The following is a 57425-nucleotide window of genomic DNA, read 5'->3' on the forward strand; positions in this document are numbered from 1 at the left end:
CCCCGCCCTCACCCGCCCCCCCCCCAACGCACTCCCGCCACGATCCCCAGCACCAAAGCCGGTACCACCCACCCCCACCCCATGGCTTGTCGCACCGACGGAAACAGCCACAGTCCCGCTGCCGCACCTGCAGCGCCGATGGTGAGGACGCACGACAGGACGATGCCTGCGTATGCGTCGTCGTCCCAGGACCCAGACGGACGGATGGTCAGGGCCGTCCAGCAGAAGTACGCGGCCAGGAGGGTGAGCAGGGTCAGCGGTACGGCGTGGACCAGGCGAAGCCAGCCGCGGTCGTCGTTCGGATCAGCGGATTGCGTCATCGGCGGGGTGTGTTCCTTGCGTAGTCAAGGTTTCGTACTCATACAGGTGACCACCCCGGACACGCAGGCTCCAGCCTGCAAGGTCAACAGCGTTGCCGGCCAGGTCGTCACCGGCGGCCGGGCGAGTCGCTCTCGGCGCCCACCTTGCGAAGCAACGTCGGCAGGGCGGTGCCGATGGGCTCCCGGATGACCTCGTCGGCGAGTTCGTCGAACGGCGTCGGCTCGGCGTTGATGATGATCAGACGTGGCCTCGACGCGGGCGAGGGCGTCCTCCATCGGTCCGCGCGCATGGCACTTGGTGCACACGAAACTGCGTGCGCTGCCGTGAAGTTCGAGGACCTTGCGGGTGGGCATCCCGGCGAGCTGCTGCAGGCCGTCGACGTTCTGCGTGATGACCCGCACCGGCACGCCGGCCTGATCCAACCCGGCCACGGCCCGATGCGCGGCTTTGGGCTCGGCCTTCAGCGTGCGGTTCTTGCGCCGCATCTGCCAGGACCGCCGCCGGATCTCCGGATCGCCCATGTAGTACTCGTACGTCACGAGGCTCGGCCTCGGGATCCCGCCGCCACAACCCGTTCGGCCCGCGGTAGTCCGGGATGCCGGAGTCGCAAGGCACCGGCGGATGTGACACCGGCTGACGTCGCTCGAGCACCGGAGCGGAACGAGAGGCACAGACAGGTACAGCCATCTCATCGTCAGCGGCGGCCCGAATCCGACCAGTAGCCATGGCCCGTACGGCGCAGCGCGGTCTCCCTCCCGAGTGACCCCGGTGGCGCGCGTCCCTGGGTCGCTGGTGTCTGTACGAAGGAGGACCAGGCAGAGAGCGGGAGACCATGGAGCGAAAGCAAGAGCGCCTCGCGACACCCTGGGCCGCCGGGGTGGCCGGGGTGGTGTTCGCGGTCCTGATGGCCGCGGCGATCGTCCTGATGCGCATCGCTCTGCCCGCCGGCGGGGACGACGCAACCGTCGATGCCGGACAGCGCAGCGCCGTTCGGACGGCGCTGGCGCTGCTCCCGTTCGCCGGGATCGCCTTCCTGTGGTTCATGGGCGCCCTGCGCGAGCAGGCCGGCGAGGGCGAGGACCAGTTCTTCTCCACAGTGTTCCTGGGCAGCGGCCTGGTCTTCGTCGCCACCCTGTTCGGCGCTGCCGCGGCGGCCGGAACCGTGCTCGACGAGAGTCAGCAGCACCCTCCTTTCGGCCGGGACTTCGCCTACGCCCTGCTGACCACGTACGCCATGCGGATGGCGGCGGTGTTCATCATCACGACCTCGACCATCGGCCGCCGACACGGAGCCCTCCCGCGCCCGCTCGTCGCCCTCGGCTACCTGGCGGGTCTTACGCTGCTCGTGGTGGGAGCGAACGTGCCCTGGTCCGAACTGGTCTTCCCGGCCTGGGCGTTGCTCCTCAGCCTGAACATCCTGCGGGGTCGGCGTTCTGCCCGTCCACGGCCGGCCACATCGACCTGAGCCGACCGCACCGCTCACTCGAACGGGCTCCTTCTCGTCGCCGTAACCCGTCCGGCCGCCGAGGGTGGTCGCAGGGGGCTGACCGGGCCATAGGAGAGGACCGATCCCGTGGTGAGGATTGCCGTCGACCTGAACCGCTGTCAGGGGTATGCGCAGTGCGCGTTCCTCGCGCCCGAGATCTTCGCCATGCACGGCGAGGAGGCGCTGCTGTACGACCCGGAGGCCGACGAGGCACAGCGCGCGAAGCTGGCCCAGGCCGCCGCGGCCTGCCCGGTCCAGGCCATCCTCGTCGATGCGGTGGACGTACCGGCCGAGGCGGTGTCCGGTGCTCGGTGACGGATCCCTGGAACGGCTCAAACGCGAGGGCCGCATCGTCGTCGTAGGCGCCTCGCTGGCCGGCCTGCGCGCTGCCGAAACCCTGCGGGCCGAGGGCTTCGCGGGCTCCCTGACCATGATCGGCGACGAGCCCCACGAGCCGTACGACCGGCCCCCGCTCTCCAAACAGGTGCTGCTGGGCAGGGCGGCCGCAAACCGCACCGCGCTGCCCAGGCTCCGAGCGGTCGACGCGACCTGGCGGCTGGGTGTCCCGGCCACCGGCCTGGACATGGCCGCAAGGCGGGTGCGGCTGGCCGACGGCGACGAGGTGCCGTACGACCGGCTGCTGATCGCCACCGGGGTCCGGGCGCGACCCTGGCCGCGCGAGGCAGAGGCGGAACTCGACGGAGTCTTCGTCCTGCGGACCCGCGACGACAGCGCCGCGCTCGCGCGGCGGCTCGAGGCGGGACCCAAGCGGGTCCTCGTCATCGGGGCCGGGTTCACCGGCTCGGAGATCGCCTCCGCCTGCCGCGAACGGGGCCTTGCCGTCACCGTCGCCGAGCGCGGCGCGGCGCCCCTGGTCGGCGCTCTCGGCGGGGTGGTCGGTGCGGTCGCCGCCGAGATGCAGCGCGAGCACGGTGTGGACCTGCGGTGCGGGGTCATGGTGACCGCTCTGGAGGGCGATGCCTCGGGACGGGTGCGCGCCGCGCATCTGTCCGACGGCTCCACCGTGGAGACCGACGTGGTGATCGTCTCGCTCGGCGCCAGCCGCAACACCGAATGGCTCGCCGGATCCGGACTCGGGGCCGGCCCCCGCGGCATCGCCTGCGACGCCGGCTGCCGTGCCTTCGACATCCGCGGAATCGTCACCGACGACATCTATGCGGCGGGCGACGTCGCACGCTGCCCGCACCCCCTGTTCGGCTACCAGTTCCTGTCCCTGGAGCACTGGGGCAACGCCGTCACCCAGGCCCGGATCGCGGCGCACAACATGCTCAGCGAGAGCTCCGACCGCCTCCCCCACATGGAGGTGCCGGCCTTCTGGTCCTCGCAGTTCGGAGTGAACATCAAGTCGGTCGGGGTGCCGTCACTGGGGACGGAGATCCTCATCTCCCAGGGATCGCTCAAGGATCACCGGTTCGTCGGCGTCTACGGGTACCAGGGCCGCATCATCGGCGCGGTGACCTTCGACCACGGCCGATGGCTGCCGTTCTACCAGGAGCTGATCGAGAAAACCGCGCCGTTCCCGCCGCCGTTCCCCACGGTCGACCGGCGCTCGGACGGACAGCGGCCGCTCGACGCCGACTTCCCCGACCCTTCGGTCCCCACCCACGGCCCCACCGTGACTCTCGGCGGATACTCGCCGGCCGACCGCCGGATGACGTTCACCCCCGCGCACTGACCCGTACGGCCACGAGGACTCGCCATGACGCAATCCTTGCTGCACCAGATCCTGGACTACGCCAACCGCGCCAACCCGTACCCGATCTACGAACAGCTGCGGAAGACGCCGGTACACCACGAAGACGGCGGGCCGTACGTCATCAGCACCTACCACGAGATCCGCAGCCTCCTGCACGATCCTCGGATCAGCTCCGACGCCCGCAATCCGGCCTCGACGGCCCACGACCCGCTGGCCGAGCCGGCCCGCGAGGAGAGCGCCCTGCCGCCCGGGTTCCTGCGGCTCGACCCGCCGGAACACGACCGGCTGCGACGCATGACGAACCGGCCCTTCGGCCCGCCGCACTCCCCGTACCGTGTCGACGGTATGCGCGGAGAGCTCCACGACATCGTCTCCGGCCTCGTCGACGGCATTGGCGACCCGGGCCGGATCGACCTGGTGGAGCAGTTCTCGTACCCCTTCCCGGTGACCGTGATCTGCCGGCTGCTCGGGGTGCCGCGCGAGGACGAGGCGCGCTTCCACACCTGGGCGGACACGCTCGCAGCGAGCCTGGACCCCGACCCGGACGCGGATCCCACCGAGCGAGGCAAGGGCGCGCACGACGCCCGTATGCAGTTGGGCATGTACCTGGCCGGCCTGATCGAGGAGCGCCGCAAGAAGCCCGGCGAGGACATGCTCTCCCAGCTGGCGACGGCCAAGGGCGAGGACGGCGCGATGACGACGATGGAGCTGCTCAGCACCGCGGCACTGCTCTTGATCGCGGGCCACGAGACCACCGTCAATCTCATCACCAACGGAATGCTGACCCTGCTGCGCCATCCCGACGTCTTGCAGCGGCTGCGCTCGGATCCGCAGCTGGCCGTGCCCATCGTCGAGGAGCTGCTGCGCTTCGAGCCGCCGGTGCAACTGGTGCCACAGCGCACCACCCTCGCCGACATCGAGGTCCACGACGTCACCATCCCCAAGGGCGCCTCCCTCTGGCTGGTTCTGGCGGCCGGCAACCGCGACCCTCAGCGCTTCGAGGACCCGGACCGCTTCGACCCGGACCGTCGGGACATCCAGCACCTCGGCCTGGGCAGCGGCATCCACAGCTGCTTCGGCGCACCACTCGCCCGGCTGGAGGCCCAGCTCGCCCTGTCGGAACTGGCCCGGAGGCTGGAAAACCCACGCCTGCTGGAGGACCCGCCCCCGTACCGGCAGAACGCCGTGCTGCGAGGTCCGAGGCATCTGCCCATCTCGTGCGAAGGGATCCGCCCTTAGGGGTGCGTCATGCCGAGTTGGCGCAGCAGCGTCGGCAGCGCGGTGCCGATGGGTTCGCGGATGACTTCGTCGGCCAGTTCGTCGTACGGTGTCGGCTCGGCGTTGACGATGACGAGCCGTGCGCCATGATCCGCGGCGACACCGGCGAGCCCGGCGGCGGGCTGGACCTGAAGACTGCTCCCCACGGCGACGAACACCTGACAGGCCTTGGTGATCGCGACGGCCTCACCGAGCACCACGGGATCGAGCCGCTCGCCGAACATCACGGTGGCCGACTTGAGGATCCCGCCGCACTCCAGGCAGGGCGGATCGTCCTCCCCGGCCTCGACCCGGGCGAGCGCGTCCTCCATCGGCCCTCGCGCATGACATCCGGTACACACGAAACTCCGTGCGCTGCCGTGCAGTTCGAGTACCTTGCGGGCCGGCAAGCCGGCGAGCTGGTGCAGCCCGTCCACGTTCTGCGTGATGACCCTGACCGGCACCCCGGACTGCTCCAACTCGGCCACGGCCCGGTGCGCGACGTTGGGCTCGGCCTTCAGCGTGCGGTTCTTGCGCCGCATCTGCCAGGACCGCCGCCGGATCTCCGGATCGCCCATGTAGTACTCGTACGTCACGAGCTTCTCGGCCTCGGGATCCCGCCGCCACAACCCGTTCGGCCCGCGGTAGTCCGGGATGCCGGAGTCGGTCGAGACGCCGGCCCCGCTGAGGATGGCGACGAGGGGCTTGGTCATGTCACCGAGGGTAAGCCGGACGATCCGGTGCGGCGAACGGATATCGGGCCCGTCGCCACCCACTACCCTTCCCCAGTGCACTCGTACGAAGAACTGACTTCGGTGGAACGTGAGTTGTGGGACGCGTTCCCCACCGGTCGGCCGGTGGATCTGCGGACCGATGGTGCGGACGACGATCCGGCGAACGGCGACGGCTGGGGCAGCGAGCGGACCATCCGGGCCGGCGTCGTGGCCGCTCTGCTGCTCGGCGGTAATCCGGGGCAGCCGGGGACCGTGCCGGCGCTTCGGCTCGCCGGTGCCCGGATCAGCGGCACGCTTGATCTCGGCGGGGCCGAGATCGGACACGGCATGTGGTTCGAGGAGTGCTGGTTCGAGCAGGCGGTCGGCTTCTACGGCGCCGCCACCAGGACGATAGCGATCAAGGGCAGCACGATCCCGGGCGTCGACCTGACCATGGCCCGGGTGGAGGGCCGGGTCGAATTCCGGAAATCGGTGCTGCGGGGCAGGCTGTCGCTGCTGAACGCCAGGGTGGCGGGCGAGTTGGTGCTCACCGACGCCGTCCTGTCGTCCCCCGGTGACTGGGCCGTCTTCGCCGGCGGGCTCGCGGTGGAGGGCGGGTTCTTCTGCCGCAGGACGACGGTGGACGGGGGCATGCGTCTCCTGGGCGCGCACCTGTCCGGCGGCCTGCACATGGAAGGAGCGCGGGTCCGCAGTCCCGACGGCGTCGCACTCCTCGCCGATCATGCCGTGGTGACCACGCTGGCCCTGGCCCAGGGCTTCACGGCCCACGGGACGATCAGTCTGCGGGGCGCGCAGATATCGGACCAGCTGACCTTCGACGGTGCCGTCGTCCACGCCCCAGGCACGGCTGTCGACTGCTCGCGCATGCAGGTCGGTGTCTTCGTCTTCACGCCCGCCGATCCGCCGTCCGGCCCGGTGGACCTGCAGGACGCCCAGGCCGTGGCGGTCCACGACCGGGAGGGCGTCTGGCCGGACACCGTACGACTGCAGGGATTCACCTACGGGTCCCTGCACGAGAAGGACGCGCCGCGGGCGAACTCCGTGGCGTATCGCATGGCCTGGGTGGAGCGGGATCCCGGCTATGCCGCGCAGCCGTACGAGCAACTGGCCGGGTGGTACCGGCAGATCGGCCACGACGACGACGTACGCCGCGTACTGCTGGCCAAACAACGCCGCCGCCGGAGAACCCTGGGCCTGCCCGCACGCCTGTGGGGGCACCTGCTCGACGTCACGGTCGGCTACGGCTACCGTCCCTGGCTCGCCGGCCTGTGGCTGGCGGCCCTCATCCTGCTCGGCACGACCGTGTTCAGCACCCACTCGCCACGGGCGACCGAACCCGGCCAGGTGCCTCCGTTCAACCCGTTCGTCTACACGCTCGACCTGTTGATCCCCATCGGCGGCCTGGGGCAACGCACTTCCTGGTACTGGTCGGGAGGGGCGACCGCATGGCTGGCCTACGCCCTCATCGCGGCGGGATGGATCCTGACCACCGCTGTGCTGGCCGGTGTGACCCGAGCACTGAACAGGAACTGACCGGGCACCGCGGGCAGCGCGCCCGCTCACGGCAGGTGTCAGCCCACCCGGTGCCCGTTCTCCAGCTCCGCCGTCCCCGTGCCCGCCCCGAGGACGTCCAGCGCGGTCAGGACGCGGTGGCCCAGGGCGCCGGGCAGGTACTCGGCGAGTTCCCCGCGCGGGACCATCCGCCAGGACAGCAGTTCCTCCTCCTGGAGGCGGATCGCCTTGAAGTCGTCCTCCCCGAGGACCCCGCCGTCGTACAGGTACGCCACCAGCGGCGGCCGGGCCGTCCCGTGCACCCAGTCCACCGCGAGCAGCCGGCCCGGCTCGCGGTCCAGGCCGATCTCCTCGAACGTCTCGCGGCGCGCGCCCTGGCGCGGCGTCTCACCCTCGTCGGACTCGATCGTGCCGCCCGGAAGCGCCCAGCCCTCACGGTAGTTGGGCTCGACGAGCAGCACCCGGCCCTCGGCGTCGCGGAAGAGGGCGGCGGCGCCGGCGAGGACACGGGGGAGACCCGCGATGTACGTGGCGAAGTCTTCAGTGGAGGTCATCAAGGAAGCGTAACCAGCTTCCGCAACCGTGCCTGAGCCTCGCTGCCCGGTTCGGGGAAGTGACGGACGAGGCTCAGCCAGGGCGCCTCCTCCAACGTCACCCGCACGTAGGACACCTCGAACGCGCCGACGAGCGGATGGTCGTAGCGCCGCACGGAGGACCGGTGCGAACTCCCTGCCTCCGCCCCGTCGGCTAGGACTCCGCCGCCTCCGCCAGTCGCAGCGTCCGCTCCGCCAGCTCGCTGATCCGCACCCCGTCGAAGCCGAACACCGCGCTGCGCACGGTGTCCTCCAGCGGGACCTTCCACTGGTCCGGGATGGCGTCCGCACCGGTCAGCACGCCGGCCACCGAGCCCGCGGTCGCGCCGTTGGAGTCGGTGTCCAGGCCGCCGCGGACGGTGAGCGTGATGGTGCGAGTGAAGTCGCCGTCGCCGTACAGGAGCCCGGCGGTGAGGACGGCGGCGTTCGGGACGGTGTGGATCCAGCCGAGCCCGGCGGTCTCCTCGGCCACGGTGGTGAGCGTGTCCTCCCAGGTCATCCGGGTGTCGTGGAGCGAGACGACCCGCCGTACGGTACGGGCGAGGCGGCTGCTTCCCGGGATGACTGCCAGCGCCTCGTCGACGGCGTGCCGCACCGTGCGCGCCGTGAACGCCGCCGAGACCAGCGCCGCCGCCCACATCGCGCCGTACACCCCGTTGCCGGTGTGGGACAGCGCCGCGTCCCGGCGGGCGAGAGCGGCGGCGCGGCGGGGGAGGCCGGGGCGGGTCCAGCCGTAGATGTCGGCGCGGATGAGGGCCCCGATCCACTCCTGGTACGGATTGTCGTACGTCGCCGTCAGCGGCGGCTTCAGCCCGTTGGCGAGGTTGCGATAGGCGGCCCGCTCCGCCGTGAACGTCTGCAGATAGGGCAGCCGCAGCAGCCACAGATCGCCCACCTGCTCGGTGCTGAAGGCGAAGCCGTGGGTCTCCAGGAGGTCGAGGCCGAGAATGGCGTAGTCGACGTCGTCGTCGCGGCAGCTGCCGTGGATGCGGCCGCGCACGCACTGGCGCCATTCCGGGCGCAGCTCGAGGCCGGCGCTCTCGCCGACGGGCTCGGGCAGGTAGTCGGTGAGCGGCAGCGCGGCGGCCTGCCGCAGATAGCGGTCGATCCGATCCCGCGTCCACAGGTCGCCCTGCTCGACCGGCTTGCCGAGCATGTTGCCCGCGATCCGGCCCAGCCAGCCCCCGAGGACGCGGTCGGCGAGCTCTTGCTCAGTGCCCACAGGGGTCATAGCTCCGGTTTACCCAATTCCGGCGACCGCCGCGCGGCGTTCGGCGGTCCGCACAGGCTTCCCTCAGGGTTGTCCCAGGGGCCGGTCGGGGCATGACGGCGGAGGCGTCCTCCGGTTAAGGTCGCAGCGGCGCGACTGGCCTTGACGTGCGTGGGGCCCGGAGAGCAAGGGGAAAACAAGGTGGCGGACGCTGCAGTGAACAAGGCCCGGGTCGGAGCGCGGGTGCTCGTCGCCGCGGACAAGTTCAAGGGCTCGCTGACGGCCGTGGAGGTCGCCGAGCGGGTGACGGCCGGGCTGCGCCGGGTCGTACCGGGCCTCGACGTGGAGTCGCTGCCCGTGGCCGACGGCGGCGACGGGACGGTGGACGCGGCGGTCGCGGCCGGATTCGAGCGGCGTGAGGTACGGGTCGCCGGCCCTCTCGGACAGGAGGTGACGGCCGCCTTCGCGCTGCGCGGCGACACGGCGGTCGTCGAGATGGCGGAGGCGAGCGGCCTGCAGCGGCTGCCCGCGGGCGTCTTCGCACCGCTCTCGGCGTCCACGTACGGCTCCGGGGAGCTCCTGCGGGCCGCGCTGGACGCGGGGGCGCGGACGATCGTGTTCGGGGTCGGCGGCAGCGCCACCACGGACGGGGGCGCCGGAATGCTGTCCGCGCTCGGAGCGCGGTTCACCGACGCGGAGGGGGAGCCCCTCGCCCCGGGCGGCGGCGGCCTGGCCGACCTGGCCTCGGCCGACCTGTCCGACCTGGACCCCCGGCTGGCGTCCGTCGAGTTCGTCCTCGCGAGTGACGTCGACAACCCGCTGACCGGCCCGAAGGGCGCACCGGCCGTCTACGGCCCGCAGAAGGGCGCCTCGCCGGACGACGTGGAGGCACTGGACGCGGCGCTCGCGCACTACGCGAAGGTGCTGGAGCGGGAGATCGGCGCGAAGGCCGCCGAGTACGCCGCCTCGCCCGGCGCGGGCGCGGCGGGCGGCATCGGATACGGCGCCCTGCTCCTGGGCGCCGGCTTCCGCCCGGGCATCGAGGTCATGCTCGACGTCCTGGGCTTCGCGCCCGCTCTGGAGAAGGCCACCCTGGTGATCACCGGTGAGGGTTCCCTGGACGAGCAGACCCTGCACGGCAAGGCCCCCGCCGGCGTCGCGGCCGCGGCCCGCGCGAAGGGCAAGGAGGTCATCGCGGTCTGCGGACGGCTCGCCCTGCCGCCGGAGGCACTGGGCCGGGCCGGGATCCGCCGCGCCTACCCACTGACGGAGGCCGAGCCGGACGTGGCCAAGTGCATCGCCGAGGCCGGCCCGATCCTGGAGCGGGTGGCCGAGGGGATCGCGCGGGACTTCCTGACCTGAGACCGGGCTTTGCCTGCCCCCGCCCGCCCCCGCCGCCCCTACCCGTCCCATCCCAGGGGCGCTGCCCCTTCGCCCCCGTCCGGGGCTCCGACTGCTGTCCCCCGATCGGCCTGAACGGCCTCGTCCTCAAACGCCGGACGGGCTGGTTGGTGGGAACAGGCCGAGGGTCGGGGGTGCTGTCCCTTCGCCCCCGTCCGGGGGCTTTGCCCGCTGGACCCCGTTCGGCCTGAACGGACTCGTCCTCGGTGGCCGGACGGGCCGGTCGGCGGGAACGCCGGGGCCGGGGGCGGAGCTCCCAGGGACGGCACCACGAGGCGCCGGGTTTCCGGACAAGCGAAGGGCCCCGAACCAACCCGGTTCGGGGCCCCACCCAGCGGAGCGCTACGGCAGCTGTGCCGCCCGCGCCTCACGCCGGTTGTCCCGGAAGTTGTTCACCCGGCGGGCCGTGGCGAACAGCGGGATCACCGCGCCCATGACCAGCTGGAGCGCACAGCCCGTCTGGAGGAGCAGCTGGCCACCGGGGGCGTCGAACGCCCAGGCCGCCAGGAGCCCCATCGACAGGACGATCCAGGAGAGCATCGCCACCGCGAGACGGCCTCGCGGCTTCGGGTACTCGACCCGGCTCACCATCAGCCAGGCCGTACCGAGGATCGCGAGGAGCGTCGCCACGAAGGGCAGCTCGAGGAGCACGATCGAGACGACCGTCAGCGCGCCGAACGGCGACGGCATGCCCTGGAAGGTGCCGTCCTTCACCGTCACGCACGAGAACCGCGCCAGCCGCAGCACCACGGCAAGGAGCACCACGATCGCCCCCACCGCCGCCACTCGCTGGTACGCGTCGTCCGCGACCATGCCGTAGACGAGGACGAAGTACGCCGGTGCCAGGCCGAAGCTGACCAGGTCGGAGAGGTTGTCCAGTTCCGCGCCCATCGGCGACGAGCGCAGCTTGCGCGCCACCAGGCCGTCGAACAGGTCGAAGACCGCCGCGCAGAGCATCAGGATGACCGCAGTGGCCGCGCTGTTGCGCGCCATGCCGGATTCCTGGCTGTCGGTGAGGTGCGGGATCAGGATGCCGGTGGTGGTGAAGTACACGGCCATGAAGCCGCATGTGGCGTTGCCGAGGGTGAGGGTGTCCGCTATCGAGAGGCGGAGCGAGAGCGGCATCTCCTCGTCTTCGTCCACGTCGTCGGCCTCGGGCACCCAGCCCGCCTGGGTTTCCGGATCAATCACGGTCAATGCGAGTCACCCCAGCCACGGTCTTCTGACCGACCTCGACCGCCACCTCCACGCCCTCGGGCAGGTAGATGTCTACACGCGAGCCGAAGCGGATCAGGCCGATCCGGTCACCCTGCTCGACCTTGGTGCCCTGAGGCACGTACGGGACGATGCGGCGGGCGACCGCGCCGGCGATCTGGATCATTTCGATGTCACCGAGTTCGGTGTCGAAATGCCAGACTACGCGCTCGTTGTTCTCGCTCTCCTTGTTGAACGCCGGAACGAACCCGCCGGGGATGTGCTCGACCGACGTCACCGTGCCGGAGAGGGGCGCGCGGTTGACGTGGACATTGAGGGGGCTCATGAAGATCGCGACGCGGGTGCGACCGTCCTTCCAGGGCATGATGCTCTGCACCACACCGTCGGCGGGCGAGATGACCCGGCCCTGGGTGATCTCGCGCTCGGGGTCGCGGAAGAACCACAGCATGCCCGCCGCGAGCGCGGTGGCGGGCACGGCGACGGCCTTGGCGGCGCCGGACTTGCGCGCCCGTACCAGGCTGAGGGCTGCGGTGGCGACGGTCGGGAGGAGCCACGGCGATGCTCCGCGCGCGAGGCGTACGCCTGCCAGGCTGTCGCGAGGTGCAGAGGTTTGGCTGTGGGGCATGGATGACCTTCGTAGCGGATGATGCCGCGCTGCGGGAGGGGGACGGCGGCTTTCCCGGGATCGTACCGGTCGCGGGCCACAACTGGGCAAGCCAGGAAGCCGAGTCGGCGGCTGAAGCGTGCTGACGGGGTGTGATCTTCTTCTCGAAGAAAACACCCCGAACGCGGACATCTAGCCTTGGAGCCGATACTCTTCGAGCAGCCTGCGACCGATGATCATTTTCTGGATCTCGGCGGTACCTTCACCGATCAGCAGCATCGGTGCCTCTCGGTAGAGGCGCTCGATCTCGTACTCCTTGGAGAAGCCGTAGCCGCCGTGGATCCGGAAAGCATCCTCCACGACCTCTTTGCAGTACTCGGAGGCGAGGTACTTCGCCATCCCTGCTTCAAGGTCGTTACGTTCCCCGGAGTCCTTTTTGCGTGCCGCGTTCACCATCATCGCATGGGCGGCCTCGACCTTGGTAGCCATCTCCGCGAGTTTGAACTGGATCGCCTGGTGCTGGGCGATCGGCTTGCCGAAAGTGTGCCGCTGCTGGGCGTACGAGACGCCCAGTTCGAAGGCGCGCTGAGCGACGCCGCAGCCACGTGCCGCCACGTTGACGCGGCCGACCTCCACGCCGTCCATCATTTGGTAAAAACCTCGGCCCGTGGTGCCGCCGAGCACGCGATCGGCGGGAAGCCGCAGGCCATCCATGATCAATTCGGTGGTGTCGACGCCCTTGTAGCCCATCTTGTCGATCTTCCCGGGGATGGTGAGGCCGGGGCGGACCTCTCCGAAACCGGGCTCCTTCTCGATCAGGAAGGTCGTCATCGACTTGTGGGGTTTGGCGGCTGCCTCTTCGGGGGAGTGTCCTTCGTCACTTCGGACGAGTACGGCGACCAGACTGGACGTTCCGCCGTTCGTCAGCCACATCTTCTGGCCGTTGAGGACGTACTCGTCGCCGTCCTTGACCGCCTTCGACGTGATCGCCGACACGTCCGAGCCGAGGGCCGGCTCCGACATCGAGAAGGCGCCGCGGATGTCGCCGGCCGCCATCCTCGGCAGGAAGTGGTCCTTCTGCTCCTGAGTGCCGTGCTGCTTGAGCATGTACGCCACGATGAAGTGGGTGTTGATGATGCCGGACACCGACATCCACCCGCGGGCGATCTCCTCGACGCAGAGGGCGTACGTCAGGAGCGACTCGCCCAGACCGCCGTACTCCTCGGGGATCATCAGGCCGAACAGGCCCAACTCCTTGAGCCCGTCCACGATCTGCTGCGGATACTCGTCGCGGTGCTCCAGCTCGGTCGCGACCGGGAGGATCTCCTTGTCCACGAAGTCGCGGACGGTGGACAGGATCTCCTGCTGGATGTCGGTCAGACCGGCGGTCTGGGCGAGTCGCGCCATGGCTACTTCTCCTGCTCCCTGAGCTCGGGGCGGCCGGGCTGCTCGCCGCCGCGCTCCTTGATGTACGTCTCGGTCGGCACCATCACCTTGCGGCGGAACACGCAGACCAGCGTGCCGTCCTGCTTGTAGCCCTTGGTCTCGACGTAGACGATGCCGCGGTCGTTCTTCGACTTGGACGGCCACTTGTCGAGCACGGTCGTCTCGCCGTAGATCGTGTCGCCGTGGAAGGTCGGCGCCACGTGCTTGAGCGACTCGATCTCCAGGTTGGCGATCGCCTTGCCGGAGATGTCGGGCACGGACATGCCGAGCAGCAGCGAGTAGATGTAGTTCCCGACGACGACGTTCTTGCCGAAGTCCGTCGTCTTCTCCGCATAGTTGGTGTCCATGTGGAGCGGGTGGTGGTTCATGGTGAGGAGACAGAAGAGGTGGTCGTCGTACTCCGTGACCGTCTTCCCGGGCCAGTGCTTGTAGACCGCCCCGACCTCGAACTCCTCGTAGGTGCGCCCGAACTGCATCGCGCTCACGGCTCCTCTAGTTGGCGGGGATCTCGAACTTGCTGGTGCGCTGCATGCCGGCGGCGCGTCCCTTGCCGGAGATGACCAGCGCCATCTTGCGGCTGGCCTCGTCGATCATCTCGTCGCCGAGCATCGCCGAGCCCTTCTTGCCGCCCGCCTCGGACGTGTAGTAGTCGTACGCGTCCAGGATCAGCTCGGCGTGGTCGTAGTCCTCCTGGGAGGGCGAGAAGATCTCGTTGGACGCCTCGACCTGGCCCGGGTGCAGCACCCACTTGCCGTCGAAGCCGAGGGCCGCGGCGCGCTGGGCGACCTCGCGGTAGCCGTCGATGTTGCGGATCTGCAGGTAGGGGCCGTCGATCGCCTGGAGGTTGTTGGCGCGGGCGGCCATCAGGATCTTCATGAGGATGTAGTGGTAGGCGTCCGCCGGGTAGCCGGGGGGCTGCTCGCCCACGACGAGCGACTTCATGTTGATCGACGCCATGAAGTCGGCGGGGCCGAAGATGATCGTCTCGACGCGCGGGGAGGCCTGCGCGATCTCGTTGACGTTGTTGAGGCCCTGTGCGTTCTCGATCTGCGCCTCGATACCGATGCGGCCGACCTCGAAGCCCATGGTCTTCTCGATCTGGGTCAGGAGCAGGTCCAGCGCGACGATCTGCTGGGCGTCCTGCACCTTCGGCAGCATGATGCAGTCAAGGTTGGGGCCGGCACCCTCGACGACCGTGACGACATCTCGATACGTCCACTCGGTCGTCCAGTCGTTGACGCGCACGACCCTCGTCTTGCCCGTCCAGTCACCCTCGTTGAGGAACTTGACGATGGTGTGCCGCGCCTCGGGCTTGGCGAGCGGCGCGCACGCGTCCTCCAGGTCGAGGAACACCTGGTCCGCCGGGAGGCCCTGCGCCTTCTCCAGGAAGCGGGGGTTGCTTCCCGGGACCGCGAGACACGAGCGGCGGGGACGCAGACGGTTGACGGTCATGCGGGGACCTCCAGGGGGTCGAGCTTGTTCGCTGTGCGGATCTCGTCGACGATACGGCCGATGATCCCGGTGATGTCGAAGTCCTTCGGGGTGAAGACCGCGGCCACTCCGGCGGCCCTGAGCTGCTCGGCGTCGGCGTTCGGGATGATCCCGCCGGCGATCACCGGGATGTCGGTCGCACCGGCCTCCCGCAGCCGCTCCAGCACGTCCGGCACGAGCTGGGCGTGCGAGCCGGAGAGGATCGAGAGGCCGACCGCGTGCACGTCCTCCGCGAGGGCCGCGTCCACGATCTGCTCCGGGGTGAGCCGGATGCCCTGGTAGACCACCTCGAACCCGGCGTCACGGGCCCGCACGGCGATCTGCTCGGCGCCGTTGGAGTGGCCGTCCAGGCCGGGCTTGCCGACCAGGAAGCGGAGCTTGCCGACGCCGAGGTCGGCAGCCGTCAGATCGACCTTGCGGCGGACCTCGCCGAGCGCCGAGCCCGCCTCGGCGGGGATCGCCACCGGTGCCGACGAGACGCCGGTCGGGGCGCGGAACTCGCCGAACACCTCGCGCAGGGCCCCTGCCCACTCGCCGGTCGTGACTCCGGCACGGGCGCACTCCAGGGTGGCCTCCATGAGGTTGGCGGTGCCCTTGGCGGCCTCCTTCAGCTTCTCCAGCGCCTTGCAGGGGCGCGGGTGGTTGAAGGGCGGCTGGTAGCGGGTGTCGCGCCAGTTCTGGAGCGAGGCGATGACCCGGGCCTCGACCGCGGGGTCGACCGTCTGGATGGCCGTGTCGAGGTCGGCCGTCAGCGGATTCGGCTCGGTCGTCTCGAAGATGTTGACGCCGATGATCTTCTCTTGACCGGACTCGATACGAGCCCGCCGCTCGGCGTGCGAGGCGACCAGCTGCGACTTGAGGTAGCCCGACTCGACGGCGGCCATCGCGCCGCCCATCTCCTCGATCCGCTCCATCTCGGCGAGGGACTCCTCGACCAGCTCGCCCACCTTGGCCTCGATCACCTTCGAGCCCTCGAAGATGTCGGCGTACTCCAGCAGGTCGCTCTCGTACGCGAGCACCTGCTGCATGCGCAGCGACCACTGCTGGTCCCAGGGGCGGGGCAGACCGAGCGCCTCGTTCCAGGCGGGCAGCTGCACGGCACGCGCGCGTGCGTCCTTCGAGAGGGTCACGGCCAGCATCTCGAGGACGATCCGCTGGACGTTGTTCTCCGGCTGGGCCTCGGTCAGCCCGAGGGAGTTGACCTGGACGCCGTAGCGGAAGCGCCGGTGCTTGGGGTCCTCGATGCCGTACCGCTCGCGGGTGATCTTGTCCCAGATACGGCCGAAGGCGCGCATCTTGCACATCTCCTCGACGAAGCGGACACCCGCGTTCACGAAGAAGGAGATACGGCCGACGACGTCACCCATGCGCTCCTGCGGCACCTGGCCGGAGTCCCGCACGGCGTCCAGCACCGCGATCGCCGTCGACATCGCGTACGCGATCTCCTGGACCGGCGTGGCGCCCGCCTCCTGCAGGTGGTAGCTGCAAATGTTGATCGGGTTCCACTTCGGGATGTGGGAGACCGTGTACGCGATCATGTCGGTCGTCAGCCGGAGCGACGGCACCGGCGGGAACACGTGCGTGCCCCGCGACAGGTACTCCTTGACGATGTCGTTCTGGGTCGTCCCCTGGAGCTTGGTGACGTCCGCACCCTGCTCCTCCGCGACGACCTGGTAGAGCGCCAGCAGCCACATGGCGGTGGCGTTGATGGTCATCGAGGTGTTCATCTGCTCCAGGGGGATGTCCTGGAACAGCCGGCGCATGTCACCGAGGTGCGCGATCGGCACGCCGACCCGGCCCACCTCGCCGCGGGCGAGGATGTGGTCGGAGTCGTAGCCGGTCTGCGTCGGCAGGTCGAACGCCACCGACAGACCCGTCTGGCCCTTGGCGAGGTTGCGCCGGTACAGCTCGTTTGACGCCTCGGCCGTGGAGTGACCGGCGTACGTGCGCATGAGCCACGGCCGGTCCTTCTGACGCTCAGTCATCTGTGACCTCAGATGTTCCGGAAGCGGTTGATGGCGTCGACGTGCTTCGCGCGCTTCTCCGCGTCGCGCACGCCGAGGCCCTCCTCGGGCGCCAGACACAGGACGCCGACCTTGCCCTGGTGGAGGTTGCGGTGCACGTCGTAGGCGGCCTGCCCGGTCTCCTCCAGGGAGTACACCTTGGACAGAGTCGGGTGGATCTTGCCCTTCGCGATGAGCCGGTTGGCCTCCCAGGCCTCGCGGTAGTTGGCGAAGTGCGAGCCGATGATCCGCTTCAGGGACATCCACAGGTAGCGGTTGTCGTACTCGTGGTTGTAGCCCGAGGTGGAGGCGCAGGTGACGATCGTGCCGCCCTTGCGCGTGACGTAGACGGAGGCGCCGAAGGTCTCGCGGCCCGGGTGCTCGAAGACGATGTCGACGTCCTCGCCGCCGGTGAGCTCACGGATGCGCTTGCCGAAGCGCTTCCACTCGCGCGGGTCCTGGTGGTGCTCGTCCTTCCAGAACTTGTAGTCCTCGGCGGTGCGGTCGATGATCGCCTCGGCGCCCATGGCCCGGCAGATGTCGGCCTTCTGCTCGCTGCTGACGACACAGATGGGGTTGGCGCCGCCGGCCAGTGCGAACTGCGTGGCGTACGATCCGAGACCGCCGCTCGCGCCCCAGATGAGCACGTTGTCGCCCTGCTTCATGCCGGCGCCGTTGCGGGAGACCAGCTGCCGGTAGGCGGTGGAGTTGACCAGACCGGGAGCGGCGGCCTCCTCCCAGCTGAGGTGGTCCGGCTTCGGCATCAGCTGGTTGGACTTGACCAGCGCGATCTCGGCGAGCCCGCCGAAGTTGGTCTCGAAGCCCCAGATGCGCTGCTCCGGGTCGAGCATCGTGTCGTTGTGGCCGTCCGACGACTCCAGCTCGACGGACAGACAGTGTGCGACGACCTCGTCGCCGGGCCGCCAGGCGTTGACGCCGGGGCCGGTGCGCAGGACGACGCCCGCGAGGTCGGAGCCGATGATGTGGTACGGCAGGTCGTGGCGCTTGGTGAGCTCCGAGACCTTGCCGTAGCGCTCCAGGAACCCGAAGGTCGACAGCGGCTCGAAGATCGAGGTCCACACGGAGTTGTAGTTGACCGAGGAGGCCATGACGGCCACCAGGGCCTCGCCCGGACCCAGTTCGGGCAGCGGCACGTCGTCCAGGTGCAGCGACTTGCGGGGGTCCTTCTCGCGGGTCTGCATGCCCGCGAACATCTCCGTCTCGTCCTTGTGCACGGTGATCGCACGGTACGACTCGGGGAGCGGCAGAGCGGCGAAGTCGTCCGGCGTCGAGTCCGGCGACTGGATCGCGTCCAGGATGTCCTTCACGGTCACGGTGTTGCCTCCGGCGAATGGCGTCTCGAGGGAAGACGCTGAGGGTTACGTCGGTGCTGCTGAGGGTTGGAGAAGTGCCGTCGGTTCGGCGGTGGTGCTGTTCGGCAGCGCGTTGTGGCGCGGGAGGTTGCCTGTGACGCAGGCGTCCGGGCGGGCAGACCGATGGTTTGCTGGGACAGCCGGCGTACGAAAGGTCTCTGCACGCCGGCCGCCCGGACACTTCCAACGTATGACACCGTGTGCCACCTCGCAAGGCACTGAGTGCCAGAGATTGCCCTCAGGTGAAATCTTTACGTAACAAATGAGCGATGATCGATCGAATGGGGTCGGAAAGCCGCCTGAAAAGCACCCCTGACATGCCAAAACGGCCACCCCGAGGGGTGGCCGTCGTCACAGCGGTGGGAAGGGCTCAGCGGTCCCTGAGCGCCTCTTCGATGGTCCGCATGACCTGGTCGAGCGGGGCGTCCGTGCGGGCGACCGTCACCAGTACCTCGCCGTGCGTGGAGACCGTCGCGGCGGCCGGCTTCGGGGTCGTCGTGCGCCCGGCCCCGATGCCCGACCCGAACGTCTTCCGTACGATCCCGAAGGCGTGGTCCAGCTGCGCCTCGACGTCCCCCTGCCCGCCGGCCCGCAGCCAGCGCCGCAGGACGTGGTTGTGGGCGGTGACCACGGCGGACGCGGCGACCTCGGCCAGCAGCGGGTCGTCGTTGGCGTCGTCGTCGTGTGCGTGCTCGTCGAAGTGGCCGAGCAGGTAGCGGGTGAAGAGCCGCTCGTAGCGGGCCACGGAGGCGATCTCCGCCTCGCGCAGGGTGGGCACCTCGCGCGTGAGCGTGTAGCGGGCGACCGAGATCTCCGGCCGGGCCGCGTACATCCGCATGACTTCCTTGATGCCGCGGCACACCGTGTCGAGCGGGTGCTCGTGCGCGGGGGCGGCGTTGAGGACCGCCTCCGCCCGGATCAACGTGTCGTCGTGGTCGGGGAAGATCGCCTCTTCCTTGGAACGGAAGTGACGGAAGAAGGTGCGGCGCGCGACCCCGGCCGCGGCCGCGATCTCGTCGACGGTGGTCGCCTCGTACCCCTTGGTCGCGAACAGCTCCATCGCTGCTGCCGCCAGTTCCCGGCGCATCTTGAGACGCTGCGCGGCGGCGCGACTGCCCGCGGCACTTTCCGGTGCGTCGGGCGTAGCTGGTGTACGTGAGGACTTGGCGGGCTGGGACATGCCCCGAACGTACTGCATGTGCGCAGCTCGGTGCGCATGTCCCCGGTTTCCCCCGACCGGTGCGGGCGGGGGAGCACCGGGCGGGGGCGAGCCGTGCGAGGCGGGCGGCGCGAACCCGCCCGGCTCGAGCAGCCCGCCCCAGTCCGCGTCCTCGGTGAACCAGTCGCCGGGACGCTCAGCGGCGGGCATATTCGCGGAAGCCGCGGCCCGTCTTGCGGCCGAGGCAGCCCGCGGCCACCAGGTGCTCCAGGAGCGGGGCCGGGGCCAGGCCCGGGTCGCGGAACTCGCGGTGCAGGACCTTCTCGATGGCCAGCGAGACATCGAGTCCGACGACGTCCAGCAGCTCGAACGGGCCCATCGGGTAACCGCCGCCCAGCTTCATCGCCGCGTCGATGTCGTCAAGAGACGCATAGTGTTCCTGCACCATCTTGATCGCGTTGTTGAGGTACGGGAAAAGCAGCGCGTTCACGATGAAGCCCGCACGGTCTCCACAGTCGACCGCGTGCTTCTTGATCTTGACGCAGACCTCGCGAACCGTGGAGTGGACGTCCTCGGACGTCAGCACCGTACGGACGACCTCGACCAGCTTCATCGCCGGTGCCGGGTTGAAGAAGTGCATGCCGATCACGTCCTGCGGGCGCGAGGTGGCGCGGGCACAGGCGACGACGGGCAGCGACGAGGTCGTGGTGGCCAGGACCGCGCCCGGCTTGCAGACCTTGTCCAGCGTCGCGAACAGCTGCTGCTTGATCTCCAGGTCCTCGGCGACGGCCTCCACCGCCAGGTCGACGTCGGCGAAGGCGTCGTACGAACCCGCCGGAGTGATCCGCTCCAGGGTCTGCGCCGCGGCCTCGGCGGTCATCCGCCCCTTGTCGACGGAGCGGGAAAGCGACTTGCCGATACGGGCCTTGGCGGTCTGCGCCTTCTCCTCGCTGCGGGCGGCGAGCACGACCTCGTACCCCGCCTTGGCGAAGACCTCGGCGATGCCGGACGCCATGGTGCCCGAGCCCGCGACGCCGACGGAGCGGACCGGACGGCCGGGGACTTCGAGGCCGCCGGAGAGGGGCGTCAGGGCGTCCGGCGCGACCGTCGCGCTGCCCGGCGCCTCGTACGTGTAGAAGCCGCGGCCCGACTTGCGGCCGGTCAGGCCCGCCTCGCTGAGCTGCTTGAGGATCGGTGCGGGGGCGTGCAGCCGGTCGCGGGACTCGGCGTACATGGCCTCCAGGACCGTACGCGCGGTGTCGACGCCGATCAGGTCGAGCAGGGCGAGGGGCCCCATGGGCAGCCCGCAGCCGAGCCGCATCGCCGCGTCGATGTCCTCGCGGGAGGCGTACTTCGCCTCGTACATCGCGGCCGCCTGGTTGAGGTAGCCGAACAGCAGCCCGTCGGCGACGAACCCGGGCCGGTCGCCGACCGCGACGGGCTCCTTGCCCAGCTCGATGGCGAGGTCGGTGACGGCGGCGACGGCCTGGGGCGCGGTCAGCACCGAGGAGACGACCTCGACCAGCCGCATGGCCGGCGCCGGGTTGAAGAAGTGCAGACCCAGCACCCGCTCCGGGCGGGCCGAGTCGGCGGCGAGCCGGGTGACGGAGAGGGCGTTGGTGCCGGTCGCCAGGATCGTCTCCGGCCGCACGATCCCGTCGAGTTCACGGAAGATCTGCTGCTTGATCTCGTACGACTCCGGAGCCACCTCGATGACCAGGTCGGCGTCGGCCGCGGTCCGCAGATCGGTGGACGTGCGGACCCGGGCGAGCAGGTCGGCGCGCTCCTGGTCGGTCAGCCGGCCGCGCTCCACGGCGCGGGCGGTCGCGGCCTCCAGGGAGGCGACCGACCGGGCGGCGGCGGCCTCGCTGATGTCGATGCCGACGACCTCGCGGCCGGCCTTGGCGAGCACCTCGGCGATGCCGGTGCCCATCGTGCCGAGGCCGACGACGGCAATGGTCTTGAACGGGGACAGAGGGGTGTCGGACAGGTCAGCGGCCATCGCGGACTCCAGGAATGAGGGTGACGACTGGAAGCGCGCCCGGGTGCGCCGAGGGAGGCCCGACCGGGCCGACCACGGGCGCACCGGGTGCGAGAAGGAGTGCGGGTGTTGCCGGGCTGCAAGCGCACACGCCCGGAGCCGTCATCCCGGGCGTGCACACGCCCGGAGACGGCGGAAACCGACCGGCCCTGTCCCGAGGCCGGGTCGAACTCAGGTACACGAGGTACCGAACCGACTGCTCTCGCGGCGGCTGCGTCACCAGGCCACCACGAACAGATCCACGAGTGGGTAACTCGCTCGTCTGAGCTTAACCCGTGAGTAACGAGCGCGCCAGTCCCCGAGTTTGTGATGTAGGTCCCGGCCCGTGCGTCGTCCGCCTAATCTCGGGTTCATGGACGAAGAGTTGCGATCGCTCACGGAACGCTTACGGCAGGAGTCGGGGGAGTCACCCGTGTACGACCGCCTCGTGACGACCGAGGACGTCGACGAACTGGCGGCCGTGCTCACCGAGCCCGGACAACCGCTGTGGGCCAGGGAACTGGCCGCGTTCCGCCTCGGACTCGCGGGCGACCGGCGTGCCTTCGAAGCCCTCGTCCTCCTGCTCAACCACCGCGACCCGCAGCGCTGCGCCTCCGCCGCCCACGCCCTGGCCCGCCTCGACGACCCGCGCACCGCCCGCGCGGCCGCCGCCCTCGCCACCAACGAACTCCGTGTCGCCTACGCCCTGCACCCCGTGCGGCTCCTGGTGCGGCTGCGCGCCCCCGAGGCCGTACCGGCACTGATCACCACGCTGGGACGGCGGCTGCGCCCGCACGACCCGTACCGGCGCGTGGCCCTCGCCTGTGTGGAAGGGCTCGGCACGCTCGGCGACACCCGGGCCAGGCCCGTGCTGAACGAGGCCCTCGCGCACCCGGTGCTCGCGGAGGCGGCGGTGCAGGCGCTGGCGCGGATCCCGAGGCAGCGCGGAGGCGGGTGAGGTGTCAGTGGGGCAGCTTCTTCGCGTACCGCACCTCGGGCACGGCGACGCCGTCCACCTCGAAGGGCTCCTCGGTGCCGTCGGCGAGGAAACCCGCCCGCTCGTAGAACCTCCGTGCGCGGGCGTTGCCCTTGAGGACCCGGAGAAGGATGCTGCCGCGTCCGGCGGCCTCGCACCGCCCCAGCGACTCCTGGAGCAGGGCCTGTCCGATGCCGCCGCCGTACCTGCCCGGAGCCACGTAGATCGCGTACAACTCGGCGTCCGCGGTGCGCACTTCGCCGTCACGGTACGGGCCGTACGCCGCCCAGCCGACGATCTCGCCGTCCTGCTCGGCGACCAGGTTCACCACATCGTCCCTCGCGCGCGCGGAGAAGAGGGAGCGCCGCCGCTCGGCGTCCTTCGTCACGCTGAGGGCGTCGAGGAACGACTGCGGCATGAGTCCCTGGTAGGCGCTCTGCCAGCCGCGCACGCGGATCTCTCAGACGCGGGCGCAGTCGGCGAGCCTCATGTCCCGCACGCGTACGTCCGTCACTCGCCGACCACCGCGAACGCCTCGACCTCCATCAGGAACTCGGGCCGCACCAGCGAGGCGACCTGCACCGCCGAGGAGGCGGGCAGACGGTCGTCGGGTATGTGGGCCACGCGGGCCGCTCGGATCGCGGGCATGTGGGCCACGTCCGTGACGAAGAAGGTGAGCTTGACGACGTCGTCGAAGGTCGCGCCCGCGGCCGCCAGACAGCGGCGCAGATTCTCGAAGACCTGTCGGGCCTGGGCCGCGGGATCGCCCTCGCCGACGAGCTTGCCGTCCTCGTCCAGGGCGAGCTGGCCGGAGACGGCCACGAAACGGCCGGTGCCCAGGACGACATGGCTGTACTGGGCGGAGGGGGCGACTCCGTCGGGGGCGGGAATCCTCGTCAGCTCACTCATGCGTCCATGGTGGACCATGGGTCTGACAACACCTCCGACGAAGTCGCCCCCGACGGGCCGTCAGGCCGTGCTCAGCCGCGGAAGCCGAGCATGCCGTGCAGTGCGGAGCCGCGCGACGACGTCGACGCCGCCTTCGAGGCCAGCGGTTCGGGATCGGGCAGTGCCTGGCACACCGCGTCGGCCTCGCCGCCACCGCGCGGCACCGTGCCGTCGGTCAGGTACGCGGCCAGGTACTTGTCCAGGCAGGCGTTCCCGCTCAGCGTGATGCCGTGGTTCCCGCCGCCCTGCTCGACCACCAGACTGGAGCGGGCGAGCAGCCGATGGACCGTCGCGCCGCCCTGGTACGGGGTGGCCGCGTCGTCCGTCGCCTGGAAGAGCAGCACCGGCGGCAGCTTGCCGTTGGCGACGTTCACCGGCTTCTTGGAGTGCGTCGGCCAGAACGCGCACGGCGCGTTGTACCAGGCGTTGTTCCAGGCCATGAACGGCGCCTGCTCGTACACCGCCCAGTTGTCCTTGCGCCACTGGTTCCAGTCGCGCGGCCAGGACGCGTCACGGCACTGCACCGAGGTGTAGATGCTGTAGCCGTTGTCGCCCGAGGCGTCGACGGCGGCGAAGTTGTCGTACGCCTCGACCAGTGGGTCGGCGTTCTTGTCGTTCACGTAGGCCGCGAACGCCTCGGCCAGGTAGGGCCAGTAGCCGTTGTAGTAGCCGCCCGGGATGAAGGTGTCCTCCAGTTCGGAGGCGCCCACCTTCCCGTCGGCCGGCTTCTTGGCGAGCGCCGCCCGCATCGCATACCACTTGGCCTCGATCTTCTCCGGATCGGTGCCGAGCTTGTACGTGGCGTCGTACTTGGCGACCCAGGCCATGAAGGCGCGGTGGCGGTCGTTGAAGGCGTAGTCCTGGGCGAGGTTGTCGTCGTACCACACGCCGGTGGGGTCGACGATCGAGTCCAGGACCAGGCGCCGCACACGGTCCGGGTAGAGCTTGCCGTAGACCGCGCCGAGGTAGGTGCCGTACGAGTAACCGAAGTAGTTGATCTTCTTGGCGCCCAGGGCCCTGCGGATCGAGTCCATGTCCCGCACGGCGCTGATGGTGTCGATGTACGGCAGCAGGCTCGCGTACTTCTTGCCGCAGGCGGCGGCGAAGGACTTGGCGCGGGAGAGGTTGGCCTTCTCGATCGCGGGTGTGCTCGGCACGGAGTCCGGCCGCACCGGGTTGAAGTAGCCCGGCTTGCAGTCGAGGGCCGGCTTGCTGGCGCCCACCCCGCGCGGGTCGAAGCCGATGACGTCGTACTGGGCCGCGACCGCCTTGGGCAGGGAGGAGGCGACGAATCCGGCGAGCGTCAGACCGCTGCCGCCGGGGCCGCCGGGGTTGACCAGCAGCGGGCCCTGGTACTTCTTCGCGGTGTGCGGGACGCGGGACAGCGCGAGCGTGATCTGTTTGCCTTGTGGGTTCGCGTGGTCGAGCGGCACCTTGAGGGACGCGCACTGGAGCGTCGGATAGTCGGTGGTGCCGCACTCCTTCCAGGTGGGTTTCGCGGCTCGAACGGTTTGCGCGGTCTGTGGAGTGCTTGCGCCGGCGGGGACGGCCGTGAAGGTCCCGGCCACGACGACGGCGGCACCGCACAGCGCGGCGGCGCGTTTTCTCATGGAGTCCTCCCAGGACGGAGGGTTTCGGACCGCGAAGGTCACGGTCCCCGCCGCATCGTCCCGGAAAGCACTCCCGGAAGAACGGGTTCTGGCAATACTTGACCCAATTGGGTCGCGGGATGCGCTCTGATGCCTTCAGATCAGCGTGAGTTGGGTCGGTTCGGCCAGATCGGTCCGATCGGGCTCCGGCTCGGGTATCCGCCTCGGCATCCCCGCGCGCGTGGGTCCGATGCCGTACTCCCGGGCCAGGTCGTGGACCTGACGGGTGATCCGGCGCTGGTACCACTTCGGGGCGTAGGCACCGTCCGCGTACAGCCGCTCGTAACGGCCGACCAGATGCGGGTGGTGGCGGCTCAGCCAGGCCATGAACCACTCCCGGGCGCCGGGGCGCAGGTGCAGCACCAGCGGCGTGACCGACGTGGCGCCGGACGTCGCGATCGCCCGTACGGTCTCCCGCAGTTGGGCCGGGTGGTCGCTCAGGAACGGGATGACCGGCGCCATCAGGACACCGCACCCGATGCCGCGCTCGCCCAGGGTCCGCACGACCTCCAGGCGCCGCTCGGGCGCCGGTGTGCCCGGTTCGACGGTGCGCCACAGCTCGGCGTCGGTGAAGCCGACCGAGACCGAGATGCCGACGTCCGTCACCTCGGCCGCCTGCGTCAGCAGGTCGAGGTCGCGCAGGATCAGCGTGCCCTTCGTCAGGATCGAGAAGGGGTTGGCGTGGTCGCGCAGGGCCTCGATGATGCCCGGCATCAGGCGGTAGCGGCCCTCGGCGCGCTGATAGCAGTCGACGTTGGTGCCCATCGCGATGTGCTCGCCCTGCCAGCGGCGCGAGCCCAGCTGGCGGCGCAACAGCTCCGGCGCGTTCACCTTGACCACGATCTGCGAGTCGAAGTCGAGGCCCGTGTCGAGATCCAGATAGCTGTGCGTCTTGCGGGCGAAGCAGTACACGCATGCGTGCGCGCAGCCCCGATAGGGGTTGACCGTCCATTCGAACGGCATGCGGGAGGCGCCCGGCACCCGGTTGACGATCGAGCGGGCCCGGACCTCGTGGAAGGTGATCCCGCGGAACTCGGGGGTGTCGAAGGTACGGGTGATCACCGCGTCCGCGCCGAACAGCGCGGCATCCGCCCGGCTGTGATCGCCGGACTCTGTGAGGTTCTCCCAGCGCATGAGGCCTCCTCGGTAGCACTGACCCCAAGAATAGAACATATGTTCCCTTGATCGTGCGACCCCCGATTTGGGCGCCCGGGACCCGGGGTGGTTGGCTTGCCCCAACCCCGAGAACTCAGGTGCTGGAGGAAGTCAATGGCGCAGGTCGAGGCCACTACGGAGCGGATCGTCGCGGCGGACGCGGAGAAGGTGTTCGACGCCCTCGCCGACTACACGGGCACGCGTGCGAAGGTGCTGCCCGAGCACTTCAGCGAGTACGAGGTGCGTGAGGGCGGCGACGGTGAGGGCACCCTCGTCCACTGGAAGCTCCAGGCCACCAGCAAGCGCGTCCGTGACTGCCTCCTGGAGGTCACCGAGCCCACCGACGGTGAACTCGTCGAGAAGGACCGCAACTCCTCGATGGTCACCACCTGGCGGGTCACCCCGGCCGGCGAGGGCAAGTCCCGGGTCGTCGTGACCACCACCTGGCAGGGCGCCGGCGGCATCGGCGGCTTCTTCGAGAAGACCTTCGCGCCCAAGGGGCTCGGCCGGATCTACGACGCGATGCTCGACAAGCTCGCCGCCGAGGTCGAGAAGTAGAACCAACGGACCACCGGTGACGGGTCGTTGGCCCCCTCACCGGTTCGAGTGGATCTCCCTGCTCCCCGGCGATACGCCGTAACTCGTCGCGCTTGCTCACAGTTGTCGCTTTACGCGGGAATTGTGCGGCAGCGCGACGAGGGGAGCGGGACGTGGGCGGGACCACTCTGGTGAAGGGCGAACCGGCCGCGGCACCTCACTCGCAGGGCCCGTCCGAGGGGCCGGCCGCCGAGACCGGACTGAGCCCACGCCAGGTGCGGTTGGTCTTCGTCGGGCTGATGCTCGCGCTGCTGCTGGCGGCGCTGGAGCAGATGATCGTCGCCACCGCGCTGCCGAAGATCGTCGGCGAACTGCACGGCCTGGACAGGATGTCCTGGGCGATCACCGCCTACCTCCTCACCTCCACCATCGGCCTGCCGATCTACGGCAAGCTCGGCGACCTCTTCGGCCGCAAGGGCGTCTTCCAGTTCGCGATCGTCGTCTTCGTCGTCGGATCCGCACTCGCCGGCCGGGCCGGGACCATGGACCAGCTGATCGCCTTCCGCGCGGTCCAGGGCGTCGGCGCGGGCGGCCTCATGATCGGCGTACAGGCGATCATCGCGGACATCGTGCCGGCCCGGGAGCGCGGCCGCTTCATGGGCCTCATCGGCGCCGCCTTCGGCCTCGCCTCCGTCGCCGGGCCCCTGCTGGGCGGCTACTTCACGGACCACCTCTCCTGGCGCTGGTGCTTCTACATCAACGTCCCCTTCGGCCTGGTCACCCTCGCCGTCGTCGCCGTCGTGCCGAAGCTGCCGAAGCCGACCGCCCGGCCCCGGCTCGACATCCTCGGCGCACTGCTGCTCGCCACCGCCTCCACCTGTCTGGTGCTGCTGACCAGCTGGGGCGGCACCGAGTACGCGTGGGACTCGCGGGTCGTCATCGGGCTCGGCGCCGGCGCGGTGGCCGCATCCGTCCTCTTCCTCGTCGCCGAGCACTTCGCGGCCGCACCCCTCATCCCGCTCCGGCTGTTCAGGGACTCCGTCTTCAACGTCACCGGCCTGGTCGGCCTCGTGATCGGCGTCGCCCTCTTCGGCGCCGCCAGCTATCTGCCGACGTTCCTGCAGATGGTCGACGGGGCCTCCGCCACCGAGTCGGGCCTCCTGATGCTGCCGATGATGGGCGGCATCGTCGGCGCCTCGATCATCTCCGGGCAGCTCATCAGCCACACCGGGCACTACAAGATCCACCCGATCATCGGCGGGCTGCTGTCCGTCATCGGCATGTGGCTTCTTTCCCGCCTCGAAGTCGACACGCCCCGGCTGCACTACAGCATCTGGATGGCCGTCCTCGGCGCCGGGATCGGCATGGTGATGCCGGTGCTGATCCTCGCCGTGCAGAACTCCGTACGCCCCGCCGACCTCGGCGCCGCCACCAGTGCCAACAACTACTTCCGGCAGATCGGCGGCAGCGTCGGCGCCGCGATCTTCGGCACCCTCTTCGCCGACCGGCTCGCCGACGCGCTGCAGGAACGCCTCCCCGCGCGCGCGGGTGCCGGCCCGCCGCGGCAACGGCTGATGTCACTTCCCGACCCCGAGGCCATCACGCCGCAGCTCGTCCACGCGCTGCCCCCGGCGCTGCGCGACGGCTACATCCGGGCGTACGCCGACGCCATGCCGCGGATCTTCCTCTACCTGGTGCCGGTGCTCGTCCTCGGCCTGCTCATCGCCTTTTTCCTCAAGGAGAAACCCCTGTTGACCAGCACAGCGTCCCACAACGCCCCCGCCGCGGAGCCGCAGACCGCGCCCGTGAACGCCCAGGTCCCGCAGGCCCGTTCGCCGTACGCGGCCGGAATCCCCGTGTGCGGCACGGTGCAGCACTCCGACGGGACGGTCGTGCCCCGCGCGGCCCTCACCCTGATCGACGTCACCGGACGGCAGATCGGGCGGGGCGCGAGCGGCGAGGACGGGCGGTACGCGCTGTCGACGCCGGGCTCGGGGGCGTACGTCCTGATCGCCGCGGCGGGCGGCCACCAGCCGCAGGCGGTCTCCGTGACCGTCGGGGAGCGGCCCGTCGAGCTGGACGTCGTCCTCGGCGGCGCCGGACGCCTCGCCGGGAGCGTGGTCACCGCGGACGGCAGCCCCGTCCGGGACGCCATCGTCACGCTCACCAACGTGCACGGCGAGGTCGTCGCCACCACTCGCAGCGGACGCGAGGGCGGCTACGTCATCACCGAGCTGGTGGCCGGCGAGTACACCCTCGCCGCCGGCGCGCCCGCCTTCCGCCCCGCCGCGCTCCCCGTCACCGTCCAGGCCTCCCGGGAGACCCGCCAGGACGTCGAACTCGCCGGTGGAGCAGTGCTGCGCGGCACCGTGCGGGCCGGCGGCGGACGGCCCGTCGAGGACGCGCGCGTGACGCTGCTGGACGTGGCCGGCAACGTCGTGGACACCCTCACCACCGGTCCGGACGGAACGTTCAGGTTCGTCGACCTGCCCTCCGGCGAGTACACCGTCATCGCCGCGGGATACCCCCCGGTCGCCACGGTGCTCCAAGTGGCCGGCGGGGGACGCACGGAACGGGATCTCCAGCTGGGCCACGAGGACTGAAAACCTGTCAGTAACCTGCCGTCCTTGGGGCGTTCGCCCTGCTCAGCGTGGGGGCGCGGGGGCGTGCGCCGGTGTGATCCCGCGACACCAATTCGCCAATTGCCGCACATCGTGACCGATCGGCGCCGTACGGTGGTGAAGGCGGCACAGATCTCGCGGAGCCGTGGGGAGAGAGGGCCTGGGCCATGGACCGTGGCACCGAGAGGGACACACCTCCCAGCCCCGGAGCTGGGAACGGCACGGCGGAGCACGCCGTGGCCGGCCGCATCCCGCTGGCCGTGGTCGTGGTGGACCGCGACGGCTTCGTCTCCCACTGGAGCACGGGTGCGCGCCGCCTGTTCGGCGCCGCCAAGGAAGACGCGATCGGCCGCTTGGCGGTCGACCTTCTCCCCGTCTCCGGAGCGTTGCCCGAGGAGGACGAGGTCGCGCCCTACGGGGCGTACGCGGCCTACGACGGTCTCGGACCCGACCTCGAGACGTCCCTCGACGGCAGGCTGTCCTACCCGGCCGCGGGCCGTGCCCGCCTCACCGTGGCGGAACACGACCGGGCCGACGTCCTGTGGTGGGCCTACCCGCTGATCGGCCCCGGGCCAGAGCGCCTGTTGGTCCTCGCCGCCGACGCGGGCGGACTGCGGCAGGACGACCCGGACGAGGACGTGGCGTTCGAGCGGATCGCCCCCGGCTTCGCCCTGCACACCGACTTCCCCGGCGCCGACGAACTGGCCCGGCGGCTCCCCGAGATCCTGCCCAGCATGAGCGTCGACGAGGGCGCCCGCATCGTCGCGCAGATCCTCGAACTGGGCTATCCGGTCCTGGAGTTCAGCCAGAACGACCGGGTGCCCGTCACCCCCGACTGGGGAGTGCCCCGGCGCGCCGAGCGCAGGGCCCGCCGTGAGCGTGCGGCCCGGGCCCTGGCCGAGGGGCGGCCGGTCCCGCAGGACGCCGCCGACGAGAGCGAGGACCTCGAGTACGCCGCCGTACGCGAGCGTCTGGAGTTCCTGAACGAGGTCAGCGGCCGTATCGGCACCTCCCTCGACCTGGCCAGGACCATCGTCGAGGTCAGCAAGGCCGTGGTGCCCCGCTTCACCGACGTCGCCGGCACCTATCTGCGCGAACAGGTCGTCGCCGGCGAGGAGTTCTCCGAGGGCGTGCCGGACACGACGACCATGTGGCACCGGGTCGCCCTGGAACACACCGACGAACCCGGCCGCTGGGACGACGTCGTGCCGGTCGGCGAGGCCATGCCGTTCCCGGCGCACACGCCGTTCTTCCAGTGCATGACCAGCGGCGAACCCGTCCTCGTGCCGCGCATCAGCGAACCGATGGGCCACGCCATCGCCTCGCAGTTCGAGAAGCGTGACATCCGGCCCCTCATCACGGGCCGCTCCATGTTGATCGTGCCCCTCAAGGCACGCAATGTGGTCCTCGGTTTCATGATCCTGCTGCGGCACCCCGAGCGCGTCGAGTTCAACGACATGGACCGCGTCACCGGCGCCGAACTCGCCGCCCGCGCGGGCCTCGTGCTCGACAACGCGCGCATGTACACCTACCAGGAGAGCGTCGCCGAGACCCTCCAGGACAGCATGCTGCCGCACATCCCGCCGCGCATGGCGGGCTGCGACATCGCCACCCGCTATCTGCCCGGCACCCTCCTCGGCCGCGTCGGCGGCGACTGGTTCGACTCCGTGAAACTGCCCGGCGCCCGCACCGCCCTGGTCGTCGGCGACGTCATGGGCCACGGCCTCAACTCGGCCGCGATGATGGGCCAGTTGCGTACGGCCGTACAGACCATGGCCGCCCTCGACCTCCCGCCCGCCCAACTGCTGCGCAACCTCGACGACCTCGCCCAGCGCCTCGGCGACACATACCTCGCGACCTGTCTGTACGCCGTCTACGACCCGATCGCGAGCGAACTGCACATCGCCAACGCCGGTCACATCCCGCCCGTCGTGGTCCGCGCCCGGGACGGCGGCAGCGAACTGCTCGACCTCCCGACGGGTGCGCCGATCGGCGTCGGAGGGGTGCCGTTCGAGGCGGTACGCGTGCGCGTGGAGCCCGGGGACCGACTCGTGATGTGCACCGACGGCCTGGTGGAGGTGCGCGGCGAGGACATCGGCGTAGGCCTCGCCACCCTGTGCGAGTCCGCCGCGCATCCGGCCGCCTCCATGGACGACGCCTGCGACACCATCATCCGCGCCCTCAACACCCGCGGCGGCCGCAAGGACGACGTGGCCCTGCTGATGGCCCGCCTGAACGGCATCGAGCCCGACGACGTCGCCGAATGGCGGCTCCCCCTCGACCCGATCGAGGTGGGCCGGGCCCGCGCGGTGGTCCGCGAACAGCTCCATGAGTGGGGGCTCGCGGGGCTTGTCGGGCCCGCCGAGCTCATGGTCGGCGAACTCGTCACCAACGCCGTACGGCACTCCCACAGCCGTCCCGTCGACCTGCGCCTGGTGCGCGGCGACACCCTGCTGTGCGAAGTGGACGACGACGACCACGAGCTGCCGACCCTGCTGAGCGCGGGCCCGGGCGACGAGTTCGGGCGCGGCCTGCGTGTGGTGAGCACCCTCGCGCGTGAGTGGGGGACCAGCCGGACGAAGGCCGGCAAGACCGTGTGGTTCGAGCTGACGCTGCCGCGGCGCTGACCCACCCCTGGGACCCAGGGGGCGCACGACGGCGCGTTCATCTCGAACGGCCCGTGAAGGAATGCGCCACGCGCTTGTGGGCGTGACCCGGGCGCGATACACCGTACTGGCCCGTCGCTCGGGGCGGGCTGCGTCGCACCCTGGGGAGTTGGTCATGAGCGTGACGAGTCGGTACCGGGAGGCATGGGAGGGCTTCTGGCGTGAGGCTCCCGGCGAACAGGGGGCCGTGTTCTGGGATGCGGAGCCGATCCTGACGGCCGGCGCCCACCTCGCCCTCTTCGAGCCCCACATGGTCGACCACGGACTGCCGTTGGTGGACCTCGGCTGCGGCAACGGCACCCAGACCCGGTTCCTCGCCGACCGCTTCCCGCACGTCCTGGGCGCCGACCTGTCCGCCGCCGCCCTCGACCACGCCCGGCACGCCGACCGGCCGGGACAGGCGACGTACCGGCTGCTGGACGCCGCCGGGAAGGGCGAGGCGGAGACACTGCACGCGGAACTCGGCGACGCCAACGTCTATATGCGGGGCGTCCTCCACCAGGCCGACCCCGACGACCGTCAGCCGCTCGTGGACGGGCTCGCCGCGCTCCTCGGGGAACGCGGCCGGGCCTTCCTCGTCGAGCTCTCCGAGGCGGCCAAACCCGTCCTCATAGGCATGGCACAGAGCCCCGACGGGCCGCCGCCCAAGCTGGCGCCCGTCTTCCGGCACGGCCTCGCGCCCGGCGAGGTCGCCGACGACGCGATCCCCGTCTATCTGAACGTGGCCGGACTGACCGTTCTGGCGAGCGGTGAACTGCCGCTCATCACCACGGAGTACCGGCCCGACGGCACCCGGATCGAACTTCCGTCGAAGTGGCTGGTGGCGGGGCGCGTGGCGTGACGCCGGTGGCGGGTGGGGTCACGGGGAACTCCGGCAAACGCAAAATCGTTGTCAAGTCGCGGCATTGTCAACGTAGTTGTCGCCGCAGTTGTTGCCGTAGTTGTCAACGAAACCCACGCCATGGAGGCCCCGCCATGACCCCGCCCCACCCCCACCCGACCCGGAGAGCCGTGCTCGGCGGCGCCGCCCTCGCCGCCCTCGCCGTGACGGCCGGCGCCGGCACCGCGAGCGCGACCCCGCGCGCCACCTGGCCGACGGAGTTCCCCCTTCCGAACGGCTGGCTCCCCGAGGGCATCGCCATCGGTGCCAAGCCGTACGCCTACATGGGCTCCCGTGCCAACGGCGCGATCTACCGCACCGACCTGCGCACCGGAGAGGGCAAGGTCCTCTTCGCGGGCGGCACCGGTCTGATCTCCGTCGGCCTGAAGGCCGACCGCGACGGCCTGCTGTACGTGGCCGGGAACACGGGCGTCGCCCGGGTCCACGACTCCCGCACCGGCGAGCTCCTCGCCACCCACCAACTCACCGAGGCCACCGGGCACTTCATCAACGACGTCACCCTGCTCGGCGACCGCGCCTGGTTCACCGACTCGCGCGACGCGGTCCTCTACGGCGTCCCGCGCGGCGGCAGGGACGGCGACATCCGCGCCCTGCCGCTCACCGGGGACTGGACGCAATTGCCGGGCGTCAACAACGCCAACGGCATTGTCGGCACACCCGACGGCCGCGGTCTGATCGTGGTCAAGAGCTCGCCGGGCGAGCTGTACAACGTGAACGTCAAGACCGGGGCCGCCACGAAGATCACGCTGGTCGGCCAGGCCGACGTCGTCAACGGCGACGGCCTGTGGCGCACAGGCCGCACGCTGTACGTCGTACAGAACCGCCTGAACCTGATCAGCGTCTGGGACCTCGACGCCGAGGCCACCACCGCCACCCTGCGGAAGACGATCACCGACCCGCGCTTCGACGTGCCCACCACGGCCGCCCGCTTCGGCGACCGCCTCTACCTGGTCAACGCGCGCTTCACGACGACGCCTACGCCCGAGACGACGTACAACGCCGTCGCGGTCTCCATCTGAGCCTGCGCGGCCGGCGATTCACCCTCCGGCGCTCCGGCACCGGAGGGCGAATCATCCCTGTCAGCCGAGTGCGCGACCCCGGCGGTACGCCACCCGGCCCGCGGCGAGCAGCGTGGCCGCGAGCGCGGCGACCCAGAGCACGGTGACGCCGGTGGAGGCGAGGCTGCCGCCCGTGGTCGAGGCGCCCGCCGTGCCGGTGCCGCCGGTCGTGGAGCCGGAGGTGCCGCCGCCGGTGGTGCCGGTGCCGCCGCCCGTCGTGCCCGAGGAGCCGCCCGTGCCGCCCGTGTCACCGGTGCCCGGGCCGGTGGCCACCGGGTCCTGGCCGACGAAGGCGACCGGCACCTTCACGTCCTGGGAACGGTCGCCGGAGAGGGTGTGGTCGGCGCGGGTGGCGAGCACGCAGGTGACCTTGAAGCAGTCGGTGAACTCGTCCTTGGCGTCCACGCTCAGCTCGACTTCGAAGGAGCCGCCCTCGCCGTAGGGGATCGCCAACTCCTCACCGTAGTCCGGCGGGTTGGTGGAGATCCACGCCGAGGAGTGGGACGCGCCGGACATGTCGACGCCGCCGATGCACGGCGTGGGCAGTTCGCCCTCGCCGTTGTCGACGCACAGGGCGACGTAGATGCCCTTCTCCTCGTCGTAGCCGGAGCCGGTGATCTTCAGGGTCTGGTTCTCGGTGGCGAGGTTGTTGACCGGGGTGACGGTGAGCTGCTGGCCCGCCGGGCCGGTGACCGTCCTGGTGCCGGACGGCGCGGTGTCCTCACCGCCGTCCTCGCCGCCACCGGTGTTGCCGCCGCCGGCCTCGGTGACCGTGAGCGTGAGGGGCGAAGTGCGGGTCGTGCCAGCGGAGTTGGTGAACTCGGCGCGGTACCGGTAACCGTCCTGCGCCGTTTTCGCGGTGAAGGAGTACGCGTTCTTCGTGGCGCCCTCGACCGCGGCCCAGGTCTGGCCGCCGTCGGGGCTGACCTGCCAGCGCACGGTCGGCTCCGGGGTGCCCTCGGCGGCGGCGACGAACGTCACCTCGTCCCCCGGGGCGACGGACTGGCCGGTGGGGGACTGGGTGACCTCGGGGGAGACGCGGCGGTCGAGCTTGACCACCTCGCTCTCCTGCTGGTTGGTGAGGTAGACGGAGGCGGCGTCCGGGGCGACGGCGACGCCCGCGTAGGCGCCGGCGCGGCTGCCCGGCAGCGCTACCGGCTCGGCCGCCTGCTCGAAGCCGGAGCTGTCGAAGACCTGCAGGGAGCCGACGTTGTCCGCGCCGTTGTCGGCGTTGCCGTAGTCCTCGCGGAGCACGAAGGCCTCGCCGGTGGTCTTGTCGAAGCCGGCCGCCGTGGGCCTGTCGTTGCCGTTGCCCTTCAGGGTGGTCAGCAGCTTGGCGTCCTTGCCGAAGACGAGTACGTCGTCCCCGCTGCCGACCCAGACGTTGCCCGTCGACGGGTCCGGCTCGACGAAGAACACGGACGCGGCCGGGAGTTCGGCCGTGGCCGTGACCGTGAAGGAGCCGGTGTCGACGCGGCGCAGCTGTCCTCCCGTGCCCCCGGCGGACCAGGCGGCGCCGTGGGCGGTGTCGACTCCGAGCAGGGAGGCGCCGTCGAGGGTCAGGGTGCGCCTGACGGCGCCGGTGGCCGTCTCGATCTCGGAGAGGACGGGGCCCTGGGCCACCAGGACGGCGGAGGCGTCGGTGCCCGCACCGATCCCGGTGATCTCGGTACCCGCGAGCCAGACGCCCTTCGCGGTCGTGTCGCCGTCCTTGGCGGTGCCCACGCCGCGCAGCGGGTAGTGGAACACGACCCCGTCGCCGGTGAGGGGCGCGGCGATCCGGCGGACCACCCGGGCGGCCGGGGCGCCGGTGGAGCCGGGGGCCTGGGCGATGTGGCTGAGGACCTTGCCGTCCCTCGGGTCGAGGACGTACAGGCCCTGCTCGGCCACGTCCGCGGTGTCGACGATGTTGTCCGAACCGACGTACAGTTTCCCGGAGTCGGGGTGCAGCAGGAGGTCCAGGGGGCGGCCCGCGGTGGTGAACTCGGCCGACTTCACATAGCTGACCGTGCCCGCCGGTACGTCCACTCCGTCCCCGTCGCCGTCACCGGGGTCCTGGCCCTGGAAGGTGAGGGGGATGCGGACGTCCTGGGAGCGGTCGCCGGTGCCGTTGTGGTCGACGCGGGTGATGACCGAGCAGGCGACCTGGAGGCAGTCGAGGCCGCCGTCCTCGGCCTTGACCTCCAGCCGGACGTCGAAGGTGCCGCCCTCGCCCCACGGGATGGCGACCGTGCCGGCGCCTTCGTCCGGGGCGCCCACGGGGATGATCCATTTCGAGGCGCCGCTGTCGCCCTCCTGGTCGGCGCCGCCGAGGCAGGGGCTGGGGATGCGGTTGTCGCCGTTGTCCTTGCAGACGGCGACGTAGACGCCCTTGGTGTCGTCGTAGCCCTCGCCGGTGACACGGAGGGTCTCGCCTGCCGGGTTCAGGTCGGCCGAGGCGGACACCGTGAGCTTCTGGCCGTCCTTGCCGAGCGCCGTCTTCGGGGTGTCGGCGGCCTGCGCGGCAGAGCCGACGGTGACGGCCGTCGCCGCGGCCGTCACCAGGGCGGCGGCGCCGAGGAGCGCCGCCGGGCGCCGGAACCGGGGGAGCGCCGCCCGGACCGGCCTGCTCCGGGCCGTCGTGTCGTCTGTCATGAAGGGTTCCTCACTTGTCGGGTGCGCCCGGCACTCCGGTCGCGCGAGAGCCGGGCCCCGCGTGCGAGGGGCCCGGTCCGACGGGCGCCTACTGGAAGCTGATCGGGACGTGGACGTCGTACTTGCGGTCGTCGGTGTCGAAGTGGTCGGCACGCGTGACGACGGCGCAGGTGACGTCGTCGCCGCAGACCTGGCCGTTGTCGAGCGTGGCCTTCACGTAGATCTGCACGCTGAAGGTGCCGCCGGAGCCGAACTTGGAGCTGTTGGCGAACAGGCCGCCGAAGGTGTTGTTCACCCAGTGCGAGGCACCGATCGAGCCGTCCTCGTCCTGGCCGCCCAGACACGGGGTGGGCTTGTTCGCGCCCTGCGCGCCGTCGACCGCGCACAGGCCGACGTAGATGCCCTGGCCGGTGTTGAAGCCGGAGCCGGTGACCGTGATGACCTGGCCCGTGGAGGCGGCCGTGTCCGGGGCGGTCACCGACAGGCTGTAGGTGGTGCTTCCGTCGACGATCGTGCGCGTCGAGGTGGCCGCGGAGGCGGAGGTCGCCAGGCCCAGGGTGAGGGCGGCGGAGGCGGCGACGGCGAGGGCGGTACGGGCGGAAGGAACGGCTCTCATGGTGAGCACTTCACCTTTCTCGGTGCGTCAGAACCCCATGGGGGTTAGGTAAGGCAAACCTAAATACGACTTTCCGAGGCTTGTCAACAGATGGCAAAGAGTTCTCAACTTCCGCCTGTATCAGGGGAATTGGGCACGCCGAGGAACGGACCGTGCGGCCCGCTCCTCGATACGGATTCACTCCTGCCGACACGCCGGATCAGTCCGAAGCCAGGACCTCGAACCGTGCGACAGCCCTGCGCTCCCCGGAGACGCTGTAGAGCTCGACGGCGTGCGCGCCCTCGGTGGCCGTCGCGTACACCGGGAAGGCCTGGGAGATGCGGCCCTCCTCGTCGGCGACCGCCTGGTAGCGGGTGTCCTCGTCGATCGCGACGAGCACCACCTCGCCGGGCTCGAAGCCCGCGCCGGTCACTTCCTGTTCGCCTCCCGCGGTCACGCCGGCGTGGGTCGGTGCCGCCGAGGGCTCGCCCTGCTGCCGTTGTTTCTCCGGCGCGGTGGCGCTCACGGACGGCCGGGGTTGGGGCTGGGGTTGGGGTTGGGGTGTCCCGTCCGGCTGGGCCGGCACCTCGGGGACCTCGCCGGCCCCGGTTCCCACGGTCACGTCGAGGAGGCCGAGGCCGTCCCCCGCCGCGAACCGCTGCCCGCTCCACTCGGACAGCAGGCGCGCGCCCTCCTCGGTGAGGGAGGCCCGCAACCCGGTCCATGTCACCCCGCCGGTGCGTACGGCAGGAGCGGCATCGCCCACCGCCATGTCGGCCAGGGCCAGTTCACGGGCGGCGCCGCCCTCGACGGCCGTACGCGCGTACAGAGTGCCCGCGGCGCCCTCCAGCTCCAGTCGCAGTCCGCCGAGTGCGAGGGGCTGCGCCGCCTCGGTCGGCCGCGCGAGTCGGGCCGTACCCGCCAACTCGACCGCCGCGTCCCCGGTCTCGGGGTTGGCGCCCCCGCCGGTGGCCGGGAACCACGCGCGCTCCGCGGACCCCCGTACGGCGGGTTCGACGACGTCGAACGACACGCCCCGGTCGGCGAGTTCCGCGTCGGCCGTGGCCCAGCTCGCGAAGCCGCCGGACACCTCCCGGGGGAACGCCTGACCGTCCTGGGCGGCCGCCAGGCCCGGGCACAGCAGCGCGAGCAGGGCGCCGCCCGCCAGAGTGGCGGCGCCGGGTCTCTTCACCATCTTCAATTCTCCCTCTGGGATATGGGGTTGAGTCGCCGTCGGCGGGCGTCTCGGTGCCCGCCGTCAGCCGGTGCCCGCGCCGCCCGCCCGCCCGGTGCGGCGACGGCGCGCCCAGAACCGGGTGCCGGTGCCGGCCGCGACCAGCCCGGCCGCCGTGAGTCCGACCGTCAGGGCGGCGGAGCCGGTAGTGGCGAGCGGCCCGCTCGACGTCGCGCTGCCGGTGTCGCCGCCGGTCGTGCTCGCGCCGGCCGTGACGCTGGGCGTCGCCGAGGCGTCGTCGTCGCTCGACGCGCTCCCGCCGCCGCCGGTGAACGTCACCGGGATGCGGGCCGTCTGGGTCTGGTCGCCGCCGCGCGTGTGGTCGTTGCGGGTGATCACCGCGCAGGTCACGCCGGATGCGGTGCAGTCGGTGTTCGCGTCCTTCGCGCGCACCTTGAGCTGCACGCTGAACGTGCCCTTGTGTCCGCTGCCTCCGTACGGCTCGGCCAGACCCTCGCCGTACGACGGCGGGTTGGAGGAGATCCATGCGGACGCCCCCGACTCGCCGGACATGTCGACGCCGCCGACGCACGGCGTGGGCGTCCTGCCCGCGCCGTTGTCCACGCAGAAGGCGACGTAGACGCCCTTCTCGGTGTTGTAGCCGGTGCCGGAGACCGTCACCGTCTCGCCCGCCGGGTCGAGCCCGGAGGCCTTGGAGACGGTGAGTTTCTGTCCCTCGGGTCCCGTCGCCGACGTGCCCGCGGCCCACGCGGGCGAACCCGTCGGAAGCGTCAGAGCGATCGCCGTGAGTGCGGCTGCTCCCGCAACTCGCCTGCTGTGCAGGCCACTTGACCCATTCACGTGCCACCCCCAGCAAGAGTTATTAAGGTAAGCCTAACCTAAGCTGTCGATCAACTGCATGGGACCCAGGAGACTCGAAAGGCCGAGCGATGCGTATGTCCGGTAGATCCCCACAACCCCTGCGGCGACGGGCCTTCGCCCCCGTCGTCCTGGCTCTCGCGCTGCTGACGGCCGCCTGCGGCGGCGGTGCGTCCGGTACATCCGGCACGGCCTCATCGGGGGCGGAATCGGGGGCGGACGCGTCCCCGGCGTCCGCGAGCGAGCGTGCCGCGGCGGCCGGGAAGCAGCTCGCGAAGAACACTCTCGTGCCCCTCGAAGGCAAGGCGCCCGCCCCGGAGTTGCCGGTGACCGTCGACTCCTCCGACGGGCGCAGGGTGACCGTGAAGGACGCCTCGCGCATCCTGCCGCTCAACGGCGGTGTGGCCGAGATCGTGTTCACGCTGGGGCTCGGCGACCGGGTCGTCGGCCGTGACATCACCGCCACCTTCGCGGAGGCGAAGAAGCTTCCGCAGGTCACCAAGGCGCACGACGTGAGCGCGGAGAGCGTGCTGTCCCTGAGGCCCACGGTGGTGCTCGCCGACACCGACACCGGGCCGCAGGAGGCCATCGACCAGATCCGCGACGCCGGGGTCCCCGTCGTCGTCCTCGACCCGGCCACCGAACTGGCCGACGTCTCCACCCGCACCACCCGGGTCGCCGAGGCCCTCGGTGTGCCGGCCGCGGGCACGGCCCTCAACGCCCGCATCGACAAGGACCTCGCGGCGGCGAAGGTGGCCGTGCCCGAGGGCAGCCGGCCCGAGGTTGCCTTCCTGTACATGCGCGGCAGCGCGGCCGTCTACCTCATGGGTGGCAAGGGGTCCGGCGCGGACTCGCTGATCGAGGCGGCCGGCGCCGTGGACGCGGGCGTCCAGGCGGGCCTGGACAAGCCGTTCACGCCCCTCACCAGCGAGGCCCTGGTCTCCGCCCAGCCCGATGTGATCCTGATGATGGACAAGGGGCTCGAGTCGGTCGGGGGCGTCGACGGCCTGGTCGACATCCCGGGCATCCGCGAGACACCGGCCGGCGCGGACCGGCGGATCGTCACCCTGGAGGACGGGGTCCTGCTGAGCTTCGGGCCACGGACGCCGCTGGTGATCGACATCCTCGTGGACCGGATCCACGGGAAGTGACGCAGCCGAGGCGTACGAACGCGCAAGCAATGTTTCACCGGGGGAAGCTGTGAGTCGCAGCCGGGCCCATTGTTGCCCCGCAGGCACGGGCACAGCATGAGGCGACCCATCCGCAGGAGGGTCGGGCACGGCGTCGTGTGCGCCCGCAGTCCGGCCCAACTCTCCGATCGGGAGACCCAGTTGTGAGCTTGCGAGACGTCCACCCCCCACATCCGGCCGCCCCGGGACTCGGCCGCCGGGACTTCCTCGGCCGCACCGCCGGTGTCACGGCCGGCGCGGCACTGCTCGGCGCGGTGGAGACCGGCCGGGCGGCGGCAGCCGTGCCGGCGAGAGCCACCGGGGTGCCGGTACGCACCCGGTCCGGCCTGGTGACCGGTGTCCCCGCGGCCCTGGACGGCGTGACCGTCTACAAGGGCATCCCCTACGCCGCCTCGACCGCCGGGGAGAACCGCTGGCGTGCGCCGCAGCCGCCCCCGTCCTGGACGGGCGTCCGCAAGGCGGACACCTGGGGCGCCGCCTGTCCCCAGCCCGTCACCGGCATCGACGCCGACAAGGTGCCGCCGCTGAGCGAGGACTGCCTGAACCTCAACATCTGGACGGGGGCAGCCGGTTCGCAGGAACGCCGTCCCGTCTTCCTCTGGATCTACGGCGGCCGCAACTCCGCCATGTGGGCCTCGCAGCCGGTCTACGACGGCGCGAACCTCGCCGCCAAGGGCGCGGTCGTCGTCACCTACAACCACCGCGTCGGCGCGTTCGGCAACCTCGCCCACCCCGAGTTGAGCGCGGAGTCCGGACACGGCGGCTCAGGCAACTGGGGTGTGCTGGACACCGTGGCGGCGCTGCACTGGATCCGGCGCAACATCGCCGCGTTCGGCGGCGACCCGGACCGGGTCACCATCGGCGGCTGGTCGCACGGCTCGTCGTTCGTCAACATCCTGATGATCTCCCGGCTCGCCCGGGGCCTGTACCACCGGGCACTGCTCGCGGCCGGCGTGCAGTACACCAAGGACCCCGCCCTCGGCCATGTGGCGGGCGGCTACGACCCGTTGGCCGCCGCCGAGGCCAACGGCACCGCGTTCGCCGACTACCTGGGCGCCTCCTCCCTGGCCGGCCTGCGCGCGCTGACCGCGGACGAGATCGTGTCCAAGGTGTACGCGCCCGACGCCCCCGCCACCGGCACCGACTTCGGCAACGTCCTGGACGGATACGTCCTGCCGACGACGTACACGGACGCGATGGTCTCCCGTACGGAGGCCGACGTGCCGGTTCTCACCGGCAACAACAAGGACGAGAACGGGGCCTCGCCGACCCTGCGGATGACGGTGGCGGACTACCGGGCCTACGCGGCCTCGGAGTTCGGTGACAAGGCGGACGAGTTCCTCGCCCTCTATCCCGCGGCCACCGACGGCGAGGCGGCCGAGCAGTACAACAACTACGCGCGCGACGAGGAACGCGTCTCCACCTTCCTGTGGGGCACGCAGTTCAGGAACACCGCCGGCAATCGCAGCCCCGTCTACAACTACTGGTGGACGCACGCTCCTCCCGGTGGGGACCCCACCAACCCGATCGAGCCCGCGACCGGTGCCGGTGCCTACCACGGGGCCGAGAAGTACTACCTCTTCGGCAACCTGTACGGCACCGACCGGCCCTGGACCGACGAGGACCACGCGATCGCCGACACCACGTCCTCGTACGTGGCGAACTTCGTCGCGACCGGCAACCCCAACGGCCGTGCCCTCCCCGTCTGGCCGGCCCTGCGCACGGCGAAGCCGCTGTCGATGGAGCTCGGCGACCGCTTCGCGCCCCTCACGGCGGCGGACAGCGACGCCAAGTACGCCTTCCTGAAGGACTACCTGGAGTCCCGGACGACGGCGTACTGATCCCCGTCCGGAGGGGGAACCGGCAGGGTGGCTTCCTGGCCGGTTCCCCCTCCGGCGCGTAACGTGACGGAGCATGAAGATCCTGATCAGCGCCGACATGGAGGGTGCCACCGGGGTGACCTGGCCGGCCGACGTGCTGCCGGGGACGCCGCAGTGGGAGCGGTGCCGCTCGATGTTCACCTCGGACGTCAACGCCGCCGTGCGGGGCTTCTTCGACGGCGGCGCGGACGAGGTGCTCGTCAACGAGGCCCACTGGACGATGCGCAACCTCCTCCTCGAACAGCTCGACGAGCGGGCCGAGATGCTCACCGGGCGGCACAAGTCGCTGTCCATGGTGGAGGGCGTCCAGCACGGCGACGTGGACGGCATCGCCTTCGTCGGCTACCACGCGGGCGCCGGCATGGAGGGCGTCCTCGCGCACACCTACCTCGCCAACTCCGTCACCGGCGTGTGGCTGAACGACGTACGGGCGAGTGAGGGGCTGCTCAACGCGCAGGTCGTCGCCGAGTACGGGGTGCCCGTCATCCTCGTCACCGGCGACGACGTGGCCTGCGAGGACGCCCTCGGCTACGCCCCCGAGGCGCTGAAGGTCGCCGTCAAGGACCATGTGTCGCGGTACGCGGCCGTGTGCCGTACGCCGGCCAGGACCGCCGCCGACATCCGTGCCGCGGCGAAGGAGGCGGCCGGGCTGGCGGTACGACGGGATCCGGTCGACGGTGGACCGTATACCGTCGCCCTCGAATTCGACGCGGAGCATCTGGCGATGGCCGCCACCGTCGTGCCGGGTGTGGCACGTGTCGGGGAGCGCAAGGTGGCGTACACCAGCGGCACCATGTACGACGGGATCCGCACCTTCAAGGCGGTCACCACGATCGCCTCGGCCGCGGTGGAGGAGCAGTATGGCTGACCAGCCTGAGCAGCAGGCCCTGGACGAGGTCGTCGAGTTCACCTCCGACCTCATCCGCATCGACACGACCAACCGGGGCGGCGGCGACTGCCAGGAGCGGCCGGCCGCCGAGTACGCCGCCGCGCGGCTGGCCGAGGCGGGCCTGGAGCCCACCCTGCTGGAGCGCACCAAGGGACGCACGAACGTGGTCGCACGGATCGAGGGCACCGACCCGTCGGCCGACGCGCTGCTCGTCCACGGTCACCTGGACGTCGTACCGGCCGAGGCGCGGGACTGGAGCGTGCACCCGTTCTCCGGGGAGATCCGCGACGGGGTCGTCTGGGGGCGTGGCGCGGTCGACATGAAGAACATGGACGCCATGATTCTCGCCGTGGTGCGGGACTGGGCGCGGCAGGGCGTACGCCCCCGGCGGGACGTCGTCATCGCGTTCACCGCCGACGAGGAGGCCAGCGCGGAGGACGGCTCCGGGTTTCTCGCCGACGAGCACCCCGGGCTGTTCGAGGGCTGCACGGAGGGCGTCAGCGAGTCGGGGGCGTTCACCTTTCACGACGGGAGCGGGCGGCAGCTCTACCCGATCGCCGCCGGTGAGCGCGGCACGGCCTGGCTGAAGCTCACCGCGCGCGGGCGGGCCGGGCACGGTTCCAAGGTGAACCGGGACAACGCCGTCACGCGTCTCGCCGCCGCGATCACCCGGATCGGCGAGCACGAGTGGCCGCTGCGACTGACCCCGACCGTGCGCGCCGCGCTCACCGAACTCGCCGCGTTGTACGGCATCGAGACGGACCTGGCGGACGTGGACACGCTGCTGGACAAGCTCGGCCCGGCGGCACGGCTCGTCGAGGCCACCGTCCGCAACAGCGCCAACCCGACCATGCTGGACGCCGGTTACAAGATCAACGTGATTCCCGGGGAGGCAGTGGCGTACGTCGACGGACGCTGTCTCCCCGGCGCCGAGGACGAGTTCCGTACGACCCTTGACCGGCTCACCGGACCTGACGTGGAGTGGGAGTTCCAGCATCGCGAGGTGGCCCTGCAGGCGCCGGTGGACTCGGCGACGTACGCGAGAATGCGGGCCGCCGTCGAGGAGTTCGCGCCGGAGGGTCACGTGGTGCCGTACTGCATGTCCGGCGGCACGGACGCCAAGCAGTTCTCGCGCCTGGGCATCACCGGCTACGGCTTCGCGCCGCTGAAGCTCCCGGAGGGCTTCGACTACCAGGCCCTCTTCCACGGGGTCGACGAACGGGTGCCCGTCGAGGCACTCCACTTCGGGGTCCGGGTGCTCGACCGCTTCCTGCGCACGGCCTAGGTACACATGGGGGACGAAGTGCGGACGTTGGCGTACGGCTCCTGGCCCTCGCCCATCGACGCGGCGCTCGCCGCCGCGCACGACGGGCATCCCGAGTACGTCGGCTTCGTCGGTGACGAGGCGTGGTGGACCGAGCCGCGGCCCCTCGAGGGCGGTCGGCGAACTCTGGTGCGGCGCTGCGATGACGGCTCTCAGGAGTCCGTGCTGCCCGCGCCGTGGAACGTGCGCAGCCGGGTCATCGAGTACGGCGGACAGCCCTGGGCGGGGGTGATGGCCGACGGCGAACCGCTCGTCGTCTTCGTGAACTTCGCCGACCAGCGGCTGTACCGGTTCCGGCCGGGTGGCGTGCCGCACCCGCTGACGCCGGTGTCCCCGGTCGGCGGCGGGCTGAGATGGGCCGATCCGCAGGTGCTGGTCGACCGCGGTGAAGTGTGGTGCGTGCTGGAGGAGTTCACCGGCGACGGATCCGTCGACGTGCGGCGGGTGCTCGCCGCCGTGCCGCTGGACGGTTCGGCGGCACAGGACCGGGACGGCGTACGCGAACTCACCGGCGAGCGGCACCGGTTCGTCACCGGGCCCCGGATCTCGCCCGACGGCCGGCGCGCGGCCTGGCTCGCCTGGGACCACCCGCGCATGCCGTGGGACGGGACGGAACTCGTCGTCGCGGGGATCGGCGGGGACGGCACCTTCCGGGAGGCGCGGACGGTGGCCGGTGGGCCGGAGGAGTCGATCGCGCAGGTCGAGTGGTCGACAGACGGCCGTCTACTGTATACAGCCGACCGTACGGGCTGGTGGAACCTGTATGCGGAAGACGGTGTACCGAAGGAGGAAGGCGGTGTACCGACCGCGGAGGGCGGTGTACTGAACGCAGAGGACGGTGTACCGAACGCGGAAGACCGTGCACCGAACGCAGGATCCGGTGTATCGAATGCAGTTGGCGACGGTGTACCGCTGTGCCCCCGCGAGGAGGAGTTCGGCGGCCCCCTCTGGAAGCTGGGCCACCGCTGGTTCGCCCCACTGGAGGGCGGTCTGATCGCCGTCGTGCACGGCCGTGGTGCCACCACGCTCGGGATCCTCGACCCGGAGACCGGCGAGGTCGTCGACGCGGCGGGCCCCTGGACCGAGTTCGCGCCCACCCTCGCGGTGCACGGCGAGCGGGTCGTCGCCGTCGGAGCGAGCCCCCGCAGCGCGTACGAAGTGGTGGAACTGGACGCCCGGACCGGTCGCGCCCGGGTGATCGGCGCCGCCCACGACGACGCCGTGGACCCCGCGTACTATCCCGAGCCGCAGATCCGCACCTTCACCGGACCGGCCGGACGTGACATCCACGCCCACATCTACCCGCCCCACAACCCCGGCTGCGTGGCGCCCGGCGACGAGCTCCCGCCCTACGTCGTCTGGGCGCACGGCGGCCCCACCGGCCGGGCCCCGCTCGTACTCGACCTGGAGATCGCCTACTTCACCTCGCGGGGCATCGGCGTCGCCGAGGTCAACTACGGCGGCTCGGCCGGGTACGGCCGCGAGTACCGGGGCCGGCTGCGCGAGCAGTGGGGCGTGGTCGACGTCGAGGACTGCGCCGCCGTCGCGCTCTCCCTCGCCGACGAGGGCACCGCCGACCGCGACCGGCTCGCCGTGCGCGGCGGCAGCGCCGGCGGCTGGACCGCGGCGTCCTCGCTCGCCACCACCGACGTCTACGCCTGCGGCACGATCATCTACCCCATCCTCGATCTGGCCGGCTGGGCGACGGGGGAGACCCACGACTTCGAGTCGCGGTACCTGGAGAGCCTGGTCGGACCGTATGCCGAGGTGCCCGCCCGGTACGCGGAGCGCTCGCCCGCCGAGCACGCCGACCGGGTCACCGTGCCCTTCCTGCTGCTCCAGGGACTGGACGACGTGATCTGTCCGCCCGCGCAGTGCGAACGGTTCCTGGCCCGCATGGAGGGGCGACGAGTACCGCACGCCTACCTCGCGTTCGAGGGGGAGGGGCACGGGTTCCGGAGGGCGGAGACCATGGTCCGGGTCCTGGAGTCCGAACTCTCGCTGTACGCCCAGGTCTTCGGTCTGAACCCGCCCGGCATCCCGACATTGGAGCTCACCAAGTGAAGGAACTTCTGCGGCCGTCCAGACTCGCCCCCGGTGCGCGCGTGGCCGTCGTGGCGCCCAGCGGGCCGGTGCCCGAGGAGCGGTTGCAGGCCGGGCTCGACGTGCTGCGCGGCTGGGACCTCGATCCGGTGGTGGGGCCCCATGTGCCGGACCGGCACGGGGAGTTCGACTATCTGGCGGGCGCCGACGCCGACCGGGCCGCCGACCTGCAGAGCGCCTGGTGCGACCCGTCCGTGGACGCGGTGCTGTGCGCGCGGGGCGGATACGGAGTGCAGCGGATGGTCGACCTGCTCGACTGGGAGGCGATGCGGGCGGCCGGGCCGAAGCTGCTGGTCGGGTTCAGCGACGTCACCGCGCTGCACGAGGAGTTCGCCGCGCGGCTCGGCCTGGTGACCTTGTACGGGCCGATGGCGGCCGGCGTCGACTTCATCAAGAACGCGCGGGCCCAGGAGCATCTGAAGGCCACCCTGTTCGCGCCGGAGACGGTCCGCACGATCACCTCCGGCGGCACGGCCCTGGTCCCCGGCCGGGCACGCGGCACGACCCTCGGCGGCTGCCTGTGTCTGCTCGCCGCCGAACTGGGCACCCCGCACGCCCGGCCCGGCGCGCACGGCGGACTGCTCTGCCTGGAGGACGTGGGGGAGGAGACCTACCGCCTCGACCGCTATCTGACCCAACTTCTGCGCGCGGGCTGGCTGGAGGGAGTGCGGGGTGTGCTGCTCGGGTCGTGGGAGCGGTGCGAGCCGTACGAGCGGGTGCGTGCACTGCTCGTCGACCGGCTCGGCGGCCTCGGTGTGCCCGTGGTCGAGGAGTTCGGATTCGGGCACGGTGAAGGGGCGTTGACCATCCCCTTCGGGGTGGCCGCCGAACTCGACGCCGACGCGGGCACGTTGACGCTCGACGAGCCGGCTCTGCGCTGATCCCGGGTCTGGTTCGTGGTGGCGGCGAACGACGACGCGTACGTCGGGAACCGGGGGATCAAGCCGGTGACCGTGGTGAGCGCGCCGGACGACACGGGGGTGCGGGAGCTGCCGGTGGCCGGGGACCGAGCGGACGGGGCACTCGTACGGCCCACGGGGCACTCGTACGGCCCACGGGGCACTCGTACGGCCCACGGCCGCCCGGCGGCACCGGGCTCGGCGCGCGGGGCGTATTTCACGAAACGGCGTGGCCGGCGGACCGTAGGGTGGCCGGATGCCGCACAACTCTTCCCCCTATCTCGCAGAAGGCCCCCGCGTGGGCATACGCCACTTCACCTACGAGGACGGCGCCGAGTTCACCGCCCGGGCGCGGGAGAGCAAGGAACTGCACCAACCGTGGCTCTTCCCGCCCGACAGCGCCGGTGCCTACACCGCGTACGCCGGGCGGCTGATCGAGGATCCGACCAAGGCCGGGTTCCTGGTCTGCGAGAAGCAGCAGGGGGGTGCCGTCGCGGGGTTCATCAACATCAACAACATCGTCGAGGGCGGTTTCCAGTGCGGGGCGCTCGGATACGGGGCCTTCGCGCACGCCGCCGGGCGCGGGCTGATGCGGGAGGGGCTCGGCCTCGTGGTGGGGCATGCGTTCGGGCCGATGCGGCTGCACCGGCTGGAGATCAACGTGCAGCCCGGCAATGCCGCGTCGATCGCGCTGGCGCGCAGCTGCGGGTTCCGGCTGGAGGGCTTCTCGCCGAACATGATCTTCATCGACGGGGCCTGGCGGGACCACGAGCGGTGGGCGATCACCACGGACATGCGGGCGTCCGGTCGGTCTTCACGCCGACGAGGATGACCCGCTTGCGGAACGTCGTCGTGCTCGACGCCCGCTCCAACCGCGGCCTGCGCCCGCCTGTCCGTCCCACCCGGAAACCGTTGCCCGGTGACAGGCAGGGCCGGCGCCGTCTTCACACCGCCGCCCTCGCCTCGTACACCCGCAGGCGCAGGGTTATACGCCGCCGCGGTCCGCGTACTCGTACACCGAGCCGTCCGGATGCAGGGCGATCAGATTGCGGCCCGCAGGTGTGGGAAGCGGGCCCGCGATGACGCGGGCGCCCAGCTCCGTCAGCACCCGGTGGGCCTCGTCGACGTCCGTGACGGCGATCGTCGCGGTGACCTTGCGCAGCACCTCCAGCTCGGCCTCCGGCCCGCTCATCAGCAGGAAACAGCCGACCGCGGCGACCTGGACGCCGCCGCGTTCGAAACGGAGGGCTCTGCCGCCCGCCAGGCGCTCGTAGAAGGGGACCGCGGTCTCCAGGTCGTCGACGCATACGCGCAGCGTGGCTCCCAGAATGTCCATGCGGACGAGCCTAGTTGGGGCGGCCGGGAGAGCGAGATCGTTTCACATGATCCCCTCGTCCCGACCGCCCCGGTCTCGGCGTTACGCGCCGGTGACCGCGGGTACCCGGCGGGGCATGGACCGCTTGGAGCATCTGGAACATCTGGACAAGCACCTTGTCGACGAGCTGGCGCAGGTGGCGCGTGAGACCGTGCGCGACGAACTGCGCGAGCAGACCCGCAAGCAGCGCCGCAAGGCCATGCTCTACGGCGCGTCGGGCGCCGTCGCCCTGTACGCGGGCGCGGCCCTCGCGCTCGCCGTGGGGCTGGCCCTCGCCGTCGGTCTGCCGGACTGGGCCGCCGCACTGATCACCGCGGCGATCCTGGGCGTCGTGGCGTACGTACTGCGCGGTGCCGCCCGGCCCCACGCGGCCCGGCCCGCGCCCCGGCACGATGCCGATCTGCCCGCGGGCGGGCAGCCGCATGTCGTCGGCGGCAGCGCACCGGGCGTCCCGCCGAGCGGGCTGGGCATGCCCTACCCGCCGATGCCGCCCGCCGCACCCGACGCGGGGACGGCGGCACCCGGGACCGGGGCGGCGGCGCCGCGCCCCGACGACATCGTCCCCGAGCAGCCGCACCACCGGGCGTGATGCGCGGTGCGCGACTTCCGCAAGGGGCCGCCCTCGAAGCACGGCAAGGTCGTCGTGGTGACCGGCGCCAGCGGCGGCGTGGGCCGGGCCACCGCCCAGGCCTTCGCCGCCCGGGGTGCCAGGGTCGCCCTGCTGGCCCGGGGCCGCGAGGGCCTCGCCGCGGCGGCCGACGAGGTACAGCTCGCCGGCGGTGAGGCGCTCGTCGTCACCGTGGACATGGCCGACGCCAAGGCGGTCGACGACGCCGCCCAGCAGGTCGTCGACGCCTTCGGGCACATCGACGTCTGGGTCAACAACGCCTTCGCCGGGGTGTTCGCCCCGTTCACCGAGATCACCCCGGACGAGTTCCGCCGGGTGACCGAAGTGGCGTATCTGGGCTATGTGTTCGGCACCCGCGCCGCGCTGCACCACATGCTGCCGCGCGACCGGGGCACGATCGTGCAGGTCGGCTCCGCGCTCGCCTACCGGGGGATTCCGCTGCAGTCGGCGTACTGCGGTGCCAAGCACGCCATTCAGGGTTTCAACGAGTCGCTGCGGTGCGAGCTGCTGCACTCCGGCACCGGTGTCCGTACGACGATGGTGCAGCTGCCCGCGGTCAACACCCCGCAGTTCGAATGGGTGTTGAACCGGATGCCGGGGCGGGCGCGGCCGGTGGCGCCGGTGTTCCAGCCGGAGGTCGCGGCGCGGGCGGTCGTGCACGCGGCCTCGCACGGGCGGCGGCGCGAGTACTGGGTCGGCGGGTCGACGGTGGCCACGCTGATCGCCAACGCGGTCGCACCCGGCGTACTGGACCGCTTTCTGGCGCGGACCGGGTTCGACGCGCAGCAGGACGAGCGGGACGAAGGGGAGTACGGCGGCGGCCCCGGCAACCTGTGGACGCCGGCGGACGGGCCGCACGGGCGGGACTTCGGGGCGCACGGGCGCTTCGACGACGAGGCGGTGTCCGACAGCCCGCAGGACTGGGTGTCCCGGAACCGGGGCCGGATGGGAGCGGGGCTGGCGGTGGCCGGCGGGCTGGGGGCCGTGGCCGCCGGGCTGCGGCGTGGGGGCCGGACGCCGTTGCGGCGGAGGTGAACTCGAGCCGTACGCAGACCGTTGCCTTGCAGGGAAATTGCACATCGTCCGGCCAGACCCTCAGGAAGCCGGCCAGACCCTCAGGAAGCCTGCTGGAGCTGCGGCAGCACCTTGGTGCGGTAGAAGTCGAAGAACCCGCGCTGGTCGGGGCCGATCTGGTTGACGTAGACCATGTCGAAGCCCGCGTCGGCGAACCGCTTCAGCTCCGCCACGTGCTCGTCCACGTTGTCGCCGCACACCCGGTTCCGGCGCACCATGTCCTCGGTGACCAGCTGCTGCGCCTGCTCGAAGTGCTTGGGCGAGGGCAGCACCTGGCCCAGTTCGCCGGGCAGTTGCTCGTTCGCCCAGAGCCGGTGGACGGTCCGTACGGCCTCGTCCTTGTCGGTGTCGTAGCAGACCTTCGTGCCGCCGCTGACGAGCTTGCCGCCGCCTCCGCCCTTGCGGTACTGCTCCACCATCGACGCGTCCGGCATCATCGTGATGTAGCCGTCGCCCACCCGGGACGCCAGCGCGGTCGCCGCGGGACCGAAGCCGGAGACGTCGATCGGGACGGGCTCGTCCGGGACGGTGTACAGGCGGGCGTTCTCCACCGTGTAGTGCGGGCCGTGGTGGTTGACCTCCTCCCCGGTGAACAGCCGGCGCATGACCTGGATGGACTCCTCCAGCATCTCCAGACGTACGTGGGCGGGCGGCCAGGCGTCGCCGAGGATGTGCTCGTTGAGCGCCTCACCGGTGCCCACGCCGAGCCGGAAACGGCCGTCCGTCATCACCGCGCCGGTCGCCGCGGCCTGTGCCACCACCGCCGGATGGATGCGCACGGTCGGGCAGGTCACCGCCGTCTCGATCGGCAGGGACACGGCCTCGGAGAGTGCGCCGATCACCGACCACACGAACGGACTCTGGCCCTGCGCGTCGTTCCACGGGTGGTAGTGGTCGGAGATCCACAGCGACCGGAACCCGGCCTGCTCGGCCATCCGCGCCTGCTCGATGAGCTCCGCGGGACCGTACTGCTCGCACGAGAGGAAGTAGCCGTACTCGGGCATGGGGGGTGTGCCTCCACGAGGTGGGCGGGTGGTTCGCCGTCCCGAGTACCCGGCGGCCGTGGCGGAAACCGGGCGGACGCGGGGCCACGACGGAGGCCGGGCGCACGTTTGGGTGCCCTGACCAGGGGGACGCGGAAGGCTCCCGAGGTACGCGACAGCCCCGGAGGCGAACCGTGAGTCGACCCCGCATAGTGATCGTCGGTGCCGGCTTCGCCGGGTACCGGACGGCCCGAGACCTGTCCCGGGCGGCCCGCGGCAAGGCCGACATCACCCTGCTGAACCCCACCGACTACTTCCTGTATCTGCCCCTGCTGCCCCAGGTCGCCGCCGGGATCCTGGAGCCGCGCCGCGTCACCGTCTCCCTGTCGGACACCCTGCCGCAGGTGCGCCTGGTGCTCGGCGAGGCCGACGGCATCGACCTCGACGGGCGGACCGTGCACTACGGCGACCCCGAGGGCGGCGAGGGGACCCTGCCGTACGACCGGCTCGTACTGGCCGTCGGCAGTGTCAACAAGCTGCTTCCGATCCCCGGCGTCGCCGAGCACGCGCACGGCTTCCGCGGGCTGCCCGAGGCGCTGTACCTGCGCGACCACGTCACCCGGCAGATGGAACTCGCCGCCGCTGCCGACGACCCGAAGAGCTGCACCGCGCGCTGCACCTTCGTCGTGGTCGGTGCCGGCTACACCGGCACCGAGGTCGCCGCGCACGGGCAGCTGTACACCGACGCGCAGGTGCGCAAGCACCCGCTGCGGGAGGGTATGCGGCCCCGGTGGCTGCTCCTCGACGTCGCGCCGCGCGTCCTGCCCGAGCTGGACGAGCACCTGTCCCGCACCGCCGACCGCACACTGCGGGAACGGGGCGTGGAGGTGCGCATGGGGACCTCCGTGAAGGAGGCCACGACCGGTGGAGTGCTGCTGACGGACGGGGAGTTCGTGGAGACGCGGACGCTCGTGTGGTGCGTGGGCGTACGGCCCGATCCGCTCGTCGAGAGCACCGGGCAGCCCCTGGAGCGGGGGCGGATCGTCGTCGATCCCTACCTCCGCCTCCCGGGCCGCCCCGAGGTGTTCGCGTGCGGGGACGCTGCCGCCGTACCGGATCTGAACAACCCCGGGGAGTACACGCCGATGACCGCCCAGCACGCCTGGCGGCACGGCGGGACGGTGGCCCGTAACGTCGCCGCCTCGCTCGGCGTCGGGGAGAAGCGTCCCTACCGGCACAAGGACCTGGGGTTCGTGGTGGACCTCGGCGGTGCGAAGGCCGCCGCCAATCCGCTCGGCATCCCCCTGTCCGGCCCGGCCGCCGGCGCGATCACCCGCGGCTACCACCTCGCGGCGATGCCCGGCAACCGGGTCCGGGTCGCCGCGGACTGGCTGCTGGACTCCGTACTGCCGCGCCAGGCCGTCCAGTTGGGGCTCGTACGGTCCTGGTCGGTGCCGCTCGACACGGCGTCGCCGGAGCTGGCGCGGGTGCCGGGCGGGCCGGAGCGGAGCCAGAAGGCCGGTGCCCGGTCCGGGCCCGGAGCGGCGACGGCGGAGGCCACGGACCCGGGGGAGCCTGCCTTCGAGCCGGCGAAGAACCAGCCTGGCGGTGAACCGGCGAAGAACCAGCCCGGCGGCGAGCCGGCGAAGAACCAGCCTGGCGGTGAACCGGCGAAGAACCAGCCTGGCGGTGAACCGGCGAAGAACCAGCCTGGCGGTGAACCGGCGAAGAACCAGCCCGGCGGCGAGCCCGCGAAGAACCAGCCCGGCGGCGAGCCCGCGAAGAACCAACCCGGGCCCGAGCCCGCCGGTAACCGGCCCGGCCCGGCGCCTGCCGAGAACCGACCCGGTGGTGAACCCGCCGGGAACCACCCCGCCGGTGAGCCCCACAAGGCCCCCGGCCCCGTCCGGCGCACCGACGAAACCCCCGCCGAAGGAGAGACATGAACACCCGTGAACTCGTCGAACTGGCCCAGCAGTTGCGCGTCGACAGCGTACGCGCCTCGGCCGCCGCGGGCTCCGGGCACCCGACCTCGTCGATGTCCGCGGCAGACCTGATGGCCGTACTCGTCGCCAACCACTTCCGCTACGACTTCGACCGCCCCGCCCACCCGGGCAACGACCGTTTCGTCCTGTCCAAGGGCCACGCCTCGCCCCTGCTGTACGCCGCCTACAAGGCGGTCGGCGCCGTCGACGACGAGGAACTGCTGACCTTCCGCAAGCTCGGCAGCCGGCTCGAAGGGCATCCGACGCCCCGGCGGCTGCCGTGGGTCGAGACCGCCACCGGCTCGCTCGGGCAGGGACTGCCCGTCGGCGTCGGCATCGCGCTGTCCGGGAAGCGGCTGGACCGCACCGGATACCGCGTGTGGGTGCTGTGCGGCGACAGCGAGCTGGCCGAGGGCTCGGTATGGGAGGCCGCCGAGCACGCGGGACACGAGCACCTCGACAACCTCACCGCGATCGTCGACGTCAACCGGCTCGGCCAGCGCGGCCCGACCCGGCACGGCCACGACCTCGACGCCTATGCGCGCCGCTTCCAGGCCTTCGGCTGGCACACCGTCGAGGTGGACGGCCACGACGTCGACGCCGTCGACCGCGCGTACGGCGAGGCGATCTCCACCAAGGGCCAGCCCACCGCGATCCTCGCCCGCACCCTCAAGGGCAAGGGCGTCGAGTCCGTCCAGGACCGCGAGGGCCTGCACGGCAAGCCGCTGCCGGACGCCGACGAGGCGATCGCCGAACTCGGCGGCCCCCGGGACATCCGCGTCGAGGTGCACGAGCCGCCCGCCGCCCGCATGCTGCACGCCGTACGCGCCGGTCACCTGGAACTGCCCCGCTGGGACAAGGGCGGCTCCGCCGACGGCGACAAGGGGGTGGCCACCCGCAACGCCTTCGGGCAGGCCCTTGCGGCGCTCGGCACCGGGCGCGGTGACGTCGTCGCCCTCGACGGGGAGGTCGGCGACTCCACCCGCGCGGAGTTCTTCGCCAAGGAACACCCCGACCGCTACTTCGAGTGCTACATCGCCGAGCAGCAGATGGTCGCGACGGCCGTGGGGCTCGCGGCCCGCGGCTGGGTGCCGTACGCCTCCACCTTCGCGGCGTTCTTCACGCGCGCGTACGACTTCATCCGCATGGCGTCGATCAGCGGCTCCGGCATCAACCTCGTCGGCTCGCACGCGGGTGTCGCGATCGGCCAGGACGGGCCCAGCCAGATGGGGCTGGAGGACCTGGCGATGATGCGGGCGATCCACGGCTCGACCGTGCTGTACCCGTGCGACGCCAACCAGACCGCCCATCTGGTCGCCGAGATGGCCGGCCTGGAGGGCGTGCGCTATCTGCGTACCTCGCGCGGCGAGAGCCCGGTGATCTACGGGCCCGACGAGGAGTTCCCGATCGGCGGCAGCAAGGTGCTGCGCTCCTCCGGGCAGGACCGGATGACCATCGTCGCGGCGGGCGTCACGGTGCCGGAGGCACTGGCCGCCGCCGACGCGCTGGGCCGGGACGGCATCCCGGTCCGGGTGATCGACCTGTACTCGGTCAAGCCCGTCGACCGGCTCACGCTGCGGCAGGCCGCCGAGGACACCGGCTGCCTGGTGACCGTGGAGGACCACCACGAGGAGGGCGGCCTCGGAGACGCCGTGCTCGACGCCTTCCTCGACGGGCGGCCCGTACCCCGTCTGGTGCGCCTCGCCGTCCGTACGATGCCCGGCTCGGGGTCCCCCGACGAGCAACTGCACGCCGCGGGCATCGACGCCGAGTCGATCGCGGCGGCCGGGAAGCTGCTGGTGGAGGAGGCGGTCGTGCGGTGAGCGGCGACCGGCCACGCACAGTCCGGGCGGGTCGGCGCACCGTGGAGGTGCACCGCCCGGACAAGGTGCTCTTCCCCGGGGACGGCGACGCGAAGGAGTACACCAAGAGCGACCTGGTCGACTACTACCGGTCCGTCGCCCCCTTCATGCTGCCGCACCTGCGCGGCCGCCCGCTGATGCTGGAACGGCACCCGGACGGCATCGAAGGCCCCCGGTTCATGCAGAAGAACACCCCGGAGAACTACCCGGAGTGGATCACCAGGGTCGAGCTGCCCAAGGAGGGCGGCACCGTCTGCCACACCGTGTGCGACGACACCGCCACCCTGCTCCACCTCGCCGACCAGGCCGCCCTCACCCTGCACCGCTGGCTGTCGCGCGTCGGCCGGATCGACCGGCCCGACCGGATGGTCTTCGACCTCGACCCGTCCAAAGACACCGCGGACTTCGCGGCGGTGCGCGAGGCGGCCGTACTGCTCGGGGAACTGCTCGACGAGCTGAAACTGCCCTCGGCGCTGATGACCACCGGTTCGCGGGGACTGCACGTGGTCGTACCGGTCGCCGGCCATCACGACTTCGACGAGGTGCGCACCTTCGCCCGGGACGTCGCCGACACCCTCGTCGCAGGACACCCCGACCGGCTGACCACCGCCGCCCGCAAGAAGGAGCGCGGCGAGCGGCTCTACCTCGACGTGCAGCGCAACGCCTATGCGCAGACCGCGGTCGCGCCCTTCACCGTCCGTGCCAAGCCGGGCGCGCCCGTGGCCACGCCCCTCGCCTGGAGCCAGCTCGACGACCCGGGCCTCGACGCCCGCCGATGGACCATCGCCGATGCCGTCGACCAGGCCCGTACCGACCCGTGGGCCGGTGTGATGACCCGGGGCAGGTCGCTCGGCCCGGCCCGACGTCGGCTGAACGCATTGCGTGGCTGATTCACGTACTGCCTCTGAGCAGGCGTAACGCGCACACTCCCGGTCGCAGACCCACCTGAAGGTTTGGCCAACGGACGAGCGGCCACCCGGAGTCAGAGGTGGCCATGTCGAACACAAAGAACTCACCAGAGTCACAGACTTCACAGAAATCCCGTAAAGGCGAGGAAAAGGACACGGAGCGCAACGTGGCGGAGAACCGGCCGAGGCCCATGGACGTGCTGCGCAATGCGTGTGCCCAGCTCGGGGAGCTGACCGGCATGGCCGTCGAGAGTGCCTCCTCCTTCGAGCAGACGGAGGACGGCTGGTCCCTGGAGGTCGAGGTCCTGGAGCTCACGAGGGTGCCCGACACGATGAGCCTCCTGGCGAGCTATCGGGTCGATGTCGACTCCCAGGGACAGCTCACCGGCTACCGGCGCGTTCGCCGTTACGAACGCGGGCGGGCCGATCCGCACAGGCCGGGCGGCCGCTAGGCCCCCTGCCCGCAACCACACCCGTTTACCGGTCCACTTACCAGTCCACTTACCAGTCCACAGACAAGGAGGCGCGGTCGACATGACCGTTGTCCCGGCCCAGCAGAGCGGCGGCGGAGGCGGCAGCAGTGGTCTCTACGACGTTCTGGAGCTCGTCCTCGACAGGGGTCTCGTCATCGACGCGTTCGTACGGGTCTCCCTGGTCGGCATCGAGATCCTGAAGATCGACATACGTGTCGTCGTGGCCAGCGTCGACACGTACCTGCGCTTCGCCGAGGCGTGCAACCGCCTCGACCTGGAGGCCGGGCCGCGCAAGGCCCCCGGCCTGCCCGACCTGGTCGGCGAGATCACCGAGTCCGGCGCCCGCGGCAAGTCCAAGGGAGCGCTGTCCGGTGCCGCCGAGACCATCTCCGGCGCCTTCAAGCAGGCCCGTGAGGAGGGCCAGGGTCAGACCGAGTCCAGGCCGCGTGCCCGCAAGTCGACGGCATCGCGCAGGAAGGAGGAAGAGGAGTGAGCACGTACGTCTACGGAATCACGG

The 57425-nt window shown here is 71.2% G+C and carries 51 protein-coding genes and 1 pseudogene (1 of these 52 running past the window's edge); 27 read left to right on the top strand and 25 right to left on the bottom strand.

Going from position 1 to position 57425, the window contains the following annotated elements; all coding sequences use genetic code 11:
* Positions 1–8 precede the first annotated feature (8 nt).
* Together ADK57_RS00005 and ADK57_RS00010 are read right to left on the bottom strand one after the other, a co-directional pair.
* Positions 9–320, bottom strand: coding sequence for a hypothetical protein (locus tag ADK57_RS00005; protein WP_053747184.1), 312 nt, complete (start codon positions 318–320; stop codon positions 9–11).
* A gap of 107 nt (positions 321–427) precedes the next feature.
* A pseudogene (locus ADK57_RS00010) lies at positions 428–972 on the bottom strand (SIR2 family NAD-dependent protein deacylase).
* Positions 973–1153: 181 nt separating this feature from the next.
* Here ADK57_RS00010 and ADK57_RS00015 point away from each other — a divergent pair.
* The 4 genes from ADK57_RS00015 (at position 1154) to ADK57_RS00030 (ending at position 4763) form a co-directional block, all read left to right on the top strand.
* On the top strand, positions 1154–1786 hold the full coding sequence (locus ADK57_RS00015; protein WP_053747185.1) for a hypothetical protein: 633 nt from the start codon (positions 1154–1156) through the stop codon (positions 1784–1786).
* Between the two features lie 111 nt (positions 1787–1897).
* On the top strand, positions 1898–2122 hold the full coding sequence (locus tag ADK57_RS00020) for a ferredoxin (protein WP_053747430.1): 225 nt from the start codon (positions 1898–1900) through the stop codon (positions 2120–2122).
* Entirely contained in the window at positions 2079–3503 is a 1425-nt protein-coding gene (locus ADK57_RS00025) for an NAD(P)/FAD-dependent oxidoreductase (protein ID WP_053747186.1), read from the top strand. Before ADK57_RS00020 ends, ADK57_RS00025 begins: the two co-directional genes overlap by 44 nt.
* Positions 3504–3527: 24 nt before the next feature.
* Positions 3528–4763 (top strand): cytochrome P450, encoded by a 1236-nt coding sequence (locus tag ADK57_RS00030; protein WP_053747187.1) that lies wholly within the window; start codon positions 3528–3530, stop codon positions 4761–4763.
* Here the strand turns inward: ADK57_RS00030 and ADK57_RS00035 are convergent.
* Complete coding sequence (locus ADK57_RS00035) at positions 4760–5494, bottom strand: SIR2 family NAD-dependent protein deacylase (RefSeq protein ID WP_053747188.1); 735 nt, start codon at positions 5492–5494, stop codon at positions 4760–4762. The two genes, ADK57_RS00030 and ADK57_RS00035, sit on opposite strands and share 4 nt — an antisense overlap.
* Before the next feature lie 75 nt (positions 5495–5569).
* Here ADK57_RS00035 and ADK57_RS00040 point away from each other — a divergent pair, with 75 nt between their 5' ends.
* Complete coding sequence (locus tag ADK57_RS00040) at positions 5570–7048, top strand: hypothetical protein (protein ID WP_053747189.1); 1479 nt, start codon at positions 5570–5572, stop codon at positions 7046–7048.
* A 38-nt stretch (positions 7049–7086) separates the two neighbouring features.
* Here the strand turns inward: ADK57_RS00040 and ADK57_RS00045 are convergent, their stop codons facing one another.
* Genes ADK57_RS00045 through ADK57_RS00050 form a run of 3 tightly spaced genes read right to left on the bottom strand, consistent with a single transcriptional unit; the run spans position 7087 to position 8851 of the window.
* The gene (locus ADK57_RS00045; RefSeq protein WP_053747190.1) at positions 7087–7581 is read right to left on the bottom strand and encodes an NUDIX domain-containing protein; all 495 of its coding nucleotides are present in this window, start codon (positions 7579–7581) and stop codon (positions 7087–7089) included.
* Positions 7581–7736, bottom strand: coding sequence for a hypothetical protein (locus tag ADK57_RS50760; protein WP_234389883.1), 156 nt, complete (start codon positions 7734–7736; stop codon positions 7581–7583). The genes ADK57_RS00045 and ADK57_RS50760 overlap by 1 nt, the downstream gene beginning before the upstream one ends.
* Positions 7737–7774: 38 nt before the next feature.
* A complete protein-coding gene (locus ADK57_RS00050; protein ID WP_053747191.1) occupies positions 7775–8851 on the bottom strand; it encodes an ADP-ribosylglycohydrolase family protein in 1077 nt (358 codons plus the stop codon).
* A gap of 222 nt (positions 8852–9073) precedes the next feature.
* On the opposite strand from ADK57_RS00050, the gene ADK57_RS00055 reads away from it, so the two are divergent.
* Positions 9074–10192, top strand: coding sequence for a glycerate kinase (locus tag ADK57_RS00055; protein WP_053747431.1), 1119 nt, complete (start codon positions 9074–9076; stop codon positions 10190–10192).
* 381 nt (positions 10193–10573) lie between these two features.
* Here ADK57_RS00055 and pssA read toward each other — a convergent pair whose 3' ends face one another.
* The 9 genes from pssA to ADK57_RS00100 all read right to left on the bottom strand — a co-directional run bounded on the left by pssA (position 10574) and on the right by ADK57_RS00100 (position 21524).
* The gene (gene pssA / locus ADK57_RS00060) at positions 10574–11392 is read right to left on the bottom strand and encodes a CDP-diacylglycerol--serine O-phosphatidyltransferase (protein ID WP_053747192.1); all 819 of its coding nucleotides are present in this window, start codon (positions 11390–11392) and stop codon (positions 10574–10576) included.
* 22 nt (positions 11393–11414) lie between these two features.
* On the bottom strand, positions 11415–12071 hold the full coding sequence (locus tag ADK57_RS00065; protein WP_053747193.1) for a phosphatidylserine decarboxylase: 657 nt from the start codon (positions 12069–12071) through the stop codon (positions 11415–11417).
* 171 nt (positions 12072–12242) lie between these two features.
* Positions 12243–13457 (bottom strand): acyl-CoA dehydrogenase family protein, encoded by a 1215-nt coding sequence (locus ADK57_RS00070; protein ID WP_053747194.1) that lies wholly within the window; start codon positions 13455–13457, stop codon positions 12243–12245.
* Between the two features lie 2 nt (positions 13458–13459).
* Positions 13460–13972, bottom strand: a complete 513-nt coding sequence (locus tag ADK57_RS00075; protein WP_053747195.1) for a MaoC family dehydratase — start codon at positions 13970–13972, stop codon at positions 13460–13462.
* Positions 13973–13988: 16 nt separating this feature from the next.
* Positions 13989–14948 (bottom strand): HpcH/HpaI aldolase/citrate lyase family protein, encoded by a 960-nt coding sequence (locus tag ADK57_RS00080; RefSeq protein WP_053747196.1) that lies wholly within the window; start codon positions 14946–14948, stop codon positions 13989–13991.
* Positions 14945–16972, bottom strand: coding sequence for a protein meaA (locus ADK57_RS00085; protein ID WP_053747197.1), 2028 nt, complete (start codon positions 16970–16972; stop codon positions 14945–14947). Before ADK57_RS00085 ends, ADK57_RS00080 begins: the two co-directional genes overlap by 4 nt.
* Before the next feature lie 8 nt (positions 16973–16980).
* Positions 16981–18318, bottom strand: a complete 1338-nt coding sequence (gene ccrA / locus ADK57_RS00090) for a crotonyl-CoA carboxylase/reductase (RefSeq protein WP_199830444.1) — start codon at positions 18316–18318, stop codon at positions 16981–16983.
* A 415-nt stretch (positions 18319–18733) separates the two neighbouring features.
* A complete protein-coding gene (locus ADK57_RS00095) occupies positions 18734–19543 on the bottom strand; it encodes a TetR family transcriptional regulator (protein WP_053747432.1) in 810 nt (269 codons plus the stop codon).
* Between the two features lie 175 nt (positions 19544–19718).
* Positions 19719–21524: a 3-hydroxyacyl-CoA dehydrogenase family protein gene (locus ADK57_RS00100; protein WP_053747199.1), complete on the bottom strand. Its 1806-nt coding sequence runs from the start codon at positions 21522–21524 to the stop codon at positions 19719–19721.
* Positions 21525–21915: 391 nt separating this feature from the next.
* Between ADK57_RS00100 and ADK57_RS00105 the strand changes: the two genes are divergently transcribed.
* On the top strand, positions 21916–22500 hold the full coding sequence (locus ADK57_RS00105) for an adenylosuccinate lyase (RefSeq protein ID WP_053747200.1): 585 nt from the start codon (positions 21916–21918) through the stop codon (positions 22498–22500).
* A 4-nt stretch (positions 22501–22504) separates the two neighbouring features.
* Here ADK57_RS00105 and ADK57_RS00110 read toward each other — a convergent pair whose 3' ends face one another.
* From ADK57_RS00110 to ADK57_RS00125, 4 genes are all read right to left on the bottom strand, one after another.
* Positions 22505–22975 (bottom strand): GNAT family N-acetyltransferase, encoded by a 471-nt coding sequence (locus ADK57_RS00110; RefSeq protein ID WP_234389891.1) that lies wholly within the window; start codon positions 22973–22975, stop codon positions 22505–22507.
* A 53-nt stretch (positions 22976–23028) separates the two neighbouring features.
* Complete coding sequence (locus ADK57_RS00115) at positions 23029–23427, bottom strand: RidA family protein (RefSeq protein ID WP_053747201.1); 399 nt, start codon at positions 23425–23427, stop codon at positions 23029–23031.
* 71 nt (positions 23428–23498) lie between these two features.
* Positions 23499–25076, bottom strand: a complete 1578-nt coding sequence (locus tag ADK57_RS00120) for an alpha/beta hydrolase (RefSeq protein WP_053747202.1) — start codon at positions 25074–25076, stop codon at positions 23499–23501.
* A 135-nt stretch (positions 25077–25211) separates the two neighbouring features.
* A complete protein-coding gene (locus ADK57_RS00125) occupies positions 25212–26249 on the bottom strand; it encodes an Rv2578c family radical SAM protein (RefSeq protein ID WP_053747203.1) in 1038 nt (345 codons plus the stop codon).
* A gap of 135 nt (positions 26250–26384) precedes the next feature.
* Between ADK57_RS00125 and ADK57_RS00130 the strand changes: the two genes are divergently transcribed.
* From ADK57_RS00130 to ADK57_RS00150, 5 genes are all read left to right on the top strand, one after another.
* The gene (locus tag ADK57_RS00130) at positions 26385–26828 is read left to right on the top strand and encodes an SRPBCC family protein (RefSeq protein ID WP_053747204.1); all 444 of its coding nucleotides are present in this window, start codon (positions 26385–26387) and stop codon (positions 26826–26828) included.
* 152 nt (positions 26829–26980) lie between these two features.
* On the top strand, positions 26981–29410 hold the full coding sequence (locus tag ADK57_RS00135; RefSeq protein ID WP_053747205.1) for an MFS transporter: 2430 nt from the start codon (positions 26981–26983) through the stop codon (positions 29408–29410).
* A gap of 185 nt (positions 29411–29595) precedes the next feature.
* On the top strand, positions 29596–32055 hold the full coding sequence (locus ADK57_RS00140; protein ID WP_053747206.1) for a SpoIIE family protein phosphatase: 2460 nt from the start codon (positions 29596–29598) through the stop codon (positions 32053–32055).
* Positions 32056–32209: 154 nt separating this feature from the next.
* Complete coding sequence (locus ADK57_RS00145; protein ID WP_053747207.1) at positions 32210–32935, top strand: class I SAM-dependent methyltransferase; 726 nt, start codon at positions 32210–32212, stop codon at positions 32933–32935.
* 134 nt (positions 32936–33069) lie between these two features.
* A complete protein-coding gene (locus ADK57_RS00150) occupies positions 33070–34014 on the top strand; it encodes an SMP-30/gluconolactonase/LRE family protein (protein ID WP_053747208.1) in 945 nt (314 codons plus the stop codon).
* Positions 34015–34074: 60 nt separating this feature from the next.
* Here ADK57_RS00150 and ADK57_RS00155 read toward each other — a convergent pair whose 3' ends face one another.
* The 4 genes from ADK57_RS00155 to ADK57_RS00170 all read right to left on the bottom strand — a co-directional run bounded on the left by ADK57_RS00155 (position 34075) and on the right by ADK57_RS00170 (position 39317).
* Positions 34075–36687, bottom strand: coding sequence for an immunoglobulin domain-containing protein (locus ADK57_RS00155; RefSeq protein ID WP_053747209.1), 2613 nt, complete (start codon positions 36685–36687; stop codon positions 34075–34077).
* An 88-nt stretch (positions 36688–36775) separates the two neighbouring features.
* Complete coding sequence (locus ADK57_RS00160) at positions 36776–37303, bottom strand: hypothetical protein (protein ID WP_053747433.1); 528 nt, start codon at positions 37301–37303, stop codon at positions 36776–36778.
* 199 nt (positions 37304–37502) lie between these two features.
* A complete protein-coding gene (locus ADK57_RS00165; protein WP_053747210.1) occupies positions 37503–38477 on the bottom strand; it encodes an HtaA domain-containing protein in 975 nt (324 codons plus the stop codon).
* Between the two features lie 63 nt (positions 38478–38540).
* On the bottom strand, positions 38541–39317 hold the full coding sequence (locus ADK57_RS00170; protein ID WP_053747211.1) for a hypothetical protein: 777 nt from the start codon (positions 39315–39317) through the stop codon (positions 38541–38543).
* An 89-nt stretch (positions 39318–39406) separates the two neighbouring features.
* Here ADK57_RS00170 and ADK57_RS00175 point away from each other — a divergent pair, with 89 nt between their 5' ends.
* From ADK57_RS00175 to ADK57_RS00205, 7 genes are all read left to right on the top strand, one after another.
* Positions 39407–40486 carry a heme/hemin ABC transporter substrate-binding protein gene (locus ADK57_RS00175; RefSeq protein ID WP_053747212.1) on the top strand — a complete coding sequence of 360 codons (1080 nt, stop codon included), beginning with the start codon at positions 39407–39409 and terminating at the stop codon, positions 40484–40486.
* A 182-nt stretch (positions 40487–40668) separates the two neighbouring features.
* Entirely contained in the window at positions 40669–42366 is a 1698-nt protein-coding gene (locus tag ADK57_RS00180; RefSeq protein ID WP_234389884.1) for a carboxylesterase/lipase family protein, read from the top strand.
* 73 nt (positions 42367–42439) lie between these two features.
* Positions 42440–43273 (top strand): M55 family metallopeptidase, encoded by an 834-nt coding sequence (locus tag ADK57_RS00185; protein ID WP_053747213.1) that lies wholly within the window; start codon positions 42440–42442, stop codon positions 43271–43273.
* Positions 43266–44579, top strand: coding sequence for a M20/M25/M40 family metallo-hydrolase (locus ADK57_RS00190; protein WP_053747214.1), 1314 nt, complete (start codon positions 43266–43268; stop codon positions 44577–44579). The genes ADK57_RS00185 and ADK57_RS00190 overlap by 8 nt, the downstream gene beginning before the upstream one ends.
* Positions 44580–44585: 6 nt before the next feature.
* Positions 44586–46682 carry a prolyl oligopeptidase family serine peptidase gene (locus tag ADK57_RS00195; protein ID WP_053747215.1) on the top strand — a complete coding sequence of 699 codons (2097 nt, stop codon included), beginning with the start codon at positions 44586–44588 and terminating at the stop codon, positions 46680–46682.
* The gene (locus ADK57_RS00200; RefSeq protein WP_053747216.1) at positions 46679–47602 is read left to right on the top strand and encodes a S66 peptidase family protein; all 924 of its coding nucleotides are present in this window, start codon (positions 46679–46681) and stop codon (positions 47600–47602) included. The genes ADK57_RS00195 and ADK57_RS00200 overlap by 4 nt, the downstream gene beginning before the upstream one ends.
* Positions 47603–47876: 274 nt before the next feature.
* Positions 47877–48452, top strand: a complete 576-nt coding sequence (locus tag ADK57_RS00205; RefSeq protein WP_053747217.1) for a GNAT family N-acetyltransferase — start codon at positions 47877–47879, stop codon at positions 48450–48452.
* A gap of 153 nt (positions 48453–48605) precedes the next feature.
* Here ADK57_RS00205 and ADK57_RS00210 read toward each other — a convergent pair whose 3' ends face one another.
* Positions 48606–48956, bottom strand: coding sequence for a VOC family protein (locus tag ADK57_RS00210; protein ID WP_053747218.1), 351 nt, complete (start codon positions 48954–48956; stop codon positions 48606–48608).
* Between the two features lie 115 nt (positions 48957–49071).
* Here ADK57_RS00210 and ADK57_RS00215 point away from each other — a divergent pair, with 115 nt between their 5' ends.
* Entirely contained in the window at positions 49072–49584 is a 513-nt protein-coding gene (locus ADK57_RS00215) for a phage holin family protein (protein ID WP_053747219.1), read from the top strand.
* Positions 49585–49590: 6 nt separating this feature from the next.
* Positions 49591–50658: an SDR family oxidoreductase gene (locus tag ADK57_RS00220; RefSeq protein WP_053747220.1), complete on the top strand. Its 1068-nt coding sequence runs from the start codon at positions 49591–49593 to the stop codon at positions 50656–50658.
* Between the two features lie 80 nt (positions 50659–50738).
* Here the strand turns inward: ADK57_RS00220 and ADK57_RS00225 are convergent, their stop codons facing one another.
* The gene (locus ADK57_RS00225; RefSeq protein ID WP_053747221.1) at positions 50739–51701 is read right to left on the bottom strand and encodes an LLM class F420-dependent oxidoreductase; all 963 of its coding nucleotides are present in this window, start codon (positions 51699–51701) and stop codon (positions 50739–50741) included.
* Between the two features lie 173 nt (positions 51702–51874).
* Here ADK57_RS00225 and ADK57_RS00230 point away from each other — a divergent pair, with 173 nt between their 5' ends.
* The 6 genes from ADK57_RS00230 to ADK57_RS00255 all read left to right on the top strand — a co-directional run.
* On the top strand, positions 51875–53626 hold the full coding sequence (locus ADK57_RS00230) for an NAD(P)/FAD-dependent oxidoreductase (protein ID WP_053747222.1): 1752 nt from the start codon (positions 51875–51877) through the stop codon (positions 53624–53626).
* Positions 53623–55488 carry a transketolase gene (locus ADK57_RS00235; RefSeq protein ID WP_053747223.1) on the top strand — a complete coding sequence of 622 codons (1866 nt, stop codon included), beginning with the start codon at positions 53623–53625 and terminating at the stop codon, positions 55486–55488. The genes ADK57_RS00230 and ADK57_RS00235 overlap by 4 nt, the downstream gene beginning before the upstream one ends.
* Entirely contained in the window at positions 55485–56417 is a 933-nt protein-coding gene (gene ligD, locus ADK57_RS00240) for a non-homologous end-joining DNA ligase (RefSeq protein ID WP_053747224.1), read from the top strand. The genes ADK57_RS00235 and ligD overlap by 4 nt, the downstream gene beginning before the upstream one ends.
* 104 nt (positions 56418–56521) lie before the next feature.
* Positions 56522–56887 carry a gas vesicle protein gene (locus ADK57_RS00245; protein WP_078972874.1) on the top strand — a complete coding sequence of 122 codons (366 nt, stop codon included), beginning with the start codon at positions 56522–56524 and terminating at the stop codon, positions 56885–56887.
* Between the two features lie 82 nt (positions 56888–56969).
* Positions 56970–57401: a gas vesicle structural protein GvpA gene (locus ADK57_RS00250; RefSeq protein WP_053747226.1), complete on the top strand. Its 432-nt coding sequence runs from the start codon at positions 56970–56972 to the stop codon at positions 57399–57401.
* On the top strand, positions 57398–57425 hold the 5' end (the start) of the coding sequence (locus ADK57_RS00255; protein WP_053747227.1) for a GvpL/GvpF family gas vesicle protein. It continues 743 nt past the right edge of the window; 28 of the gene's 771 nt are visible here — the first part of the coding sequence; it begins with the start codon at positions 57398–57400; its stop codon lies off the right edge, out of view. The genes ADK57_RS00250 and ADK57_RS00255 overlap by 4 nt, the downstream gene beginning before the upstream one ends.

Origin of the sequence: Streptomyces sp. MMG1533 (genome assembly GCF_001279775.1) — a bacterium.
Lineage (GTDB): Bacteria > Actinomycetota > Actinomycetes > Streptomycetales > Streptomycetaceae > Streptomyces.

Bases quoted from the DNA above. Each gene is read 5' to 3' on its own strand.
- ADK57_RS00005 (WP_053747184.1), bottom strand. From the start codon at position 320: ATGACGCAATCCGCTGATCCGAACGACGACCGCGGCTGGCTTCGCCTG.
- ADK57_RS00015 (WP_053747185.1), top strand. From the start codon at position 1,154: ATGGAGCGAAAGCAAGAGCGCCTCGCGACACCCTGGGCCGCCGGGGTG.
- ADK57_RS00025 (WP_053747186.1), top strand. From the start codon at position 2,079: ATGCGGTGGACGTACCGGCCGAGGCGGTGTCCGGTGCTCGGTGACGGA.
- ADK57_RS00030 (WP_053747187.1), top strand. From the start codon at position 3,528: ATGACGCAATCCTTGCTGCACCAGATCCTGGACTACGCCAACCGCGCC.
- ADK57_RS00035 (WP_053747188.1), bottom strand. From the start codon at position 5,494: ATGACCAAGCCCCTCGTCGCCATCCTCAGCGGGGCCGGCGTCTCGACC.
- ADK57_RS00045 (WP_053747190.1), bottom strand. From the start codon at position 7,581: ATGACCTCCACTGAAGACTTCGCCACGTACATCGCGGGTCTCCCCCGT.
- ADK57_RS00050 (WP_053747191.1), bottom strand. From the start codon at position 8,851: ATGACCCCTGTGGGCACTGAGCAAGAGCTCGCCGACCGCGTCCTCGGG.
- ADK57_RS00065 (WP_053747193.1), bottom strand. From the start codon at position 12,071: ATGCCCCACAGCCAAACCTCTGCACCTCGCGACAGCCTGGCAGGCGTA.
- ADK57_RS00070 (WP_053747194.1), bottom strand. From the start codon at position 13,457: ATGGCGCGACTCGCCCAGACCGCCGGTCTGACCGACATCCAGCAGGAG.
- ADK57_RS00075 (WP_053747195.1), bottom strand. From the start codon at position 13,972: ATGCAGTTCGGGCGCACCTACGAGGAGTTCGAGGTCGGGGCGGTCTAC.
- ADK57_RS00080 (WP_053747196.1), bottom strand. From the start codon at position 14,948: ATGACCGTCAACCGTCTGCGTCCCCGCCGCTCGTGTCTCGCGGTCCCG.
- ADK57_RS00085 (WP_053747197.1), bottom strand. From the start codon at position 16,972: ATGACTGAGCGTCAGAAGGACCGGCCGTGGCTCATGCGCACGTACGCC.
- ADK57_RS00095 (WP_053747432.1), bottom strand. From the start codon at position 19,543: ATGTCCCAGCCCGCCAAGTCCTCACGTACACCAGCTACGCCCGACGCA.
- ADK57_RS00100 (WP_053747199.1), bottom strand. From the start codon at position 21,524: ATGGCCGCTGACCTGTCCGACACCCCTCTGTCCCCGTTCAAGACCATT.
- ADK57_RS00105 (WP_053747200.1), top strand. From the start codon at position 21,916: ATGGACGAAGAGTTGCGATCGCTCACGGAACGCTTACGGCAGGAGTCG.
- ADK57_RS00115 (WP_053747201.1), bottom strand. From the start codon at position 23,427: ATGAGTGAGCTGACGAGGATTCCCGCCCCCGACGGAGTCGCCCCCTCC.
- ADK57_RS00120 (WP_053747202.1), bottom strand. From the start codon at position 25,076: ATGAGAAAACGCGCCGCCGCGCTGTGCGGTGCCGCCGTCGTCGTGGCC.
- ADK57_RS00125 (WP_053747203.1), bottom strand. From the start codon at position 26,249: ATGCGCTGGGAGAACCTCACAGAGTCCGGCGATCACAGCCGGGCGGAT.
- ADK57_RS00130 (WP_053747204.1), top strand. From the start codon at position 26,385: ATGGCGCAGGTCGAGGCCACTACGGAGCGGATCGTCGCGGCGGACGCG.
- ADK57_RS00140 (WP_053747206.1), top strand. From the start codon at position 29,596: ATGGACCGTGGCACCGAGAGGGACACACCTCCCAGCCCCGGAGCTGGG.
- ADK57_RS00145 (WP_053747207.1), top strand. From the start codon at position 32,210: ATGAGCGTGACGAGTCGGTACCGGGAGGCATGGGAGGGCTTCTGGCGT.
- ADK57_RS00150 (WP_053747208.1), top strand. From the start codon at position 33,070: ATGACCCCGCCCCACCCCCACCCGACCCGGAGAGCCGTGCTCGGCGGC.
- ADK57_RS00155 (WP_053747209.1), bottom strand. From the start codon at position 36,687: ATGACAGACGACACGACGGCCCGGAGCAGGCCGGTCCGGGCGGCGCTC.
- ADK57_RS00160 (WP_053747433.1), bottom strand. From the start codon at position 37,303: ATGAGAGCCGTTCCTTCCGCCCGTACCGCCCTCGCCGTCGCCGCCTCC.
- ADK57_RS00165 (WP_053747210.1), bottom strand. From the start codon at position 38,477: ATGGTGAAGAGACCCGGCGCCGCCACTCTGGCGGGCGGCGCCCTGCTC.
- ADK57_RS00175 (WP_053747212.1), top strand. From the start codon at position 39,407: ATGCGTATGTCCGGTAGATCCCCACAACCCCTGCGGCGACGGGCCTTC.
- ADK57_RS00185 (WP_053747213.1), top strand. From the start codon at position 42,440: ATGAAGATCCTGATCAGCGCCGACATGGAGGGTGCCACCGGGGTGACC.
- ADK57_RS00190 (WP_053747214.1), top strand. From the start codon at position 43,266: ATGGCTGACCAGCCTGAGCAGCAGGCCCTGGACGAGGTCGTCGAGTTC.
- ADK57_RS00195 (WP_053747215.1), top strand. From the start codon at position 44,586: ATGGGGGACGAAGTGCGGACGTTGGCGTACGGCTCCTGGCCCTCGCCC.
- ADK57_RS00205 (WP_053747217.1), top strand. From the start codon at position 47,877: ATGCCGCACAACTCTTCCCCCTATCTCGCAGAAGGCCCCCGCGTGGGC.
- ADK57_RS00210 (WP_053747218.1), bottom strand. From the start codon at position 48,956: ATGGACATTCTGGGAGCCACGCTGCGCGTATGCGTCGACGACCTGGAG.
- ADK57_RS00215 (WP_053747219.1), top strand. From the start codon at position 49,072: ATGGACCGCTTGGAGCATCTGGAACATCTGGACAAGCACCTTGTCGAC.
- ADK57_RS00225 (WP_053747221.1), bottom strand. From the start codon at position 51,701: ATGCCCGAGTACGGCTACTTCCTCTCGTGCGAGCAGTACGGTCCCGCG.
- ADK57_RS00235 (WP_053747223.1), top strand. From the start codon at position 53,623: ATGAACACCCGTGAACTCGTCGAACTGGCCCAGCAGTTGCGCGTCGAC.
- ADK57_RS00245 (WP_078972874.1), top strand. From the start codon at position 56,522: ATGTCGAACACAAAGAACTCACCAGAGTCACAGACTTCACAGAAATCC.
- ADK57_RS00250 (WP_053747226.1), top strand. From the start codon at position 56,970: ATGACCGTTGTCCCGGCCCAGCAGAGCGGCGGCGGAGGCGGCAGCAGT.